The organism is Desulfovibrio sp. UIB00 (genome assembly GCF_022508225.1).
Classification (GTDB): Bacteria; Desulfobacterota; Desulfovibrionia; order Desulfovibrionales; family Desulfovibrionaceae; genus Desulfovibrio.
In genome coordinates this window covers 1-53,222 of sequence record NZ_JAETXJ010000014.1, presented here as the reverse complement: position 1 = coordinate 53,222, position 53,222 = coordinate 1, and the positions used below count along the sequence as shown (strand labels likewise).

General features: G+C 46.8%; 41 protein-coding genes and 1 pseudogene. 37 read left to right on the top strand and 5 right to left on the bottom strand.

Annotated elements, in window-relative coordinates; genetic code table 11:
- On the bottom strand, window positions 1-1,895 hold a 1,895-nt coding region (locus JMF94_RS14770; RefSeq protein WP_240826052.1), incomplete at its 3' end, for a pyruvate formate lyase family protein.
- 296 nt (window positions 1,896-2,191) lie between these two features.
- On the opposite strand from JMF94_RS14770, the gene JMF94_RS14765 reads away from it, so the two are divergent.
- The 13 genes from JMF94_RS14765 to JMF94_RS14705 all read left to right on the top strand — a co-directional run bounded on the left by JMF94_RS14765 (window position 2,192) and on the right by JMF94_RS14705 (window position 19,355).
- Window positions 2,192-3,694 carry a sigma 54-interacting transcriptional regulator gene (locus tag JMF94_RS14765; protein ID WP_240826051.1) on the top strand — a complete coding sequence of 501 codons (1,503 nt, stop codon included), beginning with the start codon at window positions 2,192-2,194 and terminating at the stop codon, window positions 3,692-3,694.
- A gap of 390 nt (window positions 3,695-4,084) precedes the next feature.
- Window positions 4,085-4,636 (top strand): GNAT family protein, encoded by a 552-nt coding sequence (locus JMF94_RS14760; RefSeq protein ID WP_240826050.1) that lies wholly within the window; start codon window positions 4,085-4,087, stop codon window positions 4,634-4,636.
- A gap of 682 nt (window positions 4,637-5,318) precedes the next feature.
- On the top strand, window positions 5,319-6,227 hold the full coding sequence (locus JMF94_RS14755; protein ID WP_240826048.1) for an acyl-CoA dehydratase activase: 909 nt from the start codon (window positions 5,319-5,321) through the stop codon (window positions 6,225-6,227).
- A gap of 31 nt (window positions 6,228-6,258) precedes the next feature.
- Window positions 6,259-7,398, top strand: coding sequence for a double-cubane-cluster-containing anaerobic reductase (locus tag JMF94_RS14750; protein WP_240826046.1), 1,140 nt, complete (start codon window positions 6,259-6,261; stop codon window positions 7,396-7,398).
- Between the two features lie 430 nt (window positions 7,399-7,828).
- Entirely contained in the window at window positions 7,829-10,303 is a 2,475-nt protein-coding gene (locus JMF94_RS14745; protein ID WP_240826044.1) for a glycyl radical protein, read from the top strand.
- A gap of 301 nt (window positions 10,304-10,604) precedes the next feature.
- Window positions 10,605-11,501 carry a glycyl-radical enzyme activating protein gene (locus JMF94_RS14740; RefSeq protein ID WP_240826042.1) on the top strand — a complete coding sequence of 299 codons (897 nt, stop codon included), beginning with the start codon at window positions 10,605-10,607 and terminating at the stop codon, window positions 11,499-11,501.
- Between the two features lie 561 nt (window positions 11,502-12,062).
- Complete coding sequence (locus tag JMF94_RS14735; RefSeq protein WP_240826040.1) at window positions 12,063-12,893, top strand: amidohydrolase family protein; 831 nt, start codon at window positions 12,063-12,065, stop codon at window positions 12,891-12,893.
- Between the two features lie 182 nt (window positions 12,894-13,075).
- Entirely contained in the window at window positions 13,076-14,455 is a 1,380-nt protein-coding gene (locus tag JMF94_RS14730) for an MFS transporter (protein ID WP_240826038.1), read from the top strand.
- 119 nt (window positions 14,456-14,574) lie between these two features.
- On the top strand, window positions 14,575-15,957 hold the full coding sequence (locus JMF94_RS14725; RefSeq protein WP_240826036.1) for a sigma 54-interacting transcriptional regulator: 1,383 nt from the start codon (window positions 14,575-14,577) through the stop codon (window positions 15,955-15,957).
- A gap of 114 nt (window positions 15,958-16,071) precedes the next feature.
- Window positions 16,072-17,007 (top strand): DUF4037 domain-containing protein, encoded by a 936-nt coding sequence (locus JMF94_RS14720; protein ID WP_240826034.1) that lies wholly within the window; start codon window positions 16,072-16,074, stop codon window positions 17,005-17,007.
- Between the two features lie 81 nt (window positions 17,008-17,088).
- Window positions 17,089-17,910: a tetratricopeptide repeat protein gene (locus JMF94_RS14715; protein ID WP_240826032.1), complete on the top strand. Its 822-nt coding sequence runs from the start codon at window positions 17,089-17,091 to the stop codon at window positions 17,908-17,910.
- Between the two features lie 18 nt (window positions 17,911-17,928).
- Window positions 17,929-18,486 (top strand): DUF4125 family protein, encoded by a 558-nt coding sequence (locus JMF94_RS14710; RefSeq protein ID WP_240826030.1) that lies wholly within the window; start codon window positions 17,929-17,931, stop codon window positions 18,484-18,486.
- 14 nt (window positions 18,487-18,500) lie between these two features.
- The gene (locus JMF94_RS14705) at window positions 18,501-19,355 is read left to right on the top strand and encodes an NAD(P)-dependent oxidoreductase (RefSeq protein ID WP_240826028.1); all 855 of its coding nucleotides are present in this window, start codon (window positions 18,501-18,503) and stop codon (window positions 19,353-19,355) included.
- 251 nt (window positions 19,356-19,606) lie between these two features.
- Here the strand turns inward: JMF94_RS14705 and JMF94_RS14700 are convergent, their stop codons facing one another.
- The 3 genes and pseudogenes from JMF94_RS14700 to JMF94_RS14690 all read right to left on the bottom strand — a co-directional run bounded on the left by JMF94_RS14700 (window position 19,607) and on the right by JMF94_RS14690 (window position 21,398).
- The gene (locus JMF94_RS14700; RefSeq protein WP_192111522.1) at window positions 19,607-20,089 is read right to left on the bottom strand and encodes a heme-binding protein; all 483 of its coding nucleotides are present in this window, start codon (window positions 20,087-20,089) and stop codon (window positions 19,607-19,609) included.
- Between the two features lie 234 nt (window positions 20,090-20,323).
- Window positions 20,324-20,539: pseudogene (locus tag JMF94_RS14695) on the bottom strand (GNAT family protein); the annotation flags it as partial.
- Window positions 20,540-21,194: 655 nt separating this feature from the next.
- Entirely contained in the window at window positions 21,195-21,398 is a 204-nt protein-coding gene (locus JMF94_RS14690; RefSeq protein ID WP_240826025.1) for a hypothetical protein, read from the bottom strand.
- A 512-nt stretch (window positions 21,399-21,910) separates the two neighbouring features.
- On the opposite strand from JMF94_RS14690, the gene JMF94_RS14685 reads away from it, so the two are divergent.
- The 24 genes from JMF94_RS14685 to JMF94_RS14570 all read left to right on the top strand — a co-directional run bounded on the left by JMF94_RS14685 (window position 21,911) and on the right by JMF94_RS14570 (window position 52,492).
- A complete protein-coding gene (locus JMF94_RS14685; protein ID WP_240826024.1) occupies window positions 21,911-22,957 on the top strand; it encodes a glycosyltransferase family 2 protein in 1,047 nt (348 codons plus the stop codon).
- On the top strand, window positions 22,948-23,907 hold the full coding sequence (locus JMF94_RS14680; protein ID WP_240826023.1) for a glycosyltransferase family A protein: 960 nt from the start codon (window positions 22,948-22,950) through the stop codon (window positions 23,905-23,907). The genes JMF94_RS14685 and JMF94_RS14680 overlap by 10 nt, the downstream gene beginning before the upstream one ends.
- Window positions 23,908-24,291: 384 nt before the next feature.
- Window positions 24,292-26,112 (top strand): ABC transporter ATP-binding protein, encoded by a 1,821-nt coding sequence (locus tag JMF94_RS14675; RefSeq protein ID WP_240826022.1) that lies wholly within the window; start codon window positions 24,292-24,294, stop codon window positions 26,110-26,112.
- A 138-nt stretch (window positions 26,113-26,250) separates the two neighbouring features.
- Complete coding sequence (locus JMF94_RS14670) at window positions 26,251-28,704, top strand: glycosyltransferase (RefSeq protein WP_240826021.1); 2,454 nt, start codon at window positions 26,251-26,253, stop codon at window positions 28,702-28,704.
- Window positions 28,697-29,773, top strand: a complete 1,077-nt coding sequence (locus JMF94_RS14665) for a hypothetical protein (RefSeq protein ID WP_240826020.1) — start codon at window positions 28,697-28,699, stop codon at window positions 29,771-29,773. Before JMF94_RS14670 ends, JMF94_RS14665 begins: the two co-directional genes overlap by 8 nt.
- Before the next feature lie 179 nt (window positions 29,774-29,952).
- Window positions 29,953-30,810, top strand: a complete 858-nt coding sequence (locus tag JMF94_RS14660; protein ID WP_240826019.1) for an NAD(P)-dependent oxidoreductase — start codon at window positions 29,953-29,955, stop codon at window positions 30,808-30,810.
- Complete coding sequence (locus tag JMF94_RS14655) at window positions 30,803-31,819, top strand: GDP-mannose 4,6-dehydratase (protein ID WP_240826018.1); 1,017 nt, start codon at window positions 30,803-30,805, stop codon at window positions 31,817-31,819. The genes JMF94_RS14660 and JMF94_RS14655 overlap by 8 nt, the downstream gene beginning before the upstream one ends.
- A gap of 211 nt (window positions 31,820-32,030) precedes the next feature.
- Complete coding sequence (locus JMF94_RS14650; RefSeq protein ID WP_240826017.1) at window positions 32,031-33,698, top strand: hypothetical protein; 1,668 nt, start codon at window positions 32,031-32,033, stop codon at window positions 33,696-33,698.
- A gap of 1 nt (window position 33,699) precedes the next feature.
- Entirely contained in the window at window positions 33,700-35,370 is a 1,671-nt protein-coding gene (locus tag JMF94_RS14645) for a hypothetical protein (protein WP_240826015.1), read from the top strand.
- A gap of 38 nt (window positions 35,371-35,408) precedes the next feature.
- Entirely contained in the window at window positions 35,409-37,259 is a 1,851-nt protein-coding gene (locus tag JMF94_RS14640) for a hypothetical protein (RefSeq protein WP_240826013.1), read from the top strand.
- Between the two features lie 21 nt (window positions 37,260-37,280).
- Entirely contained in the window at window positions 37,281-38,282 is a 1,002-nt protein-coding gene (locus tag JMF94_RS14635; RefSeq protein WP_240826012.1) for a class II aldolase/adducin family protein, read from the top strand.
- Between the two features lie 51 nt (window positions 38,283-38,333).
- The gene (locus JMF94_RS14630; RefSeq protein ID WP_240826010.1) at window positions 38,334-39,890 is read left to right on the top strand and encodes an NTP transferase domain-containing protein; all 1,557 of its coding nucleotides are present in this window, start codon (window positions 38,334-38,336) and stop codon (window positions 39,888-39,890) included.
- 11 nt (window positions 39,891-39,901) lie between these two features.
- The gene (locus tag JMF94_RS14625) at window positions 39,902-40,552 is read left to right on the top strand and encodes a class I SAM-dependent methyltransferase (RefSeq protein ID WP_240826008.1); all 651 of its coding nucleotides are present in this window, start codon (window positions 39,902-39,904) and stop codon (window positions 40,550-40,552) included.
- Complete coding sequence (locus tag JMF94_RS14620; RefSeq protein WP_240826007.1) at window positions 40,539-40,922, top strand: GtrA family protein; 384 nt, start codon at window positions 40,539-40,541, stop codon at window positions 40,920-40,922. The genes JMF94_RS14625 and JMF94_RS14620 overlap by 14 nt, the downstream gene beginning before the upstream one ends.
- Window positions 40,923-40,962: 40 nt before the next feature.
- Window positions 40,963-42,006 carry a GHMP kinase gene (locus tag JMF94_RS14615; protein ID WP_240826005.1) on the top strand — a complete coding sequence of 348 codons (1,044 nt, stop codon included), beginning with the start codon at window positions 40,963-40,965 and terminating at the stop codon, window positions 42,004-42,006.
- Window positions 41,999-42,712, top strand: a complete 714-nt coding sequence (locus JMF94_RS14610) for a nucleotidyltransferase family protein (protein ID WP_240826004.1) — start codon at window positions 41,999-42,001, stop codon at window positions 42,710-42,712. The genes JMF94_RS14615 and JMF94_RS14610 overlap by 8 nt, the downstream gene beginning before the upstream one ends.
- A gap of 155 nt (window positions 42,713-42,867) precedes the next feature.
- Complete coding sequence (locus tag JMF94_RS14605) at window positions 42,868-44,274, top strand: MBOAT family O-acyltransferase (protein ID WP_240826003.1); 1,407 nt, start codon at window positions 42,868-42,870, stop codon at window positions 44,272-44,274.
- Window positions 44,275-44,327: 53 nt separating this feature from the next.
- Window positions 44,328-45,491 carry a hypothetical protein gene (locus JMF94_RS14600; protein WP_240826002.1) on the top strand — a complete coding sequence of 388 codons (1,164 nt, stop codon included), beginning with the start codon at window positions 44,328-44,330 and terminating at the stop codon, window positions 45,489-45,491.
- A 74-nt stretch (window positions 45,492-45,565) separates the two neighbouring features.
- On the top strand, window positions 45,566-46,339 hold the full coding sequence (locus JMF94_RS14595; RefSeq protein ID WP_240826001.1) for a glycosyltransferase family 2 protein: 774 nt from the start codon (window positions 45,566-45,568) through the stop codon (window positions 46,337-46,339).
- Window positions 46,333-46,920: a hypothetical protein gene (locus JMF94_RS14590; protein WP_240826000.1), complete on the top strand. Its 588-nt coding sequence runs from the start codon at window positions 46,333-46,335 to the stop codon at window positions 46,918-46,920. The genes JMF94_RS14595 and JMF94_RS14590 overlap by 7 nt, the downstream gene beginning before the upstream one ends.
- A complete protein-coding gene (locus JMF94_RS14585) occupies window positions 46,911-48,980 on the top strand; it encodes a hypothetical protein (protein WP_240825999.1) in 2,070 nt (689 codons plus the stop codon). The genes JMF94_RS14590 and JMF94_RS14585 overlap by 10 nt, the downstream gene beginning before the upstream one ends.
- Window positions 48,981-49,709, top strand: a complete 729-nt coding sequence (locus JMF94_RS14580) for an HAD family hydrolase (RefSeq protein WP_276612948.1) — start codon at window positions 48,981-48,983, stop codon at window positions 49,707-49,709.
- Window positions 49,710-49,721: 12 nt separating this feature from the next.
- Complete coding sequence (gene gmhB / locus JMF94_RS14575) at window positions 49,722-50,945, top strand: D-glycero-beta-D-manno-heptose 1,7-bisphosphate 7-phosphatase (protein ID WP_240825996.1); 1,224 nt, start codon at window positions 49,722-49,724, stop codon at window positions 50,943-50,945.
- Between the two features lie 197 nt (window positions 50,946-51,142).
- Complete coding sequence (locus JMF94_RS14570) at window positions 51,143-52,492, top strand: glycosyltransferase family 4 protein (protein ID WP_240825995.1); 1,350 nt, start codon at window positions 51,143-51,145, stop codon at window positions 52,490-52,492.
- A gap of 205 nt (window positions 52,493-52,697) precedes the next feature.
- Here JMF94_RS14570 and JMF94_RS14565 read toward each other — a convergent pair.
- A partial coding sequence (locus JMF94_RS14565) for an integrase core domain-containing protein (protein WP_240825994.1) occupies window positions 52,698-53,222 on the bottom strand: 525 nt, incomplete at its 5' end.

The window sequence follows — 53,222 nt, the reverse complement described above, 5'->3', positions numbered from 1 at the left end:
GGATAGTCATTTCCGTGCTTGGGAGCATTAAAGCACATCTGCCGGATATCTTCATATCCTTCAAAGTTGGCCTTAATAGCCTCCAGTAGTTTTTCCATGGTTACGGCCTTGGTTTCAAACACCAGATGCCGAATGGCGAGAAGCGAGTTGGCCGCGTCAATGCCTGCGGTCATGATAGGATTGACCTGCGGGTAACGGGTGCCGCCTTCTTCTTCGCACATCCCTTTGTCTATGCAGCCATCATACATAACGGACCGGAAGATGCTCGGCACCACTTCAAGCCGCGCCATCTGGCTCAGATCAGAATGGTGGCGAGAAACAGTGAACACCTGTTTGAGCTGCGCCTTATAGGCATCGTAAACTTCCTCAAAGCTCTTGAATTCTACGGGATCACCAGTTTCAACGCCCAACTGTTTTTTGGTTTGCGGATCTTTGCCATTGTTGAGCAGAAGTTCCACAACCTTGGCAAGGCATGGCTGGTCTTCCTGGGTAATAAAGCTGCCCTTGCCGCAAACACCTGTGGAGACGCAGCCGTAGTTGCCCACGTTGCGCGCATCTTCCAGGGTGATGCCGCCTTTATATTGCCCAAAGCGGTTCATGGTGCGTTGAATAACCACGTTGTTGTTCAGAATCTGCGGCTGGCCGGACCCACCACGGATGCATTCCACCACCTTGTGCATGTAAGAATCTTTAAGCTTGGGGTGGTAGAGCAGGGTCAGGGTCGGCTGGATGTTTTTCATCTGGATCTGCGTTTCCAGCAGCAGTTCTTCAAGCTCCGTGCTGGCATCGTTGCCGTCCTTGTCAAACCCGCCGATGGTAATGCTTTGACCCGTATGGCCAGAGAGGGTCATGGCGTAGGAGCCGCCCTGATACTCGGCCAGTTCCAGATGCTTTATCCACTGGAATTTGAGCAGAGTGAGCACCTGCTCGCGGCTCATGTTGCCTTCTTCAATATCCTTTTTGTAAAAGGGATACATGTACTGACCATAGCGGCCGGGTGAGCAGGCGCAGGCCATCTGTTCGGTTTCTATGCAAAGATGGATGAACCAGAAAGACTGTATGGCTTCACGGAAGTTGCGGGCCGGGAATTCAGGAACACGGCGGCAAATCTCGGCGATTTCGAGCAGTTCTGCCTTGCTGGCAGCATCAGTTTCTGTTTGCGCCGTTTGTTCGGCCAGATCGGCATATCTGTGGGAATGGGCGATAACCGCTTCGCAGGCAACAATCATGGAGCGGTACAGTTCGGTCTGGTTGGTACGCTCAAGCGTGGTGGGGCAGTCAAGCAGGCGCTGCTTCAGGTCATCAATGACCCAGCGCATGCCCTTGTTCAGAGCCAGGGGATAATCGGCAATGCCTGACCCGCTGGCAACGCTCACGTTGTCATAGTACACGCCAGCCTTGGAGTAAGGGGCGGGGTTGAATCCGTACTTATCCTTGAACAACTTGTTGTTTATATCGATGCAGGTGTGACCGCGCCAAGATTTATATGTTTTTTCAAGCAGCTCCTGAGTTTCCTGCGGGATCTTCATTTCGCCGAGCGAGGCCATTTTGGCCATCTGCATTTCTTCCTTGATCCAGGCCACGTTCCATTCAGGATATGCGTAAACACCGGCGCGAGTGCCGGTCAGCGTTCCCACAATAGGGTTCCCGTCCAGGAATATCTTTTTCTTGAGCAACACGCGTTCGAGCAACTTGGCCCGTTTGTAGAATATGTGCTCGCCGTTGAACTCCTGATAAACCTCATCAAGGAATTGCAGCCGTTCCGGATCCATGATCTGCGGGGCATTGAGAAGAAATTCCTTAAGGTCGGTCAGGCGGCTTGCCGCCGTGCTCCAGTTGATCGCATAACCCTTGGGTTCGGTTGTTTCACCGCTTTGAAAGGGAACAACAGGCATTGTATACTCCTAACTAGTTTTGCCCTGCATACGCAAAGGCAGGTTTTTTGCTTGTAAGAAAACAACGCGTTTATGTGGGGATAAGCACAAGCTGTGCCACGCACTGGTTTTATTGCCAAAAGCGTTAAAAAGCGGGCTAGCGCCGTGTTGGAGGCTGGTTAACCTCTCAAGACAACGTAAGAAAATTTTATAAAAAGAAAGAAATTTGTCTTTTTTTAAAAAAACAGATACTCAAAACTAGAAGTAATGTCGGGTGCCTCCGCAAAAGGGGCTGTTTGGCTAAAGGGATGTGAAAAATGGCACATGATTCCACGTTGCGACGCAGATTCGCCAGTGTAAGCCGTGAAAGCGTACTCAATCCGTCCATGCTTGCTATCTGGGATGGCATGGGTATTGGCGTTGCTGTTGTTGATGCAGAAGGGATATGCAGATACATGAATCCGATTCAGCAGCGGATTGATGGATTTGATCATGTTATTGGTAAGCATATTACCAATCTGTATGTTCCGCACGACATCAAATGTATACCGACAATTGAGTGTCTTCAAAAGGGAAAGCCCATATTAAGGAGGGTGTATACCTATAAGACTACAAACAATTTTATGACCCGTACAGTCACGGATTTTTTTGCGCTGTTTGATAGTGGCGTTAAAGATGGCGTTATTGCGTTTACAAGCTGGCTTGGAGAAGACATCCTCGGCAAGCTTGGTATACGCAAAAGTGAAGGGAGGGGCTGTGCCAAACCGCAGACGTTGTATTCATTCAACGATCTTGTTGGTAAGGATCCGGCTCTTGTGGCGGTGATCGAGGCCGCGCGCGCAGCAGCCCAATCAAGCTCGCCGATCATGATCTGGGGGGAAAGCGGCACAGGTAAAGAGGTTTTTGCTCAGGCCATACACGCTGCGAGCAGCCGGTCGGCCTTTCCTTTTGTACCCGTAAACTGCGCTGCCATTCCAGAAACCCTGCTTGAAAGCATCCTGTTTGGTACCACCAAGGGCACCTATACCGATGCTTCAGATAAGCCAGGTCTTTTTGAAGAAGCCAACCACGGCACCATCCTGCTGGACGAGCTCAACTCCATGCCGCTTGGTCTGCAAGCCAAGTTGCTGCGCGTTTTGCAGGAAAAGCGAGTCCGGCGACTTGGATCGCACGAAGAAATCCCTGTAGATGTGCGGATTATCAGTATCCTCAATCAACATCCCCTTGAGGCGGTGCAGAGCGGCGTGCTGCGACGGGACTTTTTTTATCGCCTTGCGGTGGTAAGCTTGGCAGTACCACCATTGCGCGAGCGGCGGGAGGATATCCCTCATCTTGTTAAAGCTGTTGTGGCTAACGCAGAGGGCGGAAATCCTGTCAGCATTTCCAGCGAGGCCATGCACATGTTTATGGAATACCACTGGCCTGGTAACGTCAGGGAGCTGGAGCATGTGATTGAAGGCAGCCTGGCAATGATGAACGAAGAGCGTTCCATTGATCTCAACTCGCTTCCGAAGCATTTTCTTGAGTTCTACCAAAAAGACCGTAAGGAACCCGCAGGCGTACCTGTAGCGCAACTGACGGAAGCAGCTTCAATTATCGAAAATAACCATAAAGAAGCATATTACGACTATAGTATGATTCAAAGAGGTGCATCTGTTTCGCTTAAAGACTGCATGAATGCCTACGAATCTTCATGTATTAATAATGTGCTGCGAATTACTGGCGGGAATGTAGCCAAGGCAGCGCGGATGATGCACCTTACGCCAGCTGGATTGCGCTACAGGATAAAAATGCTGAAAATTGATGATTCTTATTATTAGACTGAGATAATACAATCTGTAATTATAATAAATTTTATTTATATTTGTTTTGAAAGCAAGATCGCGGCTGATACTGCAGTAAACAGCAAGGAAGCGCAGGGCAAAAACAGGCAAGTTTTTTATTGAAAGCGCACCATAATGTTTAGAGTGCGGTCAGAGCGCGGCAGATGAGAGCCGCGTGTACTTCACCAGTAAGTGGTTTGTCGTGGCGGCAACATGCATTGAGAAAGCGCTTTATTCAAGCTTGATCGTGCTGGGGAGGCCTCCGGCAGGAAGTTTGTTTTAATGTAATCAATGTGTTGCCATGCTCTATGCCTGGCTGAAATTTTCTGTCCGGCTCTTATTGTATGACCAATTTGAATGCGGGATTTGTAAGGTTAACATCATAAAATGACTACTTATATAGCATGGGAAAAAGATGGGTTTGTATTGCGGTCTGCCACATTTGAAGATTTAGAACCTTACTATGAGCAGAATTACAATCCTCTGGACAGTGACCTGGTAAGGATGACAGGCTGCAAGGACAGCTTCACAAGACAAGAAGTTGCTGCTTTTTTTAAGAAATCCATTGAATCTGACGAAAGGTATCTATTTTTACTCATAGCGCCCGACAAGAGTATTGTTGGCGAATGCGTTGTGAGCGAGATTGATCCTGTTCTTCGCAGTGCTCATTTTCGTATTGCTATTCTTCAAGATGCATATAGGGCAAGAGGACTTGGAACCTGGGCAGTTCAGTCCGTATGCAGCTTTGTGTTTGATACATTAAAAATGCATCGTCTTGAGCTGAATGTGTTTTCATACAACACGCAAGCGCAGCGCGTGTATGAAAAGTCAGGGTTCAGGACAGAAGGCATCCGGCGCGATGCGATTATGTTTAATGGCAAGTATGCGGATGATATTTTAATGGCCATTCTGGAAGATGAATGGAGTTTAATTAACTAAAATATAATGATAATTTCACATATGTTCTGCCCTCTGCTGATGCGTTTTGCCCACATGTGTGGTGTAAATAATTCATATATAATTCCTCTTGTGTACGAATCGAATATTTCTCAAGCGCGATGCTGCCATTACGGCCTGAGACTCCCCTTAATACCTTGATTGGAGCAATATAAAGCAGATAGTGGTGCAATTACTCAATGCCGTGTGCATCCCTATCGACAAGCTGATGTCCTTACGCTAACTTGATATACAACTTCAGGCCGAATCATGTCGGCGGCATCTGCAACAGCAAGGTATCCTGTGGTTTTTTATAGGGTTTGTCGTGTCTTGCCTGTCTTCAAGGGCGGCGGGTCATGACAACATCAGCGCCTTCAGGTTGGAGGCCCTCATTCGAGGTGGCGTGTCAGCGCCAGCCTGTTTCCCCTTTCCATAGTTTAGGCGGAAAGCGGGGGCTTTTTTATTGCCTGCCACCCGCCTGCTCTTTTTCCATATCTCTCCGCGTTTCCACCTTTAGCAGTTTAGTTGCCGAAGCTTTCCATTGTATTGACCGCCTTGCAGCGCAGGGCTGCTGGCGCTTTTGTCATATTGCCCGCTCCACAGCCTTGCGCTGTGCGGCGGGTTTTGTTTTGCGTTTTTTTGCGTTTTTGTGCCGCAGTAATGGGTACGATCAGGAGTATGCGCTATGTATGTAGCTGGAATTGATGTTGGTTCTGTGGCTGCAAAGGCCGTTGTGCTTGAGCTGCTGCCCAACGGCTGCTCGCAGATTGCCGGGCGGGCAGTGCTGCCCACAGGCTGGAATACCGCCGAGGCGGGCGAATTTGCGCTCAACAATGCCTGCGAGGCTGCGGCAATGGCGCGCAACGATCTGAGGCATGTAACGGCCACGGGTTACGGGCGCATCGCCCTGCCTTTTGCCGACAAAACGGTGACGGAGATCAGTTGCCACGCACGGGGCGCCGCGCATCTTTTCCCCCGCGCGGGGCTTGTGCTCGATATCGGCGGGCAGGACAGCAAGGTGATAAGCCTGGATATTCCGCGAGAGGCGGAGGCAGCCAGTCTTGATGCTGCCAGTCTGGATGCGTCAGGCGTTACGGGCAGCCTGGGCGCGCTCAAATCCGCCAGCAAGCCGGGCGCAGTGCGCGATTTTTTGATGAACGACAAGTGCGCGGCAGGAACCGGACGTTTTTTGCAGGTGCTCTCGGGCATTTTGAACATGCCGCTGGACGAGCTGGGCAAGGCTGCCGCCACTGGCAAGCCTGTGGCCATCTCTAGCATGTGCGCCGTGTTTGCAGAAACGGAAATTGTGGGCCTGCTGGCCCGCAGCACACCGCCGCAAGATATAGCAGCCGGGGTGTTCCGCGCCATTGCCCGCAGAATGTGCGCCCTTGCCCGGCGTATCCCCATGCAGGGGGAATGCGTATTTACCGGCGGTCTGGCAACAAGCCCCGCCTTTGCGGCCATTCTTTCAGACGAACTTGGCCTGACAGTTCAGGTGCCCCACGACCCGCAGACTGTGGGTGCGCTGGGGGCGGCCCTGATTGCCGCAGATTTGTATGCGAAAAAAGACCGTGCTCTCACTACACAGCGATAACCTCAATAACCTCACAAGGAAGGAAAGCATCATGAAGTGTGCCAGCTTTGACAGCATTATTACCGCTTTTGAAAAAAACGCTCTGGCAGTGCAGGAGGCCAAGAGGGAGGGCAAGAAAGTTGTGGGCCAATACTGCCTGTACAGCCCTTCTGAAATAGCGGTGGCCGCCGGGGCCATTCCCGTTTCTTTGTGCGGCACCCGCAACGATTCCATTCCCGCAGCAGAAGAAATGCTGCCCCGCGCCCTTTGTCCGCTTATCAAGAGCAGCTTCGGCTTTGCGCTTAAAGACAGCTGCCCCTATCTGAGCGCTGCTGACGTAGTTGTGGCCGACACCACCTGTGACGGCAAAAAGAAAATGTACGAGCTGCTTGCAGCCTACAAGCCAGTTTTTCTGCTGCAACTGCCCCAGGTGCAGAATGATGATGCCCTTGCCTACTGGAGGCATCAGTTTGAACTGCTCGTCGCCTATCTGGAAAAAGAATTTGGCGTATCCATCACAGAGCAAAAACTGCGCGACGCCATCAAGCTCATGAACCGTGAGCGTATGGCCCTCAAGGCCGTTATGGATCTTGCAAAGCGCAAGCCCTCGCCCATTACGGGTATGGAGCTGCTGGAAATCGGGTTCAAAACGTCCTTCTTCCCCGACAAGGAAAAAGGCATTTCCATGATGCTGGAACTGGCGGACGAACTTGGCAAAATGGCCGATGCGGGTCAGGCAGGAGTTGCCGCAAGCGCGCCGCGCATACTGCTGACGGGCGTTCCTGTGGGTATGGGGTCGCACAAGGTTGTGCGCCTGATCGAAGAATGCGGCGGCAGCGTGGTTTGCCTTGATAACTGCTCCGGCTATAAGAAAACCCGCGTGATGATGGACGAGCAGGGCGACCCGCTGACCGAGATGGCCCGCCGCTATCTGGACGTGCCCTGTGCCGTCATGTCGCCCAACCCCCGCCGTTATGAAGCCATCAAGGAACTGGCGGCAGATTTCGCAGTGGATGCTGTGGTTGACCTGACCTGGCAGGGTTGCCAGACCTATGCGGTGGAATCGTCCTCCCTCAAAAAATTTGTTCAGGAATCCTTGCAGTTGCCCTTCCTGCAAATCGAAACAGACTACTCTGAAACGGATACGGAGCAGCTCAAGGTTCGCATAGAAGCGTTTATCGAAATGCTGTAAAAGCAGGCGATTGGCACGCCGCGCAGGTGTGCACATTGCATGCGTACAAGGCGGCCAGGTATTACCGTAATGGGGGAGCCTGGCCGCCAAACTGTTGGAAAACGGTAAAGCATCCGGTCATCAAGAATCATGTAATCAGGAAGCTGCGATGGCATTTGAGCCACCCGCTTGTGAAAAAGTGTTTTTTTGCACTGTTGCAAAAAAACACTTTTTTAAATTATAATGTAAATTTAGCATGTTATGAAAAAAATGTTGCAAATTTACAACAATGGGAATAGCCGGAAGATTCTGAAACTTTTGAGGCAATCTAAAAATATATAAATATTACAGGGTGTTAATTGTAATGGCACGGATGATGCTCATAGGTGGTCATTGAGATGAATATCACAAGCATCTCGCTTGAACATAATCACCATTCAGGAGTTTCATCATGAGTCAGTGCGGTTGCTGCATGTCCCCCCAGGAAGAACGCGTTGTCAATAAGAGCGTTGACCGTAAAGGGCGCGAGCGCGTTTACGGCATTCTGGAACAGAACCAGTTCAGCCTCCCCCATGTGGACGTTGAGCGCGCCAAGTATTTCACCGAATCCATGCGCGAAACCGAAGGCGAACTGCTGACCCTGCGCTGGGCCAAGGCACTGAAAAACGTGGCCGAAAAAATCACCGTCTACATTACCCCCAACCAGCTTATTGCTGGCCGCGTGGGCAAGTTTGGCCGTTACGGCATTCTGTATCCTGAAATAGACGGCGACTTTTACCGCGAAGTGCTGGCCGACCTGGAGCACCGCGACAAGAGCCCCTTCCAGATTTCGCAGGAAGACATCAAGGTTGTTATGGAAGAGATCGCCCCCTACTGGGAAGGCAAGACCTACCATGAACACCTCAACAAGACCCTGCCTGCCGAAATCCGCAACGTCACCTATGTGGACGAACGTGGCCTCAAGTCCAAATTCGTGGTGAGCGAAACCTCGTCCTACCGTTCGGCCCTTCAGTGGGTGCCGGACTACGAAAAGGTCATCAAGCGCGGCTTCCTCGACATTCAGAAAGAAGCCCGCGAAAAGCTTGCCACCCTTGATCTGACCAACTCCGTTGATCTGTGGGACAAAAAGCCCTTCCTCGAAGCCATGATCCTTGTGTGCGACTCCATCATGATCTGGGCCAAGCGCCACGCCGATCTGGCCCGCGAACTTGCCGCCAAGGAAGGCAATGCCAAGCGTAAGGCCGAGTTGCTCCAGATCGCCGAAACCTGCGATCACGTGCCCGCACACCCTGCCCGCAGCTTCCGCGAAGCCATGCAGTGCCAGTGGTTTGTGCAGATGTTCTCGCGCATCGAGCAGAAGGCCAGCGCCATCATTTCCAATGGCCGCATGGATCAGTATCTGTACCCCCTGTACAAAAAAGACATTGAAGAAGGCATCATCACCCGCGAAGAAGCCAAGGAACTGCTCGAATGCATGTGGGTCGATATGGCCCAGTTCATCGACCTGTACATCAACCCCACGGGCGTTGAATTTCAGGAAGGTTATGCCCACTGGGAAGCCGTGACCATCGGCGGCCAGACCCCCGAAGGCGAAGACGCCACCAATGACCTGACCTACCTGTTCCTTGAATCCAAGCGCGAATTCCCGCTCAACTACCCCGACCTTGCCGCGCGCATCCACTCCCGTTCGCCCGAACGCTTCCTGCGCGAAGTGGCCCTGACCATCAAGGACGGCTCCGGCTTCCCCAAGCTCATCAACGATGAAGAAGTGGTGTTCCTCAACACCATCAAGGGCTGCCCGGTCAACGAAGCTCTGGACTACGCCGTTTCCGGCTGCACAGAAACGCGCATGCCCAACCGCGATACCTACACCTCCGGTTGCGTGTACGTGAACTTTGCCACCGCCCTTGAAATGACCATGTACAATGGCCGCATGCAGCACTACGGCGATGAAGTTGTGGGCCTTGAAACGGGCGAAGCGACTTCCTTCAAGAGCTGGGAAGACTTTTACGAAGCTTACAAGGCCCAGCACCTCAACCTGCTGCGCAAGGCCTTCCAGCAGCAGCATGTGGTGGACAAACTGCGCCCGCAGCACTTTGCAGCGCCGCTTTCTTCCGTGCTGCACAACCTGTGCATGGAAAACCTCATGGATCTGCACTGCGAAAAGATCCCCGGTGGTGTGGATTACTCCTACTTTGAATTCCTGGGCTACGGCACCGTGGTTGACTCCCTTGCCGCCATCAAAAAGCTGGTGTTTGAAGAAAAGCGCCTGAGCATGAAAGAAGTGGTGGAAGCCTGCAAGGCCGACTTCAAGGGCGCCGAACCCGTGCGCGAAATGCTGCGCAACGCCCCCTGCTACGGCAACAACGATCCCTATGTGGATAGCATTGCCAAGGACGTAGACCGCTTCACCCAGGTGGAAGCCGAAAAGAGTTCCCGTGATCGCGGCGTGCATGTGGACGTGCGCTACGTGCCCATCACCTCGCACGTGCCCTTTGGCAAGGTGGTTTCCGCCACACCCAACGGCCGCCATGCCTGGACGGCGCTTTCCGACGGTTCTTCCGCTTCGCACGGCGCGGACAAGAACGGCCCCACTGCGGTTCTGCTCTCCAACTACCATTCCAAGAACTACGGCATGACCAACCGCGCTTCCCGCCTGCTGAACATCAAGCTGTCGCCCAAGTGCGTTTCCGGCGATGAAGGCACCGAGAAGATCGTGAACCTTATCCGCACCTGGTGCGACCTCAAGCTGTGGCACCTGCAGTTCAACATCGTGAACAGGCAGACCCTGCTCAACGCTCAGAAAGAACCCGACAACTACCGCAGCCTGCTGGTGCGTATTGCAGGGTACAGCGCGTACTTCTGCGATCTTTCCCGCGATCTGCAGAACGACATCATCGACCGTACCGAACACGCCCAGTTCTAAAATATCGTCGCGAGGGGCTTTTGCCGGACTGCGTCAAGTTTCTTGCCGGATACCAAAGGCCCCTCGCAGCGATACTCTCCAAAACCCTCAAACAAACAGACCGTCAGGGGAGGGGGGATGCCCCTCCCGCAAATTTAAAGCGCGGAAATCAGCCGTTTAACAGAGCGCAAGCCCGCCATCTGCTCCTGATTTCTGACCGCGTTGACCTTGCCAACGCTCCGGGGGGAGGGGAGCAATCCCTTCCCCCTTTGAATTTCCTCCAACGGCGCGCCAGGGCTGGCCGCACACCAAGGATGACCCCATGACTGACGCACAAGTACAAGGTGTTGTTTTTAATATACAGAAGTTCAGCGTGCACGATGGCGAAGGTATCCGCACCCTGGTTTTCCTCAAGGGTTGCCCTCTGCGTTGCCGTTGGTGCAGCAACCCCGAGTCGCAGAATCTTCATCCCGAGCATGCCTTCAATCCCTCGCGCTGTCTTACTGCCCAGGTCTGCGGGCGCTGTCTCAATGCCTGTACGTCGGGCGCGCTCAGCCTTGTGGATGGCCTGATTGTACACGACCGCAGCAAGTGCAGCGAATGCTTTGCCTGTGTGCGGGCCTGTCCCTCGGGCGCGCAGAGCGTATACGGCGAAACCATGTCTGTGCGACAGGTGCTCGATAAAGTTGAAGAGGACGGCGTTTTTTATCACCGTTCCGGCGGCGGCATGACCCTCTCCGGCGGCGAAGCCCTCATGCAACACGAATTTGCCAATGCCCTGCTGCGCGAGGCCCGCAAACACCACATCAATACCACCATCGAAACCTGTGGCTGCTATCCTTACGAACATCTGCATGAGGCCTGCAAGCACCTGAACAAGCTGATTTTTGATATAAAGAGCCTTGACCCTGTGCAGCACAAAAAGCATACAGGCGTGGATAATATGTTGATTTTGCGCAATTTCGCACGAGTCTGTGAGGATTTTCCCCAATTGCCCATACTTGCGCGCACCCCGGTGATACCAGGATTCAATGAAACTGAGGATGATATCCTGGCTATCCGCGAGTCGATTCCCCGGCGGCCCAATATCCAGTACGAGCTGTTGGGCTACCACCGCATGGGGCAGCCCAAGTATGGCTACCTTGGTCGCCAGTATGAACTGGAAGGCGCAAAGCTTGATGAAGAAAAGATGGAGCGCTTGAGAAAGATTGCTTCTTAGTGCTGAATTTATTGTGTTTTTATAGTGTTGAGCGCCAGGGCCTCGCGGCCCTGGCGCTCTGTTTTTGGGTTGAATATTGATGGTTGTGTAAAAATGCACAGCCAGCTATTGGGTGTGTGTTTTTTTGCACAGATTGGTGGTCTAATATTTATATAACATTCTTATTTATAATGAAAAAATATTGTTTCTAGGTTTGTTGCATTTTTGCAACAGGCAGGCATGTGTAGTTCAAAATTGTAAACAATTCTTATTCCTGATTAAAATATATAATTATTTTAGCATATTATGGAATTATTTACTTCTCGTTTTGCCACTTTACGCCGTTTTGGGGGATGCACACAGCTCCATTTGCGAGTGCTGGCATCCGGTGCAGTTTCTCAGAAATATATTTTTTCGACATATTTTTTATAACATTATGATATTAAAGGTATTTTTTAATAATATCAATTGCCATCACTATTAGGAGGCTTGTTTTTGCACTCAATTTCACAATAGGCACGCTTCTTGCCTTTAGGGATGCATAGCCGCGAGGCACAATTTTTATTCCTAAAGGAATGTTTCATGAACATCATTGATTTCCGTTTTCGCCCCAGCACCCCTGACGCCGTTAAGGGAATGCTTTCCAACAAAGTGTTCGGCGGCATGTTTGAACTTTTCAAATACGCTGACCGGGCCAAGCCAGAGCCCATTGAAAAGATCGTTGCCGACATGGAAAAGCAGGGCGTGGTCAAAGGGGTTGTGACAGGGCGTGACGCTGAAACCACCTATGGTCTTGGATCCGCCAATCCTGGCATTCTTGAACTCATGCGCCAGTATCCGGACAAGTTCATCGGCTTTGCCGGTCTTGATCCCCACAAGGGTATGGACGCAACAGCCGAGCTTACAAACATGGTGGACAAGGGCATGCGCGGCGCGGCCATTGACCCGTATCTTGCGCGCATTCCTGCCAGCCATGCCAAGTATTATCCCATTTACGCCAAATGCTGCGAACTTGACGTGCCCATCGTCATCACCACCGGCCCCGCCACCCTGGTGGACGGCGCTGTGATGGACGATGCCCACCCCCGGCACATCGACCGTATCGCCGCCGATTTCCCCAAGCTCAAGATTGTTATCAGCCACGGCTGCTACCCCTGGGTGAGCGAGGTCATCATGACCGTGCACCGTAACCGCAACGTGTACATCGACCTTGCGGAATACGAGGAACAGCCGTTCTCCGAGGGCTACATCAAGGCTGCCAATACCCTCATCGGCGACAAGGTGCTCTTTGCCAGTGCCGCGCCCTTTATGGATTTTCAGGAGCAGATCGAGCTGTACAAACGGCTGCCCTTTACGCCGGAAACGCTTGAAAACGTCATGTACAACAACGCGGCGCGTCTGCTCAATCTTTAACGATTGCAGACGCAAGCCGCGAGGCTGCGCATCTGCCCAGCGAGCTTTGACCGGGAGCGGAATCGGTTTCGTGTCCTGGTAATGAATAAACGAAGAGGCATCAGGGAATGTTCCCCCCAGGCGCTAGCGCTTTGGCGCAAAGGCCAGTATGAACATCCAGGCAAAAGGATCAAAGGAAAACCATGCATAGCGAACAAATGACTCACGACCAGAAGAAGAATCTGCGCCGCGTTGTGGCTTCGTCCATCATCGGCGCCGTCATCGAATGGTACGACTTCTTCCTGTACGGCGTTGTGGCCGGGCTTTTCTTCAACAAGTTGTATTTCCCCGATTTTGACGCGCGCATCGGCACTATGCTTGCTTTTGCCACTTTTGCGGTCGGCTTTGTGGCGCGGCCTCTGGGCGGCGTGATTTTTGGCCACTTCGGCGACAAGCTGGGCCGTAAAAAAATGCTCATCCTGACCCTGGAAATCATGGGTATCGCCACGGTCTGCATCGGCCTTATCCCCACCTACCACACCATTGGCATCTGGGCTCCTATCCTGCTGATCGTCTGCCGTCTTGCCCAGGGCATTGGCCTTGGCGGCGAGTGGGGCGGCGCGGTGCTCATGTCTTACGAATCCGCACCGGCCGACAAGCGCGCCTTTTACGCCAGCCTGCCGCAGATCGGCATGTCGCTTGGCCTGCTGCTTGCCTCGGGCATCGTGGGCTTCTTCTCTGTTGTTCTTACTGACGAAGCCTTCCTCAACTGGGGCTGGCGCGTTGCCTTCCTGCTTTCTGCCGTGCTGCTTGCCGTTGGCGGCTACATGCGTAGCACCGTGCAGGAAACCAAGGACTTTTCTGAAGCCAAGGAAAAAATGCCTGAAGCCAAGTATCCCTTGCTGGACGCCTTCAAGCGTTATCCCAAGATGATGCTGGCCTGCATGGGCGCACGCTTCATCGACGGCGTGTCCTTCAACGTCTTTGGCGTGTATTCGCTCACCTATCTTACGCAGCAGCACGGCATTGGCCGCTCCGCAGCCCTGACCGCCGTGATGATTTCTTCCCTTGTCATGTCCTGCTTCATCCCCTTCTGGGGCCACATGGCCGACAAGCACGGCAAAGCCAAAATTTACGGCGTGTGCGCTGTGCTGCTCGGTATCTCCAGCTTCCCGGCCTTCTGGGTGCTGCATAACTTCTCCGGCAACTACCTGTGCGTGGTGCTTGCCCTGGCGCTGCCCTTCGGCATCCTGCACGCCGCCGTGTTCGGCACCATGTCCAGCGTGTTTTCTGAAAGCTTCGACGCCTCGGTGCGTTACTCGGGCATCTCCTTTGTTTATCAGTTCACCGCCATCTTTGCCTCCGGTATGACCCCCATGGTCGCCACCATGCTTACCGGCATGGCCGATGGCGCGCCCTGGTACCTCTGCGGTTATCTGGCCGGCATCGGTCTGCTCAGCGCGCTTTCCACCCTGTGGCTCAGCCGCATGGCCCGCGCCCGCCGCAATGCCCAGGCCAGCAAGACTGTTACCCAAACCCCTAAGACCGCAATGGTAGAAGCCACCAGCGCCGAAGGGTTCTAACAATGGAACACGCTGTCGGCTTTTGCCGGACGGCAGCGCCTTTCATTTGCTCCCATGCCCGTAAACCGGGCGTGGGAGCATACTTGCGCCCTGGGAGATAATGCATGTACAATCCCCACATGCTAGCAGACTATGTAGAACAACTTTGCGATACCTTCCGGGACGCCATATGCGTTACTGACCGGGAGGGCATCGTTACGCTCGTGAACAAGCGCCATGCGGAACTGACCGGTATTTCCCGTGAAAAGATGATGGGAAGCCGCATTCAGGACATGGTGCAGAACGGCATTTTTGACGTTGTGCTTAATCCGCGCATTGTGGAAACAGGGCAAAAGGTCTCAAGTGTACAGAACCTCTACAACGGGCGCACCCTGCTGCTTGACGGGCATCCTGTAAAGGACGCCACAGGCAAGGTCGCCTACGTGGTGACGGTTATCCGCGACATCACAGCGCTGACAGAACTGCGCGAGGAAATCACCGCGCAGCGCGAACTGCTTGAGACTTTTCAGAATCTCAGCAGTGAAGGCGTCACGGGCAACCAGTACCCGCGCGTGGTGCAAAGCCCCGTCATGCAGCGCCTGTACGCCGAAGCCTCCGCCATTGCAGAAACGGACGCAACCGTGTTGCTGCTGGGCGAAACCGGCGTGGGCAAGGACGTTGTGGCCAGGCATATCCACCGCAACAGCCTGCGGGCCGATGCGCCCTTTATCAAGGTGGACTGCGGCAGCATCCCTGAAAACCTGATTGAAACGGAACTGTTCGGCTATGTTCCCGGCAGTTTTTCCGGCGCAAGCAAGCATGGCAAGGCCGGGCTTGTGGAGGCGGCCTCCAGCGGCACCTTGTTTCTTGATGAAATTGGCGAACTGCCCATGACCATGCAGTCGCGCCTGCTGCGGGTGCTACAGGATTGGGAAGTGCTGCGCGTGGGCGCCACAGTGCCCAAAAAGGTGGATGTGCGCGTTGTGGCCGCCACCAACAAGGAGCTGGAGCGCGAGGTCGCCAAGGGCACGTTCCGTTCGGATCTTTATTACCGACTCAAGGTGGCGGTGCTGAACATCCCGCCCCTGCGCTCGCGCCGCGTGGATATTCTGCCGCTGGCGCAGAGCTTTTTTACCTTTTACGGCAAAAAATATCGCAAGTCTGTCAATCTTTCTGACGAGGCCAAGCAGGTGCTGCAAAACCACACATGGCCGGGCAATGTGCGCGAGCTGGAAAACCTCGTGCAGGGGCTTGTGGTAACGTGCAAACACGGGCTTGTGGGCGTGCGCGATCTGGCGGGTATCCGCCCCTTGCCGCCGTGCGAATCCGGCGAAGGGCGCTACGCCTTGCCCTCCATTGAAGGCCGCTCGCTCAAAAGCATCATGAAGGAAGTGGAAACTGCGGTCATCGAAAAAGGCATGCAGCGTTATGGCTCCATAAGCGAGCTTTCGCGCCAGTTTCAGATGGACCGCAGCACCATCTTTCGCAAAGTTAAGGAAATTGAAGCCATCAAGCACGGTTAGCGGCTGCGCCTGCCACATCAATACATCTGGGCGGCGCGGCTTGCCGCAGGCTTTTGCAGCGGCGGCTGTTGCAATCTGCGCCATCGCAGCGCGACCGAATATTCTGGAGTATGCATGAAGGGTCTGAACCTTGCGCGTGAATTTTATGCGGCCTGCCTTCCCGCTTTGCGGGCGGAAATTCCCGACATCATGGACGTGGCCGCCGCTGGTCTGGTGGGCGAAGGCTCGGAATGCTTTGGCTGCGACGATGCGGAATCTCAGGATCACGACTTTGGCCCGGCCTTTTGCCTCTGGCTGCCGCGCCAGATTCTGCGGGCAGAACTGCCGCGCATAGAGGCTGCCTTTGCCCGCTTGCCCCGTGAGTTTCAGGGCTTTGCAAGCAGGCTTGCGCCTGAGTGCAGGCAGGGCAGGGTAGGGCCGCTGCCCATTGAAGATTTTTACGCCTTTTTTACCGGGCTGGATGATGTGCCCGCCACCTGGCAGCAGTGGCTTGCCATCCCCGAACATCAGCTTGCAGCCTGCACCAACGGGCAGGTGTTTGAAGACCGGGGCGGTGAATTTACACGGCGGCGCGAGGCCCTGCTGGCCTGCTATCCGCGTGATGTGCTGCTCAAAAAGATGGCGGCCCGCTGCATGATCATGGCGCAGGCCGGGCAATACAATCTGCCCCGTAGCCTCAAGCGCAATGATTCTGTGGCGGTCATGCTGGCAACGGCGCGCTTTGCGGAGGCGGCGCTTTCCTTCGTCTTTTTGTGCAACCGCCGTTACATGCCCTTTTACAAATGGGCGGGAAAGCTGGCTGCAACCTTGCCCGTGCTCGGCCCGCAACTGGCGCGCGCATTGAGCCTTGTGGCGCAGACCCCGGCCAATCAGGAACACGGAGCGCAGATTGTTGCGGCGGTGGAAGAATTTTGCGGCATGGCGGCGGCGCATCTGCGCGCTGTGGATTTGAGCCGTGCATCCGGCAACTGGCTCTGGGAGCATGGGCCGCAGATTCTGCGGCATGTGGAAGAGCCAGCCCTGCTGCATATGGATATGCTGCAAGGCTGATTTTGCCCCGCAGCGCTTGCCTCTGGCTGCATTAGAAACCCCTTTTACTCTGTCGAGCACCTATTCCACGAGGAGTTGCCGATGGCCGCACAACGCCAATGGCTTGATGAACTGCGCCCCGCCCTTGATCTGATGAAACAGGGCCAACCGCAAAAGTGTATTGAAGCGCTTGAAACGCTTGTTGCGCGCTATCCCGGCGATGACCTCTGCCGCGCTCTGGCTCTGGACGGCGTGGGCCGCGCCAACTTTGCCCTGCAACGCCCGGATGCCGCCGTTCAGGCCCTGCAGGAAAGCCTTGCCCTGCTGCGCGCTACCATGGGCCCCACAGCGCCCATGACCCTCGGGGCCATGCAGAACGTTGCCCATGCACTGCTTGGGCTTGAAAAAGTTGAAGAAAGCCTTGATCTTGGACGTGAAGCCCTGCGGCTTACCATTGAGGCCTGCGGGGCGGATTCCCCACAGGTTGCGGAAGCGCAGTTGCGTCTTTCTTCCGCCTATTATCGCAAGCGCGATTTTGACCGGGCGGAATCCCTCATGCTCAGCGCCAAGGAAATCTGGGAAAAGCAGGGTTTCTGCGTGCCGCAACTGGGCGTTTGCCTCAATAACCTTGGGCGCATCTGCGAAGAACGCGGGCAGCTCGCCGAGGGCATCGCCCTGCACCGTCAGGCCGTGGCTTTGCGGCGGGAACTGCTGGGCGAGCACGAGGAAACAGCTTTTTCTCTGGGTAATCTTGGCGTGGCGCTGGCCTCTGCCGGGCAGTGGGACGAGGCCGCCGCGACCTTGCAGGATTCTGTGAGCATGTACGACAGACTTGGTCTTGGCATGGGCGCAGAAGCTCAGGGCTACAAAAAGAATCTTGAAATCTGCCATCAGGCCAGAGCGGCTGCGGCCCCCACGGCCTGAGCTGAAGGAGTATAGGCTATGCAGGAAAATTTTGATCGGGAAGCAGCGCTTGCCGAGATCATTGAACGCGAGCTTGCCATGTTTTTGGCCACCAACAACGAGGGCGGCGTTTCAGAATGCCAGACCCGGCCCGACACATTCCGCGCCATGCGTAAAATGGCCCATTCCGCGCACGAAGACGCCGTGCTGGATTCGTACCTTGCCGATTTGCGGCAGGCGGAAGTGAACAGCCGCAATCTCATGGTTGAAAAATACGCCCGCATGGACGACCGCCTGCCGCCCCTGAGCACAAGCCCGCTGCTGGATGAAATCGCCGATGCCGAAGAGGCCTTTCTGCATGAGGCGCAGGCGCGCTATCCGCACGTCATAAAAAGCAACGGTCAGGGAATGTTTCGCCGTTACCTGCGCTGCGAGCTTGAAACGCTTTCGGACAGAACGTTGGAACTCTACGCCGCGCAGGTGCGCCGCGCGCAACAGCAAGGCCGCAATCTGGTCGTGGAGCGGCATGATTTTTTGATGCGCCTGCTGGGCAAGGGCGGCATTGACGCCTGCGAAGCCGCAGCACAGGGCAAATAGCAGGGGCGCGGGATATGGAATTTGGTTTTATCGGCGTAGGCGTCATGGGCGGGCCGCTGGCGCGCAATCTTATCCGCGCGGGCAAGACCGTGCACGTGTACAACCGCAGCGCCGAGGGGAGGGATAAAACCCTTGCCGCCGGAACAAGCGGCGTGCCCGCCATGAGCATGGCAGACATGGCTCCCTGCAATGTGGTCTTCACCTGTCTGGCCCTGCCGGAACATCTGACGGAAAAAGCCCTCGGCCCGGATGGCCTGTATGCGCACATGCAACCCGGTTCCGTGCATGTGGAACTTTCGACCATCGATTCCCAGACAGCCTTTGCCCTTGCCGAGGCCGCAGACAGGCAGGGCATCGCCTACATTCAATGCACCCTTGGCAAAACGCCTGCCCATGCGGAACGCGGCGAAGCCCCGCTCTTTGTGGGCGGCGACCAGCAGGCCATTGCCGGTCTGGTCGAAGTCTGGCCCGTTCTTGGCGTGTTCAATAATGTGGGCACGGTGGAAGCTGCCTGCGCGGTCAAGCTGGTCAGCAATCTTGTGGGCATGGCAAATCTTGCTGTCTTGAGCGAGGGGCTGCGCATAGGCGAGGCCGCAGGCGTGGAAAAAAATCTGCTGCTGCAACTGCTTTGCGAAACTGGCGCGCACAGTTTTCAGCTTGATGCTAGGGGAAAATCCATGGCCCAAGGGGAGTATGATCCCCCAAGGTTCGCGCTGGATCTCGCCCTCAAGGATCTGCGCCTCGGCTGCGGCATGGCCCACGGCATGAATGTGGATGTGCCCCTGCTGGATATGGTTTTTACCCGCTTTGGGCGTGGTGCGGCTGCGGGGTTGGGCAACAAGGACTGCGCGGCGGTGCACGAAGTTTAAGGGCTGATTCTCCACCATTCTCTTGCCGGGCTGGCGGGTATTTCCAACTCGCACAATGCGCTGGCAAGCAGCGGCAAGCCATGATGTTCATTAAAAGAACCCCCATCAGGCGGGCAGAGTATACCGGAAGGAGTACCTGTTTTTGCCTGATGGGGGCTGTTTTTTGGGGCTTGCCGCGCGGGTTCTGTGCAGAAAACGTGCGGGAGACCCCATAATATGCTTTGTGCGGGCGTGATGCCTTTTGTGTTGGTTTACTTGAGCGCCGCCGCGCCAGCCTTGGAAACGGCGGTGTCTTCAGCCACGCTGCCGCCGCTCACGCCGATAGCCCCGACAATGACCCCATTGCGGATCAGCAGTTCGCCGCCGCCAAAGATCACGAGACCCCTGTTGGTGACTTCAATACCATAGAGTTCCTTGCCCGGCTGGGAGGCCGCGCCAAGCTGAGCGGTAGACATGTTGAAATACCGGGCCGTTATGGCCTTTTTTTGCGAAATATCGATGCTGCCAATAAAGGCTCCGTCCTCACGGACAAAGGCTTTGAGGTTGCCCCCGGCATCCACAACGGCAATGTTCATGGGGATTCCCTGTTTTACAGAGAAAGCCAGAGCAGTGTTGAGCACTGTCTGCGCTTCGGCCAGGGTAAGATCACCAGGAAGCTGCTTTGCGGGTGCTGAAGCGTAAGCGTTGAAGGCAACAAGTAAAAGGACAAGAAAAAGAGGCAGGATACGGCGCACGGTGCTACTCCTTAGTTGATGTTAAGGAAACAGAATTTCAACCGTGGGGGGGCGAAGCCGTCTTTGCGGATTCAGCTCCTGATGCTTGAGAGTAGACCTTTGTGTAAAAAAGAACAATATCGTTTTTCTGGCTAACCGGGCTGCGGATGTCTGCCTATGTTTTATCTTGATGGGGTAGAGCCGCCGCACACGCAGATAGTGCCGCTGTGTTTCTGACTGGAGGTGACGGCGCAGCTATCTGCTCCAGAGAACAAGATCGCCGTCTTCCGGGTCTATGGTTTTGCCGCAGGGCGTAAAGCCGTTCTCTTCAAGCACACACTGCGAGGCCCGGTTGTTAGTGGCTGTTTTGGCTGTATAGCGCATGGTGGAATCATGAGCCTGCGCCTCAGCCAGCATCAATGCAAGTCCGCGTGAGGCAATCCCCATTCCTTGAAATTCTGTTGCAGTGCCATAACGTTGGCAATGGTATCAGCCTTGTCTGTGTGCAGAAAAAATGCCGTGTCCAGAGGTTGCCCCGAAGTGTTAGTGATAAATTAACCTCACATCAAAGCATGTCCTCTTGTAGTTTAGCAGTTCCTATATCCATTTTGATAAATTTTGCCGGTCAGCCAGCCAAAGATCCGTTCGGCCTCCGCTGGTTTATAACCCTGCCACCAACCTAGACCATACGAGCATCATACAGAAAAAAACACGTTCTTGTTTAAACAATCATTGTGGAATGTTCCGTTAACGCTCCCAATGTGCTCATTCTCTGCGGGCTTACCCGGACGAGTGAACTTTATCTGCATTGCAGAAAAGCCCATGTGTTCATGATATTACCGCAAGGTTCTGGATCGTTATCAACCTTGATGCGCTGCGGCAACCTTCACAGCCGATCATTTGCCAAATTCAACATCCGAGTCCACAAGCGCGAACCTTGGTTTCTAGGTGGTGGCCGCTTGGCTGAATAGTGTTTAAACTGAATCGCTCAGCAAAAACTCTGCCTAAGTAGCCACGTCAAATACAAATGTGATTCGGCTTCCCTGTTGGCTAGGGGCATTAAAGTTTTTTGACAGCACATCCTTCAGGACGACAATGCCAAGTGCCTGCTCGCATTCAAGTTTTTTCAGTGGGCGTTATCTTCCTCCAACAGGCGCAACGGTTTGTCGTCTGAACTGTCATTCCACAGAATTTGCGGTGCCATTTGTAGAAATGTCGTCTCCGTGATGCGATTTGGGTGGCACAGGTCAACGTTGCAAGCTTCAGTCTCGGCTTGCCGCAATACTTCAATAATTTGTACTTTGGTAAAGCTGCTTCGTTTCATTTTCATGCTTAAATGTCTGGAATGCTAACCTTTCGATGACATATATTCATGAGGAGGGGCAGAGTCTGTTGACATGAAGAATTAGTGTGAGCAAAATGAAAACGTAAAAACAAGAAGCTACCAATCAGAAGGTAGTGTTCGTAGCGGGGAGCTAGAATTACTTATCGTTCCACTGTTGTATTGAAAGGGTAAAAACAAGCATTGAAAAAAAATATTTTTTCCTATAGCCTGTCTAGCTGAATTTATGGCTATTGCAACAATCACAGGTTGATTTCTTTATATTACCCTTAGTTATATAGATTTGCAATTTTGTTTTAACCGTGTGTAGCTAAAAAAAAGCTAATTTAGATTATTGTGAAAGTAATATTTGTGCCAACAACGGATTTCTGCGAAAAGGTTATCATTTGTGTAAAGGGATGTTTCGAAGTCGTGCTTAACTGCAATTATTCTGGTTAAAGTCAAGCATGTTCTAACAGAACAAGCATTTTCTGATAAAGTTACAACTTGCGGATACTCTGTTGAAAAAAATACTAATGCATGCTGTGAGGCAAAATATAGTTATTGGAGTTGAAAGTGATGACTATCCAAATGATCTAAAAACAAAACAGAAACTCTTCAAAAATACCCTTATTAATACTGTAAGTGTTCCACAGTTTTCTGTTTGCATACCTGCGTATAATGATATTGAGTGCTTTACGCGTTGCATAGCTTCTGTTTTGCGACAGAAGGATGTTAGCCTAGAGTGCGTTGTTTGTGATGATTCAAATTCTGATTCTATTTTTAACTACATTAATAAAATAAATGATTCACGTGTGCGATATTATCGTAATAAACCTCCTAATGGCGCGCCTAAAAATTGGAATTCTGCTTTACATTTGAGTCAAGGTGACGTTGTCACATTGCTGCATCAAGATGATTGGTATAGATCAGAGAGCACACTAAAAGATGTGTTAGGCTGTATGCAGCGTAATGATGCAGATGTCTGTTTTTGTGGTCAAGCTATAGCGAATGAAAGTGGAGAGGTGCTAGGAGAATACCCTGTTTCTGTGGGTAAAGTTTTAAGGATGTACACTGGATTCCCTCGGCGAACTTTAGTGGTTAACCTGCTGGGTGCACCAAGTGTTGTTTTTTTTCAAAGACGGCATCTTGATGTAGAATATGATGTTAAATTGCTCTACTTTTCAGATACAGATTATTACTATAGATTGTTGAGCTCTAGCTCAGCTGTCACTGTGCTGGCTGAGCCGAATGTTGGAATCAGCAGGAGTGTCGCTCAAATATCAAAATTTTGCCTTTCACATCTCGATTCCGTGCTTGAAGAGCTTTTTTATGCACTTAAAAAACATCAAGCCTCATCTATAGATTCGTGCGCGGCAGTTGCAAGGTTTGTTGCTTCTAATTTGCGGCATTGGCGTGTGGCAAGCTTATTATCAGCGCTAAAGTTGATATGGAAACATTTTTCTTTGCAGGCTACATTGCTCACTTTTTTTATTTTCCCTATTTTTGCGGGGCATATGTGCTACCGCCTTTTTTTGAGAAAGGTTTGCGGTAGGATATGGGCTTGACAATATCTGGAGTAAACAAGAAACCACGCAGTATTAATTGCTTTGAGGAAAAAAAGGTGCTCCCAAAACTACTATTACTGGCGACAACAAGGGATCGTCCCCAAATATACCTTGAGCGCCTTTTCAATAGTCTTGCCGCTCAAGAAAATAAGAATTTCATTTTGCTTCTTGGCGATCAAAGTCAAAACGGAATTTCAGATTCATTTTTGAACGACTATAAAGGTAAATTTTCTTTTAAAATTGTGAAGATATTGCCTTGTGGGCTGTCTGAAGCAAGGAATATCCTTTTAGGTATTGCACCTAAAGGTTATGAGTGGTTTACCCTAACTGATGATGATTGCTACTACACTCCAGATTGCTTCTCTCAGTTTGCTAAATACCAGGCTTTGGAGCCATCAGCTGCCGCTTTTGCAGGAAATCCATGTGAAACTATTGAAGATTGTGCGTGTTCTGAGCAGAGTCTTCATTCTTTGACTTGTTTTAGTGCTATACAAAAAGCACCGTCGTACGTGCTTTTTTTTCGTCGCACGGCCTTTGAATCAGTGGGACTTTTTGACACCTGCATGGGAATTGGCAGTAATACGCCTTGGCAAAGTGGAGAAGAAACTGATATTCTTATTAGAATGATTGTATCTGGGTTCCGCGTATACCGAGCAAAAGGAATAAACGTACTTCATGATACTATTTTTAAAAATCCACTAGATACAAAAAAAATTAGAAGTTACGGTGCTGGACGAATGTTCTTACTTGTAAAACACAAATATTCAATATTTTTCTGCCTATTGAATATTGCATATCCAGTAATAATCAGTCTCCCTCATTTTTTTTCTAGAGGACCACTTAGTTTTAGAGTGTATTCACATATGTTTTGGGGTAGATTATTAGGATATATAAAACTTATATTCATGCGTTTGAAAAATTGTAAATCACAAAAAACTTCGTTGGAGTAGGTTCTTTGCTGAAGCACCTCGCTAGATGAAGTTGTCTGTGAAGTGCTCAAAGCTTAAGTGATGCTTGCCTTAAATAGGTAAGTGGATGTGCTGTGCATGAATCTCTGTAAGAGTTCAGAAAAATGATGAAAAATAATTGCTGTTTGCCATGTAACCTTAATGACATTTTTGCAGTGTTTGCAAACTCGGCTATTGTCTAAGGCTGGCAGTCTTGTGTAGAAGAAACAAGGGTATTGCAATGGTTATTAGGTGAGTCCGTTTTGGCCGTATCATTTTTCTTCAAGCTTTAAATGTTGGGATTTATGATATGGTTTTGGGAATTAATAGAGCCATGGCTTGGCTATTCTCTAGCCTTTACGGGCGCTCAATTCTATTTGGATAGTTATGAAAAAGAAATTATTGTTTTTTGGCTCAGACTTCTGGAGAATCCTAGCCAATATTTCGGCATCAAACAGAGCAAAAACATATTGCTTATTTTTTTTAATGGGTCTGCAATCTGCTCTCGAACTTTTTTTTATCCTTGCTCTCACATATTTAGGAACAGCGCTAACATCTCCTCATATTCTTTATGATAATTACATTTTTAAAGGAATATTTTGGCTTTCTCCTCAATTGCAAGAATGGGGTCAAAATCCAAGATACTTGTTGCTTATTTCTGGCTGCGCCGTGGTGATTATTTCAATTTTAAAAAATTTTGTTAGTTATATCACTGCTAAAGTGACAATCCAGCTTAGCGAAAGACTATCAATAACAATTGGTAGAGAAATAATGCATCGGTTTCTTTACAGTAAATACATATGGCATCTTTCGCCAGAAAGCGCAGCAACATTCCAGTGTATGCAATGGCGAGGCCATCTGGCGACGATGTTGATTTCTCAGTTATCCATGTATGCCTGTATGTTGACAGTCATTATTCTTTTTTGCAGCCTAGTTAACCAAGAACCGATTCTGACCACATTAGTTGTATCATTCGTGGCGCTTTCCGGAGCACTCTTATACAAGATATTACGTTTGAATATTGACAAGGCTGCTCAAGAATCAGCTGCCAGTATGTGTGATGAAAATAAGGCTGTGTTATGTGCTACCCGAGGTATCCGGGATGTGCTTATCTACAGGCAGCAGGAAGTTTTTGAACAGTCTGTTATGGAGGCCGCAGAGCGGGGTATTTCTGCTCGGGCCTTCATTGCCATAGCCCCTACAATCCCCACTTGGGTGTTGGAGGCAATATCGTTTGGGGTTGTCGTTTTGGCCTTGTTCTATCTTGTTTGCTTCGCTCAAGCGGATATTCCGCGCATCACTATGGCCTTGGGGCTGCTTATGCTGACGGCCTGGCGTGTTATGCCTTATGCAAATCGAGTTGTCAGTTTTCAAGTATCCATACGGAGCGTCCGCCCTATGGCCTTGGCTGTTTTAGAGCTGCTCGAAACCCTGAGAAAAAAACCTCGGGCCTCCTTGCCTGTGCCAGATGAGAACTTTTGTTTCAACGATGTAATATCGTTCAAAAATATATCTTTCAAATATCCTGGAGCGGAAAAAAATAGTCTTGAGGATGTGACCTTTGATATTCACGTTGGGAAAAAAATCGGAATCATTGGCCCTTCTGGTGGTGGCAAAAGCACTCTTGTGGGTGTGCTAAGCGGCTTGCTTGAACCGCAATCAGGTGACATCTTTGTTGATGGGCAACTGTTGACGCAATCCAGAGCTGCATCGTTTGCCAAGCTTATTGGATATGTCCCTCAGTCTTCCTTCCTTTTTGCCGGGACACTTGCTGAAAATATTGCCTTCAGCAACTGGGGGAAACCTTGGGACAAAGAGCACGTTCTTGATGCGTGCCGCAAGGCGGCCATTGATTTTGTGGATAATCATCCTGCTGGTCTCGAAATGCCCATAGGTGAGAATGGCGCTGGCCTTTCTGGAGGACAAGCTCAACGGGTTTCCATTGCAAGGGCAATGTACGCTAACCCCTTGCTGATGATTTTTGATGAAGCAACAAGTGCGCTTGATCAGGCAAATGAAAATAGTATTCAGAGGACTATTGACCTTTTGGGAAATGAGGTAACTAGTGTCATAGTTGCACACCGACTGACAACTGTTGCTCACTGTGACACTATTCTTTGGCTGGATAAAGGCAAAGTTGTTATGCAAGGAAACCCAGAAGAAGTATTAGATAAATATCAAAGGTTGTATTCGAGGCAAGATAGATAACTTTGTGTTATAATTTTTTGCAAAATATTTGATGGGGGGAGCAACATCAGGTGATGTTAGTTAGCTATAATATAGAGTGGAATAAAGTTTTATATAGTTGAGTCTGTTTCGCTAAAATTGAAATAAGGACAGTGCAGAATGGCTTTTACTAAGAAAATTTCTGCTGTGACAGTTGTAACTCGCTCATACATTCCTTTTGCCCGCGTTTTGCTTGCCTCCATAAAGAAACAGTATCCTAGCATGCCACTCTTTGTGATTTTGCTGGATATTCTTGAAGGCGATTGCTTTTGTGGGAGTGGAGTTGAGGTAATTCCGGCGAAAGATTTAGGTATTGCTGAATTTGATAATATGCTGGAGCGCTATACTAATACTGAAATGTGTGTAGCCTTAAAGCCGTTTGCCATCAAAGAAATTTTTCGACGTACCAATGGCAACGTTGATGGTGTTATTTATATGGACAGCGACATTTATGTCGTTTCGCCGATGGATGAGCTTGAAAAAATAGTAGATGCTGGTGCGGAGGTTGTCCTCACTCCACATTTGAACACGCCAAGTCCCCATGGACGAACGTCTGACCTGACGATGCTCAAGTGCGGCGTTTATAATATGGGGTTCGCTTTTTTTGCCAACACAGCTTCTAGTCGCGCAATACTAGATTGGTGGGCACATTGGTTGGTTCATTTTTGCTATGAAGATTTCACTGCGGGATTGTTTGGTGACCAGAAGTGGATGGATTTGCTTCCATGTTTTGCTGATAACTATAAAATCTTGCGACATAGCGGGTACAATGTCGCATATTGGAACATTGACCAACGTCCTGTTACCCGCCGTGGGACGCAGTGGTTTGCGGCAGACGTCCCGTTACGATTCCTGCATTTCAGTTGTCCTGCTCTTGAGCCAGAGCCGTTGTTTTCAAAAAACTTGGACAGGTATCATGCAGATAAAATAGGTGAGTTGTCATTACTTGTTGATGACTACGCCAGACAGATTCTTGATGCTGGTTTGCATGAATATTCTGCGTTACCGTGTGGGTTGCGCAAGGCACATCTTACACGTACTGATCCACGCGGAAATCGAGCTGTTGCCTTGTCATCACAAGATGTTCAGCCTATGTCGAAACTTGTAAAGATTGCTTGTTTGCTTATGCTTTTCCCGCTAGCCTTTATAGTGCAACTAAAAGGTTTGTTTTCAAAGGGGTTCTTGCGTAGTCGGCTGAAGGCCTGTGGAAAGTCATTTTTAGGTGCTGTTTGGGCTTGTCCAGAGGATAGCTATCAGTGGTTGTTAAAGCAGAATTTCTTTGTCAAGGTGTTAACAGAAAAGCCTTTTCTTCTAGCTGTTTATTTGCGGCGTAACGCGCGTTCACTCCGGGCGTTATTCCGTGATATTAGAAAATTTGGCATGTCGAAAATTTTTGTTTTTGCCAAAGATTGTTTGGGAGTTATTCCAATTTCTCCACGGGCAATTCTTGTGACTGATACAAGAGTACCGCATCATGACATGATTGCAGCGGATCTGACTACTTTTCATCTGCTGAAAGATCTTGTTTCATTTGGTTATACCGTGACTTTTTTGCCTTGGGGAGCACCCTGGCCAGAGCGTTATGCTACTGACCTGCGGCGTTTGGGCGTCATTTTAGATTATGCACCTGAACAACACGGCAGTAGTGCCGATTATGTGCGTAAATTTGGGCACCGCTTCTCCAAATTTTATTTGCAACCATTAGGTCTTGCAAGTGATCTTGTTCCAATAATCAGGTCTGTGTCCCCTAAGGCGAAGGTAATTTTTCATGCTGCAGATATATGTTTTGTGCGAGAACAGCGTGAAGCCGAATTGACCAAAAATGCAAAAATGATGAAAAGTGCCGCTGAAACAAAGAAAAATGAGTTAAGCTTGATCCGAAAAGTTGATCATCTTGTTGTTATCAGCGATAAGGAAAAAGAGTTTATTCAGAAAGAACTTGGTAATTCAACGTCGGTTTCTACCTTCACATGTCTTTACTCCAAGTGCGTAGATAGGCCTCAGCCTTTTGAAAGTAGAGATGGTCTTATTTTTATAGGTGTATTTGGCCATCGTCCCAATATTGATGCTGTTCTTTGGTTTGCTAAAAAAGTTTGGCCTTTGATCAGAAAAAGCGCACCGCAAATGGTTTTTCATGTAGTTGGTAATTATGCCCCGCCCGAAATTCAAGAATTAGACGGAAGGGACGGAATAATTATCGAGGGGTTTGTTGAAGACCTTGATCCATTGTTGAGCTCTGTTCGTCTTGCAGTGGCTCCTTTGCGTTATGGCGCTGGCATTAAGGGAAAGATCGGCACAACGATGGGGGCCGGCATCCCAAATGTTTGCACATCAATTGCTGTTGAGGGTATGGCTATCCAAAATGGAGTGGAGGCTCTAGTGGCGGACGCCCCTGAAGCTTTTGCCGAGGCAGTATTGCAGCTGTATTCTGATGAGGCTCTTTGGAATAAACTCTCTCAGGCTGGGCTTAATCTTGTAAAGAAGCATTTTAGTGAGAAAGCAGGCACAGAACAATTTAGGCAGGTTTTGTGTGAAGCTGGATTTTGGAACAATAAGGAGGCGGAGCATGTTTAAACAAAACTTGACTAGTGCGCTTGATATCGTCAATCGGGCAAATTCAAATGAAAAAGCAGTTGTCGCAACTCCAACCATGCTCACCCCACAAGAGCAGATGCTACTGTATTTGCTTGCGAAGGAATATTATAGCGGGGAAGGAGCAATTTTTGATGCTGGTATTTGTCTTGGCGGGTGTACAGAAAGCTTTGCGCGGGGGCTAGCTGCACGTGCAACCTTGCCATCAGTGTCTCCAATTATACACGCATATGAACTAGGTATCGCAGATGAAGACTATGTAACACAATTTATTCAAAATTCTTTTGGAGAAACGCGCCATAAGGGTGATTCCTTTGTAGACATAATTCAAAAAAATCTTGACTCAATGCCTTGCAAAGAACGAATCCAGTTTTTTCCTGGAGATATTTGTGAGAAGCCGTATCCAGAGAAGATAGAAATAATGTTTCTTGATGTCTGTAAGCTGCAGAACATTAATTTTGTCATGCAAAAGCTTTTTTCTCGCCTTATACCAGGCAAATCGATCGTGATCCAACAAGACTATGTCCATGCTTGGCATCCTTACATTCATACCACCATGGGGTATCTTTCGGAGTATTTTGAACCTATTGGTTCAACATGGTATAGTACCATTTCTTTTATTTTAAAAAAGGCAATTCCAGATGATATTCTTGGCATAGATGTATACAATGAATACTCAGTAGATCAACTTGAGAGTTATATTAAAAAATATTATTCATATTTTAATAATCAACAACGCAATCATCTTGAAACAACGCGCGCTTTTTTTCTTTATCAAAAAGGTGAATTTGAACGATCCTATAGCTTGTTGAATCAGTTGCAATGCTCGGCTACACACTGGGATTTCAAGCATACTTCTGACTACCTATGCAAAAAAATGGGATTCCCGCCATTTGAACTTATCGATCAGCAGCATGAAACTGAAGTAAGCTGTGATGCCGATACCAATAAGTCCACTGGTAGTATTCAAACGCTTAAAAATTATATCAAGCAAATTCCTTTTGTTGGGAAATTGCTTACTGCTGCATGGCGGGCGCTCAAAAAAAAATAGCCCGATAACAATTGTTGGTGCGATTGATGGCTGAGTTTATCCCAAATGATGCCTTGTGAATTTGTTTGTCAATATCTATCACGGGATGTTGTGAGCCTGAAGAAATTGAACCTGATGACTCAAATTTTTAACGGCAGCTTTGGGAAAATATCCTGAGCAATTTACTCTTGGACAGAACTATGGCGATATATGTTAACGGGATGGGGGGAGGGATCGGTCAAGCATTGTGGCCTGTTCTTTCAGGTCTTGGTGCCAAGAGAATTTCAGGCAGCCCAGCTGGGGGGGATCTGATTTGCGATTTGCAAAATCTGTTGGACACCGACGGGAATTGGTTTCGACCTGGTGATGTTTTTATTTTTCCAGCGGCTTGGTCAAAGCCCGATCAATGTCGGCAAGATCCTGGTGGTGCATGGCTGGTGAATGTTGAAAATACAGGCCGCCTGATTGAAAAAGCTTTAGAAAAAAAAACATCCGTCATTTTTTTTTCGTCAGATACTGTATATGGCGAGCAGCACTGCACTTTAACCGAGAATTCGCAGCTACTGGCAACAGAAGAATATGGTAAAATGAAAGCAGCTATTGAAAAAAAATTTTCTTCTGCATCTGGTTTTTGTGCTTTGCGGCTGTCTTATGTGACCTCTCTTTGTGACGGTGTGACCCGTTATTTCTCCGATTGCGCAAGCGGTGGGAAAACTGCAGAAGTTTTCGAAGGATACGAGCGCAATATGGTATGGATTGATGATGTCGTAGCCACTGTATGCTCTTTGACCGAGATGGCACTTTGTGGTGATGTTTTACCTAAAGCCGTCAATGTCGGTGGTGCAGAATGTATTTCGCGTGGGCAAATGGCCGCAGCATATGTCCGTGCTGTTGATGCCTCATTACAGTACAGAGAAGTGGCTGCACCCGAAAATTTTTTTTCATCAAGACCACGAAAAATTGCGCTTGATGTATCACTTTTGACCTCAATATTGCGGCGTTCTCCAGTTTCACTGGATGAGGGCTACGGAAAGTACAAAGGAGTTTTGCATGGCTAGAAAGCGTGCGTTCATTACAGGGATAACCGGGATGGTGGGATCTCACCTTCTTGATTTTATTATTGAACATACAGACTGGGATGTTTTTGGCCTTTTGAGATGGCGCAGTCCTCTCGACAACATTCATGAGCACTTGGGCCGGGTTAACCGCAAAGATAGGGTTTTTTTGCTTTACGGTGACTTAAATGATCCCATGTCGCTACAGAAAGCCATTGCTGATGCCCAACCAGATTATGTCTTTCATCTGGCTGCGCAAAGTTTCCCTCGCACTAGCTTTGACGCTCCGCTTGAAACTCTGCATACTAATATTTTGGGTACAACAAGCCTTTTGGAGGCGATTCGGCATACTCCTGATTGTTCTCCGATTATACACGTGTGTGCCTCTTCAGAAGTGTTTGGTCGAGTTCCCAAAGAAAAGTTGCCGATCAATGAAGAATGCACTTTTCATCCGGCTTCCCCCTACGCCATATCCAAGGTTGGGACAGATCTAGTTGGTCGTTATTACGCAGAAGCGTATGGCATGACGGTTATGACCACCCGCATGTTCACGCATACTGGCCCCCGTCGGGGGGACGTTTTTGCTGAATCTACATTTGCCAAGCAGATTGCCCTCATTGAGGCTGGTTTGATTCCTCCAGTAGTCAAAACTGGTAACCTGAATTCCCTGCGGACTTGGGCTGACGTTAGGGATGCGGTTCGCGCCTACTATATGCTAGTAACAGTAAAGCCAATTTGTGGCGCTTACTACAATATTGGTGGTACGCATGTATGTTCTGTAAAGGATATGTTGCAAACTCTTCTGAACTTTTCGACTGTAAAAGATATTGCAGTTGAAACGGATAGTGACCGCTTACGCCCAATTGATGCCGATCTTCAGGTTCCAGATACATCAAAGTTTACTAATCATACCGGTTGGAAGCCAGAAATACCTTTTGAAAAAACCATGATGGATTTGCTTGACTATTGGCGTGAACGGACACGTGTCTTAGGGGCAACTCTTGTCAGGTAGGTTTGGACCTGGGCGCAATATATTGCGCCCAGGTCTTTTTTGAACAGATTTTCTGGGCTTAAGAATGTCTGTTGCATCTCGTGGGGCTGGATTTAATCTCGCAGAGCATCATCTGCTCTCCGCTTTCTAGCATTCGAGTAGATAGCTTGGAGTGGTTATTTTTTTCAAGCTTGAGTAATGATATTGAAGTAATGCACATTTGTTATGTAAAGTGAGTGATATAATGCAAATATTTAATCAATATTTTAAAAAAAATCGATATAATTCAGCATTTTTACTCATTGCTTTAAGTGTGATGTTGACATTGCTACGTTTTTTTATTGTCAATCTTGTTGATATTTCTGTCTTACGCAATGAAGAAGTGTCAATATATTTGCATGCGGCAGAAAAAAGCTGTGTTGAATTTTTTATGATGCCAGATAGCAACTACATCAATCTTATAAATAAATTTTGTGCTGTCTTGACTTTAAAAGTTTTAAAGGCTTTTGACAATTATGCCCAAGTACAAAATATTTTGAATTGGTTTTTTGCTGCGTTATGCAGTTCTCTTTTTTTAACAAAACAATTTGAAATCCTCATACGATCATGGAAAATACGCCTTGCTCTATGTTTTTATGTTTATCTTCTGCCTGTGCTAGATTTTTATATGGTTTTTAGCCAGGGGTATTATCTTGTATTTGTGCTTCTTTTTTATCTTCTTGTGCTGTCAGATATAAGAAGGCTGACTTCCGGTGAGATTGTTTTTATCTGTCTGAGTGCACCGTTCGCAGTGTTTAGCAAGCCTGTTTTTTTTGTTTTTGGCTTTGCTTTCTTGGGACTTTTTTTCCTGCATTTATATCGGTGCGTCTGCTGCCACCGCCCGTTAAAGGTACATCTCTGGATTTTAACGTATATTCTTGCTTTGTATGTCTTCCAGGTATGGTTCACAACAAATCATTCTTCTTATATGAGGGAGTTCGCACATCATTTTGATAAGAGTAATATAATTGGCTTATTGTTTTTTTTAGCGGGGAAAGTTGTTATTTTTTTGGGATATGGATTGATCTGCCCGCTAGCGCATGTCCTTCCGCGAAATATTGCGAATATGAGCTGCTTTTTTGCTGGGCTGATCGTTGCTGGAACAATAGTTTTGAATTGCATTATTCTGATTAAAAATAGGCTATGGGTTCTTCTGACAGTACTCATGCTACTTATTACTTCTTGTTTAATTACTTTGTATGGAGCAATTTCAGTTAACTTCCTTTATGAACGTTTTTTTGTTCAAGATATTTTTGCATTTCAGTGGAGCCAGCGCATAATTTTTCCCGTCATACTCCTTGCACTTTTTTCATGTATTTTTAGTGTGCAAAGATTGCATGAGTGCAGTGAAAAAATTATTATTGCTGTGTTGTGGTTGTTGTGTGCATTGAGTTACGGAATTTCATCTTGGAGTTGTTGGAGTACTGGGTACATGCCTAGTTTTACATGGAAGCAAACTCGTCCATTGCTGGAAGAACGCTATCCCTTCATCCCACATGCATATGGCATTGAATTTTATTATATGAGAGGGTTACAGTTCGTTTCTAAGGACGTGGCTTTCAAAAGTGTTGGAAATAATTCGCTGGCAGTACTGGATGCTCTACCGGAAAAAAAGATTCTCTATGTTATGTTAAAACAAATTCCAGATTCTAATGCTTTTTCGCTGACATCTTCCGATGCATTGATTGTCAATGTTGATGGAGTAGAGTACAAGGCTCGGCTTATTAATCCTGGCCTTAATGCAGAATATCTTTTTAAGTTCGATGAATTTGTGCCCTCAGATGCATTCAAGCAAATTCACATCACTCGTCCTTTAGCCTTGACCGGGCGATCTGTTTCTGGATATTTTATAGGGTTATAATATGTCTGACCGCCTATACTGTACAAATTGGAGCCTTTTTCAGCGCTCATTTTGCGTAGCTTTTTTGCTGGTGATGTTAAGGTATGTTCTTGCAAATCCTGTGGACTTAGATCTGGTGGTCTGGGAAGAAGCCTGGGTATATCTACATGCTGCTGAAAAAAGTTTTCTTGATTTTTTTTTGTTGCCCGACACAAACTACTGCAATTTTGTGTCAAAGTTCTCAGCTTTTGTTTCCCTAAAAATTTTTAAGGCTATTGACGCATTTCCATTGTTTAATACACTGTTAAACTGGACAATTGCTGCCTTCTGTTGTGTGTTTTTTTTGCATGACCGCTTTAAAATTATTATTCCCAGTTTTTATCTTCGACTTGCTTTATGTTCTTATCTTTATCTGTTGCCAGTGTATGATCTTTCTGTGTCGTTTAATCAAAGTTATTATACTGTTTTTCCTTTAATGTACATTCTTATAGTATTAATGGAGCATACTGAAATAGATTGGATCAATTCTGTTTGCATTCTTTTGATAATTCCTTTTGCGATCCTTGGTAAACCCTCATATTTTTTATTTAGTATTGCTTTTGTATATTTAATGTTTCGTGAATTTACGCAATGTGTTAAATACAAAAAAAGATCTTATGCGCGGATCTACATTCTTTTTTTTATTTTTTTGCTTTATGTCTTCCAACTGTTTTTTATGATAGCGCATCACGAAAACCTAGATCGCTTCGCAAAAGTAGTTGACTTTGCATCTGGCCTGCCTCAACTCTTGGAATTTTATGGGGTTAAGGTGGCTGAAATCTTAGGATACTCATTTATTTGCCCATTAGCACATATTGTAACACCGCAAGCTGCAAAAAATATTTGCTTTACTACTGGATTGTTTGTGGCTTTATGTATTATTTATAATGTTTTTTTGTGCATAATAAAACGCCGATATAAAATTCTTACAATTATTTTGTTGTTAATTGGGTGTGTTGGAATTGGATTTTATGGTATGATTACAGTTGATTTTTTATATGATCGTTTTTTTACACAGAATGTATATGATGCCCCTTGGGGGCAGAGAATGGTTTTACCTATTTCATTGCTAAGTACAGTCAGCGTTGTAATTGCTTTACAGCCAACTGCTGTTCGGAGGTGTAAAATCCTTCTGGGCTGCTTGTATATGCTTTGTGCTCTTTCTTTATGTGTTCCTGTCTGGAATTCTTGGAATGCTGGTTTCCAAGCCAGCTTTCGGTGGTCGCAATGCTCTAGTTTGATGTTTGATCAGTTCCCTTTCATACCAAACGCTTACGGGTTTGGGAAGAAACAGGGCTTTTTTTGTTACGTACGTGATCTTGATTTCTTTTCTGATGAAGAGAGTATTACCGTGGATTCTGGCGGATGCTTAAATTTTTCCATGTTGCCGTCGAACAAAAAGATCATGTATATCTTACTTACTCAGGCGCAGGGTACAGATATGTTTTATTTGGGGCCCAATGTTGTGCTGAAGTTGAGTTTAGATGGAGTTGATTATACGGCAATCTTGGTTAACCCTGGTGTTAACAGTCAATACCTTTTTAAGTTCCCAGAATTCGTGCCCTCGGATAAAATCCTGGGAATTCATATTGCTGGTGCTGGGAGAACTATTGCTGGACGATCCTTAAGTGGACTTCTTGTGGGATTGAGGTGATCACTATCACTCTGGATATTTATCTGTGAGGAGCCTTGATGGTATTGTTCAACGATTCGCCACCTTCTTCTCATTATGAGCTATGCGTATCAGCACGTTGTTGTAAGAACGTACTCCCGCCCAAAGATATGGTGGGGTCCATACTTCATAGTATGCCACTGTGGAGTCGTTTTGTAGCATACTTTTTGGGCGCGATGTTATTAGCTTGGGTAAAGCTTTCGTTCTTTACAGAAAATGAATTGATGACGGCTTTGTGGGAAGAGACTTCAATTTACTTAAATGCATATCATCTTTCTTTCGGAGCTTTTTTATTTTTTCCAGACGCCGGGTATATAAATTTTTTACCCAAATTAGCTGCGTTTCTTTCCTTGCGTACTTTAGGTTTAGTTGCTGTTTACCCCCTTGCTCTTAAGTATCTTAGTTTTTTTCTTTCAGCTCTGGTCTTATTGGTTTTTCTTTCAAATCGTTTTTTTTACCTAATCCCTTCTGTGACAACGCGGTTTCTGCTGTGTTTATTACTTTTTTTCTTTCCAGAGCATGACTTTTATGCTTCGTATAATTGTAGTTACTATGTTGTTTTTTTATTATGCTATTATTTAATTGTATTATCGAGCGAATTTATGCTTGGTAAAAAAGAGTTTATATTTATTCTAATGTCTGCGCCTGTTGCCGTGTGGTCAAAACCAGTTTTTTTCTTCTTTGGTCCAATTCTTTTACTTATAGGTGTGCTACAATTTCAAAAGGCATTAAAGACAGGATTAATCGACTGGTATAAGAACATAGCTTGTTTAGTTTTGATTGCGCTTTATGCGTGTCAGCTGTTTTTTATTATAACCTTTTATCCAGAGCTAGGTGCTTCAGGGTTGTCTGAACTTGCCCGGCAAGGGAATGTGTGGCAGCAAGCATCGACCTTGACTGTCAGGTTTATTCTTTTTTGTGGATATGGGCTAGCCATGCCTCTTAATATGGCGCTCAGTCCCCGTATTGGCTTCTTCCTATATGGAGTTTTGGGCGTTTGTATTGTTGGAATTTTTTTTGTAAATCTTCGATTTTGCTTTCGCCATGGGCAAGGGATTCTGGCCTTGTTATTTATTACCCTTATAGGGTGCTGCGGATTGTCAGTGTATGGAATTTTGCAGTCTGAGTGGCTTTTCAGGTGTAGTTTTACCGATGCTTTTTTCAATAGGCCATGGGATCATCGACATCTTTTCCCTTTTATTATTTTTTCTACATTGCAAACTATTTTTTTTGTTGAACGACGATTTTGTACCAAATCTGTTTGCTTGTCTGGTGTCATACTTATTATTCTGACCTTGGCATCATTGATAATGGTCTTACCGATGGGGCAGGGGGCTTACCACGTATACTCCTTGACATGGCCTGAAGCTAGGGGGCTGTTGAAAGAACCTGATCCTTTGATCCCGATTCCGCAAATTATGCCGGAATGGTTGCCCTCAGGTGAAGTTGGGATCACAAAACCTGAACCTGGGAAATATAACGCCCGAATGCAAGGAATGTTCTTTTCACCGCGGTGCAATTGGTTTAGCGGTATTTTGACTCCACACATTGTTGATGTGGGTTCTTTTGCCCCCGAAAGATGTGATTTTAAATTTCCAGATGTTCAGTCGGACCGGAAAATTAAGTATTTATTGCTATTCCCCAATAAATCTGATCAAATTTTTTTGTCGAAAGAAACCATCCTTACAATTCTGCAAGGGGACGTATACACTACTGCCAGACTGGTTAACCCCGGTACAAGAAGTTTTTATCTATTTGTTTTTAACCGTGTTGTCCCATCCAAGGAGATTGTTGCTTTCCGTCTTATCGCTCCTGAAGGTAATACTTCTCGGGCGGACTTTCGTGCTTGTATGATTGGGTATTGGTTCTAACTTCTTTCTTTAGAGGGCACTGTGAATCCTGAGTTCATTGATTTTTGTTCAACTTTGGGCGCTGATTCAGATATGATTCAAGGCGCTGGCGGAAATATTTCAATCAAGAACGGTGATGATCTGCACATTAAAGCATCAGGCTTGTGGTTAAAAGATGCTGCCAGAAAAAACACCTTTGTCACAGTATCCCGTAAAGAAATTTTACATCGGCATAGCCTGCGAAATGAAAATTACAGTGATCTTGCTGATGCTTTCGGGCTTCGCCCATCGATTGAAACGGCCATGCATGCATTGCTGCCACACACTTTTGTGGCGCATGTGCACTGTGTGGAGTGTCTCGCTCTTAGTGCTCACTGTGATGCGAAGCAAATATTTGAAAGCATCCTTGCTACATTCCAACATGCGATCATTCCACCGGTACGTCCTGGTTTGCCTCTTGCCCTTGCTGTAGAGGACGCTATTGCCCACCAATCAGTCAATGTCTTTGTTCTCATGAATCATGGTTTGATTGTGTGTGGCGACACGTTAGAAGAAGTCAAACAAACACTAGGAGCTGTTCGACAGTCTCTTGCCTTGCCGATGAGACCTGCAATGCCAGCTGGAACTGAACTCGTGTCTCTAAACGATCTGGGTTGGGATATTCCCCAGAGCGTGTTTATACAGACCGTGGCGATGGATCAGGAAACATTGAAACTTGTACGGCAGGCTCCCTTGTATCCGGACCATGTGGTATTCCTTGGACCAATAATTCCAGTTGCGGCGGAAGGTGCGCCCTTGTCTGCAGCTGTTGAACGATTTGAGCAGGATAACGGTTTTAGGCCTCAATGGATGATTTTTCCATCTCAGGGGGTGCTCGCAGCACCGCAAAGCGGTGATGGTGAACTGGCCATGCTTGATGTACTGGGGCGGGTGGGACAGCGTTTGCGAACTTCTTTTGAGCCATTGCAGGTATTGCCAGCAAGTATTATTTGTGACTTGACGCGATGGGAAGCCGAAGCTTACAGAAAAAAGATTAGGGCTTAATAAAAAAATATTTTTCTAATTCGCAAGTCATTACTTAGGGTGACCAGAGCTATGAATATAGAAGCGACTCAATGGCAGCTTGTCATTCCAATGTCTGGATTTGGGGAGCGGTTCCGAGCTTGTGGCTATAATGTCCCCAAGCCACTTATCCCGGTTGATGGAAAACCGATTATTGAACATGTAATCAACATGTATCCTGGTATTAAAAATGTATTTTTCATTTGTAATCAGGATCACCTTGACGAACCGCATTATCACATGCGTGAAATTCTCAACTCTATTTGTCCGACAGCACATATCATAGGTATAGCACCGCACAAGTTGGGGCCTGTCTATGCTGTTTCCAGGGTATATGATCAGCTGGATGAAGCTGCTCCGACCATAGTAAATTACTGCGATTTTTCTTGTGTGTGGGATTGGAATGCTTTTAAGGAATTTGCAGAACAAACGGGGTGTGATGGCGCTGTGATGTGCTACACTGGTTTCCACCCCCATATGTTGCACAGCACAAGCTATGCGTATGTTCGAACTATAAACAAAGATAATATTCTAGAAATACAAGAAAAGCAGCCTTTTACTGACAGCCCAATGGATGAATTTGCATCCAGCGGCGCTTACTACTTTCGCAATGCACGGCTGATGCGTGAAGCTTTCGAGGAAACTAGAGCGCGTAACGATTTGCGACTTAAGGGAGAATATTACGTCAGCTTGGCGTATCGTCCTTTACTTGAAAAGGGTATGGATATTCGGGTATTTGAGATTGATAAGTTTCGTCAGTGGGGAACTCCCGTTGATCTCGCCGAATATCAGTGCCACATGCGTTATATTGATGCTGAAGCTAAAGGGTTTTCTGCTCCTAGGCAGAAGGGCACAGTTCTTCTGCCTATTGCAGGCATGGGAAGCCGGTTTGCCAAAGAAAACTTCGCATTACCCAAGCCACTTATCCCTGTGAATGGACGCCCCATGGTGTTACAGGCATGGCAGGCCCTACCACATGCTGATGATAATTGTTTCGTAATTCGCAGGGGTATGCCAGGGGCAGATGCCTTGGGAAAGATGTTGCGCAAAGAGGTACCTGGCTCACGAATAGTTTTTCTTGACGCCCCTACAGACGGACAAGCTAGAACCTGTCTATTGGGGGTAGATGGTGTGGATATGGACGCTCCTCTTACAATTGGAGCCTGTGATAATGGGCTGGTGTATAATTCTGCCTTATTTACTGACCTTATGGACAATGCTGAGGTCGATTTCATCGTCTGGACTATGCGTGGTTACCCTGGCGCTGTTAGGCATCCTGAAATGTATGGGTGGGTTAATGCTACAAGCAAAGGGGATATTATAGGTATCTCTGTAAAAAAGCCGCTTTCGTGCCCAGAGACAGATCCTGCCGTAACAGGTGCTTTTACTTTTAAAAGGGCATCCGATTTTGTGCGGGCTGCCGAACACATGATTCTGCAAGATCGCCGCATTAATGGTGAATTTTATGTGGATGAATGTGTCAATGATGCTGTCAAATTCGGTCTCAAGGGCATGGTCCTAGATGTTGAAGCCTATCTGTGCTGGGGGACGCCTGACGACCTGCGGACGTATGAATACTGGCGTTTTTAATAGGAGGAAAAATGAAATCGGGAAGGGATACGGTCTGGGAGCTTGCGTTCAATAAACAGCCGCTTTTTGAAAAACTCAAATTCTTTTTAATGCAACATAGCCTTAAAAAAATGATGGCAAAATCTAAAAAAGATTTAAATTGCATTGATATTCTTGATGTAGGTTGCGGGTATCATGGTAATATGTTGCGGGCGTTATCAAAGTCTGCGAGAAGCGTAACGGGACTAGATTTTAATATTGATGAGGAGTTGTTTTCGCGTGACAGAATAAATAGTATTGTTGGCGATGCTGAAAAAGTACTTTGTAATGTCCCAGAGCAAAGTTTTGATGTCGTATATATGCTCAGTGTTCTTGAACATGTTAACGACCCGGTGAAACTGCTTAAAGAAGTTAGAAGGGTTTTAAGGCCAACGGGTGTTTTTTTTGTTAACAGTCCCTCATGGTTTGGCAAATTTATACTGGAGCGTGTTGTACTTCCCTATTTTGACGGCTCTGGCTCATATAAAATTCAAGTAGACACTCATAAAAGATATTTTTCTAACTCTTCTCTCTGGCAGGTTTTGATTGATTCGGGATTTGTGTCGTCAGAGGTTAAGATTGCAAAGGCAAATTTTTTCTGCAGTGTGAGCGCTTGCATCACAAAACGAAATGACGCAGCTTAGTACACAAGTGTTCCGGTACACAATCATAGGTGTATCAGCCGTCATTCTAGATGCTGTCATCTATTCTTTGTGTATAAAGTTGTTATTTTTTTCTATAGAAGCTGCTAAACTGACTGGTGTAGTTAGTAGCGTGGTTTATGGATATATTTTAAATGGTAGATGGACTTTTTCACAAAGAATATCATTGCGTAATATTTTGTCTTATTGTGCTGTGTATGGTTTTAGCATTGCATTGAATGTAATGGTGAATAGCTTTTTCGTACGTGCTTTGCCAGAACATTTGTATCCATTAATTACAGGATTTTGTGTGGCCACAGTTCTTTCTGTCTGCATCAATTTTTTGGGGATGAAATTTTGGGTATTCAGGTAACTCCTCACAATCCAACAGACAATTACTATATGGAATGGCTATGATCGTACGTTCTCGAGCTCCACTACGTCTTGGTCTAGCAGGAGGGGGCACGGATGTGTCGCCCTTTACTGATATTTATGGTGGTTATGTGCTGAATGCCACGATTGACCGTTATGCATACGCGTCAATAGCGCCGGTTGCCGACGGTATGGTCAAATTTGAAGGCACTGACACCCAGCAAAATTTTTCCTGTACTTTAAGTGGGGTGATCCCTCTCACGGGAGAGCTGGTTTTACACAAGGCTGTGTACAATTATATTGTTCAAAATTATAATCACGAAGAACCATTGCCAGTTGAAGTGCGTACCTTTTGTGAAGCTCCCCCAGGGTCTGGGCTGGGCTCTTCATCAACACTAGTTGTGGCCATGCTTCGTGCCTATGTGGAGTACCTGAACATCCCTATGGATGACTATTTGCTTGCACAAATTGCATATACTATTGAGCGCGAGGATTGTGGCATGCAAGGTGGCAGGCAGGACCAATATGCGGCTGCCTTTGGAGGATTCAATTTTATGGAGTTTTATGCAGAAGGGCGAACTGTTATTAATCCTCTTCGCATCAAAAACTGGATTCTTACGGAATTTGAATCATCAATATTGTTATATTTTACCGGAATTTCAAGGGACTCTGCCAGCATTATCAAAGAGCAGAGCAAAAGCGTCAATTCCAGTGACAAAGGCTCGCTGGAAGCAATGCTTGAGATGAAGCATGAGGCTCTGAAAATGAAAGAGTGTCTTTTGAGGGGAGATTTTGCGGGACTTTCTGCATCATTTAGGAATGGATGGGAAAGTAAGAAGCGCTCAGCTAAGCTCATCTCTAACCCGTGTATAGAGGAAAGTTATGAAACGGCCATGCGGGCAGGGGCATTGGCTGGCAAGGTTTCCGGTGCTGGAGGAGGTGGGTTCATGATGTTTGTTGTACCCCCTGAAAAACGAATGAACGTTGTGCGAGAACTAGGCAAACTTAGTGGGGAAATTGTGCCAGCACATTTCAGCCCCAACGGCGTTCAGTCTTGGTGGATGTCGGAGCCGTTAGGTGTCTAGTTCAACGCGTGATAAAATGGAAGCCGTGATTTTGGCTGGCGGCAAGGGAACCCGGCTGAGGAGTGTTGTCTCGGATCGGCCAAAGGCTCTTGCACCCATTGGAGGTGTGCCCTTTCTGTATATTCTGCTTAAGTACCTGGCCAACAAAGGCTTTGGCAGAGTTGTAATCTCGACTGGTTACCTGGCCGACCAAGTCATCCGAGCTGTGGGGCAACAGTTCGATGGCATGGATATTTGTTGCGTTAGGGAGGATAGCCCACTAGGTACTGGTGGGGGGCTACGTTTGGCTCTTGAGTCGTGCCACAATGACCATGTGTTCGTCCTTAATGGTGATACTTTTCTTGATTTGGATTATCATGAGGCAGAGCTATTTTGGCAGCAGTGTCGAGCGCCTATCTTAATTGGTTGTAATGTCGATGATGCGACCCGCTACGGAAGGTTAAAAATTTCGAAAGGTCGTGTCGTAGCATTCACGGAAAAGGGAAATACCGGTGAAGGGATTATAAATGCGGGGTGTTATATCATTCCCACAGATTTGCTGAGTGATTTCTCAATTGGTGAAGTTTTTTCATTTGAGCAAGATTTTTTGCAGCAATTTGTATGCAAGCACGATATGTATCTTTTAATTGCAAAAGGTGTCTTTATTGATATCGGCGTACCTGAAGATTATGACAACGCTCAGAAATTACTTAAGAAATATTGCTAGTAGTTTTAGAAATAACTTTTTTTGCCTCTCCAGTTTCGGGAACTGTGCAAAAAAAATCCCGTGTCAGTGGTTTAGTTGTTATCTAGTAGAACGTTGCTGTTTTCAGGCATAAAGTTGGAAAAACATGGATTTTTAACCTGTTATGGATACTCTGCATGCTTTTTAGCTCGCTTATCTTTTTGTTTGCTTTTTTCCCAATTGTATTTTTGGGCTACTGTATTACAAAAAAAACAGCAAAGAATTTATTTCTTTTAGTTGCCAGCATTTTATTTTATGCATGGGGTGAGCCAATATATGTTGTTATAATTGTTATTTCTATTATTATTAATTACACGTTTGGTATTGCTATAGAAAAATTCTATATAAAAAGCTGTTTATTAGCACGTTGTATGCTCATCCTTGGCATAGTGCTAAATGTTTCGTGTCTTGGATATTATAAATATGCTACATTTGTAGTTCAAACGGCGATTGATTTGTTGAGGTTGTTGGGAATAGCGTATCCAGTATCAACTGTTGCAATTCAGCTTCCAATTGGAATTTCTTTTTTTACCTTTAAGGCTCTTGCATATCTCATCGATATTTATAAGAAACAGTTTTCGGCACAAAAAAATATTATTGATTTTGGAATGTATCTTGCTTTTTTCCCACAATTGTTAGCGGGGCCAATTGCACGATACCAAAATTTTGTAGAGGAAATTTCAAACCGTAGTATCACTCTGTCTAATATTGCACTCGGGCTGCGTATCTTTTCGTTTGGAATGGCCAAAAAGGTCTTGATTGCCAATAGTCTGGGGACTATCGCCGATGCCGCATTTGCTCTCCCTGCTGGTTCAGCTTCTTTGCCCTTGGGATGGCTCGGTGTTGTTACATATACTCTGCAAATTTATTTTGACTTTTCAGGTTATTCCGACATGGCAATTGGGTTGGGGTTGATGTTTGGGTTTCATACGTTGCAAAATTTTAACTATCCTTACATTGCCGACAGTCTGACTAACTTTTGGCGTCGTTGGCATATATCGCTTTCAACATGGTTCAGGGATTACTTGTATATACCTCTTGGTGGCAACAGGCATGGTTTGGTTCAAACTTATCGTAATTTGTTGATAGTTTTTTTAGCAACTGGCCTTTGGCATGGAGCTAGTTGGAATTTCGTGGTTTGGGGAGGGTGGCACGGCCTTTTTTTGATTCTTGAGCGACGTTTTCGAGATGTTTATCAGAAAATACCAGCTGCAGTGCGCCATGGGTATGCCTTATTGGTAGTTATGTTAGGCTGGATTCTTTTTCGCAGCAATACATTAGAAGAGTCTGTGAATTATACAAAAGTGCTGTTTGATTGGTCACGCATAATGCCAGAACCACTTTTTTATGAATTGATAAACGCGCGTACCATCTTTTTTATTTGTCTTGGTTGTATCTTCAGCGTGCCTGTTGGAGAGTGGCTGCGTGGTAAAGTTTCAAATTGGTGGTTTTATGAAACTCTTTTTTCTTGGGGTGGGTTAGGTATGTCAATTGTTTTTCTGGTTAATTCTACATACACACCTTTTCTCTACTTCAGGTTTTAATTGTTATGTTTTCAAAACGAATTCTTGACATTATCAGCTGCAGTTTTTTTGCAATGATAGTTTTTTTCCCGGTTTTAAATTTTAATTTTTCGGGAAAAGTTTCATCTGAAAATAGGATGTTAGCGGATTTTCCAGCATTTCCAGATAGCTGCAGTGATTTGAGGCGGTTCAATAAAGGAGTCGAAGATTGGCTTGATGACAGGCTGGGATTTCGCAAACAGCTTGTTACAATCTATCGTCGCCTTGAACTGGGACTTTTTGGCGTTTCCCCCTCAAAGTTAGTTGCATTAGGAAGAGATGAAACCGCATATCTCATAGAACCACAAAATAGCAGTATTAGATATCAAGAGTTGTATGATGCAGTTGGCGAGTCGGGTGATGGAATACCCCTCGATAAAGAACAATTCGCGCATATGGCCTTTGCATCGAAAATTCTTAGTGCATCGAACACACCAGCACTTCTGTTGGCTGTCCCAACTAGCCCTTTATTCAATTATGAAAAACTACCTCTATATTTGCGAAAGGTCATAAACAAGAAAACCCCAGATCATCACCCCCTATCTGCCGCCATTGCCAGGTTTAATACTCATTATCCTGAATATGCTCATTTCTTTTTGTATCCTTTCAAAGAAACATTAGATTTTGCAAAAAGCTACTCACCTTATCCACAAAAAAATTTTCATTGGTCATGGTCGCCTTTCACAGTGATGGTATCGGAAATGATCGCTGAACGCTTTGGCCAACCTGTTCGTCATCGATTTTCTCCCACGGACTTTAGTCCTTGCGTGACACAATCTGATTTGGCTCATTTGGTGGGAGTGCCTGATTTCATGAACAACAATGATCTTTGCCCATCGGGTGAATTTTACTCTGGTGAAAAGATATCTGGGGTTACTCTCGCTGAAGCCTTTCCTGATAATAAAGGAGCACATTCTTCTGCAGGAACATATTATACGAATACTGCTGTTCCTTCAGGGAAAATCCTTGTCATTGGAGACTCATTCAACTTTAGCTTGGGGATACCCTTAGCAAGAAATTTTAGAGAAGTTCTGGTCCTTGATTATTATGGTGTTATCCGCGAGGCGGGTAATAAATATGAAGATGTGTTACGCCAGATAAAAATATCATATAGACCCGAACGTATTGTTATTGTGAGACATAATTTATTTATGGATTTGGAGAGTGCTTCAGGTTTACGTATTTTTCTCGACATCTAACAGTAACTGCATCCATCTAAATGCAACAAATAACTTTATCTGTTCTGTAGCGTTAGAAAATAAAGATGTAACATATGCCTATTCAGGCAAAAAGACTTTTTGTGTATTTTGATACGAGGTGTATGTTGATGGAAGCCCCTTTAGTTTCACTAGTAATTCCTTGTTATAATGAAGGTGAGAATGTTTGCTTGCTTATTAAACGGCTTGCTTCTCTCAGCGAGCTGTGTCCAATGGTTGAATTCCTCCTTGTTGACAATGGTTCAACAGATGGAACTTCCGGGCTTTTTATCGATGCTGCAGAATCATACCATAATATCAGTACGTTGAGGGTTGATAAAAATCAGGGGTACGGATTCGGTATCCTCCGAGGCTTAGGTGAGGCCCGGGGGATTTATTTGGGTTGGACGCATGCTGATATGCAAACGGACCCTGCTGACGTATTATTAGCTCTTTCATTACTAGATGCTGAAAGAAGTTCTAAACGATTTTTTTTTAAGGGACTCCGGCGGGGGCGCCCTCTTGGGGATAGGTTCTTTACAGCTGGGATGGGGGTTTTTGAAAGTGCGTTGTTCCTTTGCCCGCTATGGGATATTAATGCTCAACCCAATTTGTTTCACAGAGAGTTATTTGAATCTTGGAAGAACCCACCACATGATTTTTCTCTTGATCTTTATGCTCTTGTTGCAGCCCATAAGAAGGGTTATGACATCCGGCGATTTCCAGTAAAATTTGCTGATAGGCCACATGGACACTCAAGCTGGAATATAAGTTGGAGAGCAAAACTTAAATTTATTAGGCGCACTATTGAGTATAGCTTGAAGTTGCGCCGGGGGATCAGCTCATGGTAATTATTTGTCATAGGCGCAACACAATTGCCGAATTGAAATTGGCGGAGGCTTGTTATGGTATTGAAGTAGATATCCGCAGCTTTGGCGAAGAATTAGTGGTTCACCATGAACCCTTTGTTAAAGGGCCTTACTTTGAGGATTGGCTTCAGTCCTTTCATCATAAAACACTTATTCTCAATGTAAAAGAAGAGGGCTTAGAGGCTCGAGTTCTAGCTTTGATGCATCAGCACGGAATAACAGATTTTTTCTTTCTGGATCAATCCTTTCCTTTTCTGGTGAAAACAGCCAGATCTGGTGAGAGGCGTTGTGCCGTCAGAGTTTCAGAATTTGAATGTATTGAAACAGCAATGTCGCTTGCTGGTAAAGTGGATTGGATATGGGTTGACTGCTTTACAAAATTTCCGCTCGACCATGGATCAGCGAGCAAATTGGTAGATGCTGGCTTTAAATTGTGCATTGTATCTCCAGAATTACAAGGTCGAGATGCTGCATCGGAGATTCCACAAATGCGTCAATTGCTTCAGAACGAAGATATTCCTTTTCATGCTGTCTGTACTAAGGAGCCTATACTTTGGAGTTGAAGGAATATTTGCATAAGCCATTATTCCTTTGGGGGTGTGCGGCAAAATTTTTTTTGGCGCTCCTCCTTGTCCCTGCGCCGCAAACAGAGTGGTTTACTCCGTTTATGGCTGCTTTTTGGCAAAATCCTAGTATTGTGCCATGGAATTATGTATTCCATAATAGTACAGCCTTTCCTTATGGAATTTCAATGTTTGCGGTTTTACTACCGTGCACATTTCTGGACTATACCGTAGCACGATTTCTTTCTCATGGTATGTTTGGCTTTGGGATATCGTTAACTTTATTATTAGCCGACTTGTGGCTATTTTATCTCCTTTGGAGGCTACTGCCAGATAAAGGCGAGCAACTACTGCATACATATTGGTTTTCCCCCATTTCACTTGTTGGTGTTTATTGGGTTGGGCAACTTGATACGATACCTGTATGCTTCTTGTTTAGCGCCTTATTGTCATTGCAGCAGAGGCGGCCTTTTTTTTCTGGATTTTTAGTAGCCTTGGCCTGCTCTGCAAAGCTGAGTATGGCCGTAGTGTTGCCTTTTTTCTTTATATACCTGTTTCTTACCCCGCGACTGAGAGACTTTGGGAAATTTTTTTTGAAAGGCTTTGTTCTCGGTGGTTTTGTTTTTTTGGTGCCGCCACTTTTCTCCCCAGGTTATAGATTGATGGTGTTGGGCACTCCGGAAATGCTCCGTATATTTGACCTGCACTTGTCGATGGGCGCGCTTACGCTCTATCTCACGCCGATCATTTATGGCTTGGGGTTGTACTTTGCTTGGCGTATTCGTCGTATGACTTTTGATCTTTTTTGTACAATTTTAGGTCTATCTTTTTTTCTGCTGGTTTTTTCAACGGCGGCCCCGCCAGGCTGGTATTTGTGGATTGTGCCTTTTATGACCATTTTTCAGGTCAAGGCGGCCAGCGCAAGGCACCGAACTCTTCTTGTGGTGTTCAGTGTTATTGTATCAGTAACGCAGGTTCTATTCTGGCCTGGCCCTGATTTGCCAGTGCTAGGGATATCTTTACGTACCTTTTTCCCTGACATAATGCGACATGCGCCAATGCAGGTGCATTCCATTTGGATAAGTATTTTGGTTTTGGGGGGGGCGGTCGTTTACATTAGCATGCTGCGCGAGAACGTGTACCGGAATAAAGCGTACATTACATGGCGAAGCCCAATGGGAATCGCCGTTGCAGGTGATTCCGGTACAGGCAAGGATCGTTTGGCTAGGACTTTGGCCGGTATGTTTGGCAAAGAATGCATCACTCACGTAAGTGGTGATGACTACCATCAGTGGGATCGTTATGGAGTTATGTGGCAGGCGTTCACGCATCTGCACCCTGGCGCTAACAACCTACGGCAATTTACTCATGATGTGACAGCTCTTTTCGGTAAAAAGAGTATTGTTTGCCGAGAATACAACCATACAACTGGGCGTTTTACCCCTCCTGAAATGCGTCACGGCAATGATTTCATTCTTGTGACAGGATTGCACGCGCTTATAAATAAAAGCCTTCGCAATCTGTATGACATCAGCATATACTTGGATATGGACGAAAATTTGCGGCGATGGTTTAAATGCCGCAGAGATTGTTTTGAACGTGGACACGTACTTGCTTCAGTCCTGGCAAGCATTGAGCGGCGCAAGAACGATGCGGAACAATTTATTTACCCCCAAAGTAAGCAGGCTGATATCATTTTTTCATTGTATTCTGTCAGTCGACTACGATTGGAGGATATGCAGGATTCTGCTTTTGCTCCGGAGCTTGGGCTTAAAGTGACGTTGCGTGGAGCCCATTTTTCAGATGTTCTCGTAAGGAGCCTGATAGGCCTTTGTGGTATGCGAGTAGACGCACGTTTTACTGAAGATCTTGACGTCATGACTTTGGCGATTGAGGGTGACCTGACGCGGGAAGACATGGCATTTATTATCCCTCGACTATTCCCCAATCTTCAAGATTTGCTGGCACTCGAGCCTCAGTGGGCGGGAGGTATGGATGGCGTAATGCAAATTGTTGTGCTCGGATATCTTGCCGACAAAATGGAATCAAAGGAATTATAAATGGTTTGTCAGCACATATCATCGCCAAATTTTCCGCATGCAGTTATTTTTGATATGGATAATACGCTCTATCCTTATCAACCTAGTCATAATGCTGGGATGAATGCTGTAGAGGAAAAACTCATCACAGATTATGGGATTACATCTAAAAATTTTACTGAGTGCTTCATGCAGGCACGAAATGAACTAAAGGTGCGCTTGAAAGCAACGGCGAGTTCTCACAGTCGTCTTTTATATTTTATGCGTACACTCGAGTTGTTGGGATTCAAATCACAGCCATTACTTGCGCTTGATCTTGAACAGAGTTATTGGCGAAATTTTTTAAAAGTTGCAGAACTTTACCCAGATGTTATTCAGGTGTTTGAGTTTCTCAAATCTTCTGGGGTTGCTATTGCCATAGTTACAGATCTTACTTCCCAAATACAGTTGCGAAAATTGATATATTTCGATATTGATAAATACATAGACTGCATTGTAACAAGTGAGGAGGCTGGCATAGATAAAAGTGGTCTTGTTCCATTTGAACTTGCAATACAGCGACTCGGAATCCCTCCACAGGAAATATGGGTCGTTGGTGATAATGAACAGGCTGATATGCATCCAGCGCATCATTTTTCAATGTTGCCGGTATTTAAATTTTCTGCCACGTCATGCGCGCCTCAATGGGTGCCGCTTAAATTCCAGCATTTTGCTGAATTGAAAAGAATTTTGGAAGATCTGAAGCAATAGAGTGGAGGGAAAGTGGGCACAACATCTATGCTCAATATGCGGCAACCTGCGCTTTTTTTGGATAGAGATGGCGTTGTCAACCTCGACTTCGGGTATGTTCATCAAAAGAAAGACGTCGTTTTCATTGACGGCATTTTCCCCCTTGCCCGAGCCGCACATGAAGCAGGCTATCTGGTAGTTATAGTAACCAATCAAGCTGGTATCGGCAGGGGATACTACACTGAAGAGCAGTTTCACATTCTGATGGAATGGATGAGAAATGAATTCTGCGCTCATGACTCCTTCCTTGATGCGGTCTATTTTTGTCCAGATCATCCAGAGCACGGCATCGGTAAGTATAAAAAATCGTCTGAAATGAGAAAACCTGGACCGGGGATGATTCTTCAGGCCACTGAGGAACTTAACCTTGATTTGCGTGCTTCCATCATGCTTGGTGACTCCATTCATGATATTGAGGCTGGTGCAGCGGCGGGAGTTGGAACACTTTTGTATTTCGGCACGAAGGATTGCCCTCAAAATGCCAATAAAATAGCTACACTTGCTGAGGCAGAGCGGTTTCTCAGTCCTCGCATATGTTCGATGAGCCAGATAAAAGATTCCCCCCATATTAGTAGTCTGTTGCAGCGGTATCCCAAGCTTATTCCTTTGGAATCTCAGCTCTATACTTGCGTGACGATGATGGCTGAATGTGTGCAATCTGGCGGAAAAATTTTGACATGTGGCAACGGAGGTAGTGCTGCAGATGCGGAGCATATCGTTGGTGAATTGATGAAACGTTTCCTATATGATCGCCCGCTGTCTGTGACTGATGTAAAGGCCTTAGAAAGAGTCTGTGGTCATGAGGAGGGAAGGCGTCTAGCTGGTAGCCTTGAGCGAGCCATTCCAGCAATTTCTCTTGTTAGCGGGGTGGCTTTACCCACAGCATTTGCGAATGATGTCACCGCTGAAAATTGTTTCGCCCAGCAAGTGTTTGGTTTGGGCCAGCGTAATGACCTTTTGTGGGTTATTAGTACCTCTGGCAACTCACGTAATGTGGTACAGGCGCTTCGAGTAGCACGGATGAAAGGTTTGCGTACGGTAGGATTGACAGGGGATTCTCCTGGTGCTGTCGCCCCATATTGTGATGTGCAGTTACGAATGCCGGAAACGTTGACGCCCGCTGTCCAAGAGTTGCATTTACCTGTTTATCATGCCTTGTGTGCAGAGCTTGAGCGCATACTGTTTGCCAGCATATAACGCTGTCATGGATAATTGTTTGCTTTGGAAGTCCACTGAGTATGGGGTTGAATGTCGTTAGTATTAAGGTGTGTATGAAAAAAATAGATGCATTGTCACGGTGGTTGGTTTGCCTTTTACTTCGGTCAGTTTATGCAAGGTTAAAGGAAATAGGTTGCAAGTGCAATTATTGGGCAGATCCTATTTTGCAGCCTGACTTGTTTAAAAAAGTTCAGATGGGCCGCGCCGGCGCATTTGCTAAACTTGACGACATCAGGTTCACGGTAGCTTATTATATATATATTAAAGGAGGGGCACTTCAACTTTGCCGTGAGGCCCTGGCACTGCTAATATCTTCAAGGCGGGGCATTTTTACAAATCTTTTTAGCAAGTTTCGGGCGCCAAAGGAAGTTAACAGGGCTGTATCTGGCATAGTTGAACCACGGGCGGTGCTTGTGGTTGGACCAAATCTCCCCAATGCAGAAAGTTCAGCTGGTGATTTAGCAATTATTGGATTGCTCTTGAATTTGCAGCAATTGGGCTTTTCTTCTGTTTTCGTACCACTGACCATGGCTGATAAAACAGATGCCACTTCTTTTTCGCAGCAGTACGGTGTGCATGTGCCTTGTGCTCAAGATGGCTACCGTAATGCTGAAGATTTTGTGGCACGAACGGGCAAAGATTTTGCCACTTTTTTCATCATTGGGCGCGAATCAGCACAAAGTGTACTCTCCATGTGCCGAATTGTCGCTCCTTCTGCACGCATCATTTTTCATGCTCCGGATGTAGCTTTTTTGCGAGAGGAACGCGCTGCCAATGTTGTGTCTGGGGTTGATGCAAAAATGGTGGCAGATTTTAATAAGCGTATCGAACTTTCACTCATGCAACAGAGTGATCTTGTAATGACTGTCAGTAATGAGGATGCAAAAGTTCTGCAACATGCAGGACTAAGTGTTCCAGTTGCTATTCATCAGGCTTTGAATGTGCCAGTCAGAGAAAACACACCAGGCTTTGATGTCAGGAAGGATATGTTTTTTCTTGGCAATTTTGATCATAAACCTAACATTGATGGAATCCTATGGTGTTGCCAAAAAATATGGCCTAGCATTCTCGAACAGATGCCAGGTGTGCGCCTGCATATAATTGGTTCTCATGGCGAAATATTGGAGAGAGATTTATCGCATGTGAAAGGAGTGTTTTTTCATGGTTTCGTACCAGATCTAGAGCCTCTCCTACTTTCAATGCGTTTATGTCTTGCACCCTTACGCTATGGAGCAGGTATAAAGGGTAAAGTTGCCATGAGCCTGGGGGCGGGGATTCCTTGTGTCTGTACTAGCATTGCTGCAGAAGGAATGCTGCTGGTGAATAATGAAACAGTATCTATTGCAGATAACTCTTCTGATTTCGTCGATGCAGCCATCCGTTTGTATTCCGATAAAGTGTTGTGGAGTAAACTTGCAATGCTTGGCAAAGAACATGTGCAGAAACATTTTACGCTTGAAGCTAACAAAAATTCTTTATGTCATTTGCTTAAAGAATTTAAAGATTATTCTTGGCTGACACAATAATACGACCAGAGATTAAAGAACAGTTCTGGTAGGGTCCAGAATTTTTCGCACAAGTCGACAAGGCATGGTTTCGTATTGAGCCGCAAACATTCTGTTTAAGTTGATATCTCTTGGTTCATGCTCATATACCGTTGTGTGCCCCACTTTTGCCCAGCCATATATCGTAGGTTGGCAGTCACTAGCATTAGGGCCGCGTGACTGACCCTTACCCCACTGCGTATACCACTTGTAAGTTGGTGGTTTCCAATGGGTTACAGGTTATATTCTTTTCGCGAAATTCTTCCGGTGTCAGCCATCCCAAGGGACTGTGAGGTCGCCGCTGGTTGTAATCATGCCGCCAGGCTTCAACTGTTCTGCGGGCATCGTGCAGGGACAGAAACACGTTCTGATTTAAACACTCATCCCGGAATTTTCCGTTAAAGCTTTCAATGTGCCTATTATCCGTAGGATTCCCCGGACGAGTAAACTCTATTTGTACTCCATGCTCAAAAGCCCATGTATCCAGGGCCTTACCGCTAAATTTCGGCCCATTATCAACCTTGATACGCTGCGGCAACCGCCCTTGAAGGCGTAGTCTTTCAAGGACACGCACAACTCGCACTCCAGGCAACGACATATCCACTTCGAGCGCGGGGCTTGAACGATCCCACAGATCGGCAATTGTCAAAACCCGGATGCGCCGCCCACCCATAAGGGAATCGCTCACAAAATCCATCGCCCATTGCTCATC

Coding starts and splice junctions, on each gene's coding strand:
- JMF94_RS14615 (WP_240826005.1), top strand. CDS start 40,963: ATGATCGTACGTTCTCGAGCTCCACTACGTCTTGGTCTAGCAGGAGGG.
- JMF94_RS14660 (WP_240826019.1), top strand. CDS start 29,953: ATGGCGATATATGTTAACGGGATGGGGGGAGGGATCGGTCAAGCATTG.
- JMF94_RS14765 (WP_240826051.1), top strand. CDS start 2,192: ATGGCACATGATTCCACGTTGCGACGCAGATTCGCCAGTGTAAGCCGT.
- JMF94_RS14705 (WP_240826028.1), top strand. CDS start 18,501: ATGGAATTTGGTTTTATCGGCGTAGGCGTCATGGGCGGGCCGCTGGCG.
- JMF94_RS14580 (WP_276612948.1), top strand. CDS start 48,981: ATGGTTTGTCAGCACATATCATCGCCAAATTTTCCGCATGCAGTTATT.
- JMF94_RS14680 (WP_240826023.1), top strand. CDS start 22,948: ATGGGCTTGACAATATCTGGAGTAAACAAGAAACCACGCAGTATTAAT.
- JMF94_RS14730 (WP_240826038.1), top strand. CDS start 13,076: ATGCATAGCGAACAAATGACTCACGACCAGAAGAAGAATCTGCGCCGC.
- JMF94_RS14745 (WP_240826044.1), top strand. CDS start 7,829: ATGAGTCAGTGCGGTTGCTGCATGTCCCCCCAGGAAGAACGCGTTGTC.
- JMF94_RS14715 (WP_240826032.1), top strand. CDS start 17,089: ATGGCCGCACAACGCCAATGGCTTGATGAACTGCGCCCCGCCCTTGAT.
- JMF94_RS14760 (WP_240826050.1), top strand. CDS start 4,085: ATGACTACTTATATAGCATGGGAAAAAGATGGGTTTGTATTGCGGTCT.
- JMF94_RS14590 (WP_240826000.1), top strand. CDS start 46,333: ATGGTAATTATTTGTCATAGGCGCAACACAATTGCCGAATTGAAATTG.
- JMF94_RS14655 (WP_240826018.1), top strand. CDS start 30,803: ATGGCTAGAAAGCGTGCGTTCATTACAGGGATAACCGGGATGGTGGGA.
- JMF94_RS14595 (WP_240826001.1), top strand. CDS start 45,566: ATGCCTATTCAGGCAAAAAGACTTTTTGTGTATTTTGATACGAGGTGT.
- JMF94_RS14675 (WP_240826022.1), top strand. CDS start 24,292: ATGAAAAAGAAATTATTGTTTTTTGGCTCAGACTTCTGGAGAATCCTA.
- JMF94_RS14725 (WP_240826036.1), top strand. CDS start 14,575: ATGCTAGCAGACTATGTAGAACAACTTTGCGATACCTTCCGGGACGCC.
- JMF94_RS14625 (WP_240826008.1), top strand. CDS start 39,902: ATGAAATCGGGAAGGGATACGGTCTGGGAGCTTGCGTTCAATAAACAG.
- JMF94_RS14665 (WP_240826020.1), top strand. CDS start 28,697: ATGTTTAAACAAAACTTGACTAGTGCGCTTGATATCGTCAATCGGGCA.
- JMF94_RS14690 (WP_240826025.1), bottom strand. CDS start 21,398: ATGAAAATGAAACGAAGCAGCTTTACCAAAGTACAAATTATTGAAGTA.
- JMF94_RS14735 (WP_240826040.1), top strand. CDS start 12,063: ATGAACATCATTGATTTCCGTTTTCGCCCCAGCACCCCTGACGCCGTT.
- JMF94_RS14640 (WP_240826013.1), top strand. CDS start 35,409: ATGGTATTGTTCAACGATTCGCCACCTTCTTCTCATTATGAGCTATGC.
- JMF94_RS14620 (WP_240826007.1), top strand. CDS start 40,539: ATGACGCAGCTTAGTACACAAGTGTTCCGGTACACAATCATAGGTGTA.
- JMF94_RS14710 (WP_240826030.1), top strand. CDS start 17,929: ATGCAGGAAAATTTTGATCGGGAAGCAGCGCTTGCCGAGATCATTGAA.
- JMF94_RS14755 (WP_240826048.1), top strand. CDS start 5,319: ATGTATGTAGCTGGAATTGATGTTGGTTCTGTGGCTGCAAAGGCCGTT.
- JMF94_RS14605 (WP_240826003.1), top strand. CDS start 42,868: ATGCTTTTTAGCTCGCTTATCTTTTTGTTTGCTTTTTTCCCAATTGTA.
- JMF94_RS14740 (WP_240826042.1), top strand. CDS start 10,605: ATGACTGACGCACAAGTACAAGGTGTTGTTTTTAATATACAGAAGTTC.
- JMF94_RS14750 (WP_240826046.1), top strand. CDS start 6,259: ATGAAGTGTGCCAGCTTTGACAGCATTATTACCGCTTTTGAAAAAAAC.
- JMF94_RS14645 (WP_240826015.1), top strand. CDS start 33,700: ATGTCTGACCGCCTATACTGTACAAATTGGAGCCTTTTTCAGCGCTCA.
- JMF94_RS14630 (WP_240826010.1), top strand. CDS start 38,334: ATGAATATAGAAGCGACTCAATGGCAGCTTGTCATTCCAATGTCTGGA.
- JMF94_RS14670 (WP_240826021.1), top strand. CDS start 26,251: ATGGCTTTTACTAAGAAAATTTCTGCTGTGACAGTTGTAACTCGCTCA.
- JMF94_RS14720 (WP_240826034.1), top strand. CDS start 16,072: ATGAAGGGTCTGAACCTTGCGCGTGAATTTTATGCGGCCTGCCTTCCC.
- JMF94_RS14600 (WP_240826002.1), top strand. CDS start 44,328: ATGATAGTTTTTTTCCCGGTTTTAAATTTTAATTTTTCGGGAAAAGTT.